The sequence below is a fragment of the Achromobacter mucicolens genome, assembly GCF_029866465.1.
Lineage (GTDB): Bacteria > Pseudomonadota > Gammaproteobacteria > Burkholderiales > Burkholderiaceae_B > Achromobacter > Achromobacter mucicolens.
This window is the reverse complement of the sequence record NZ_CP123364.1, coordinates 3,508,151-3,565,170: the sequence shown is the minus strand read 5'-3', so window position 1 is coordinate 3,565,170 and position 57,020 is coordinate 3,508,151. Positions and strand designations below refer to the sequence as shown.

At 66.0% G+C, this 57,020-nt stretch carries 52 protein-coding genes (2 of these 52 running past the window's edge); 28 read left to right on the top strand and 24 right to left on the bottom strand.

Annotation, left to right across the window (positions count from 1 at the left end; all coding sequences use genetic code 11):
• Positions 1–226, top strand: the 3' end of a protein-coding gene (locus tag QEP15_RS16295) for an AraC family transcriptional regulator (RefSeq protein WP_280147736.1). Its footprint begins 572 nt before the window's first position; 226 of the gene's 798 nt are visible here — the last part of the coding sequence; its start codon lies off the left edge, out of view; it ends in the stop codon at positions 224–226.
• Here QEP15_RS16295 and trhA read toward each other — a convergent pair.
• A complete protein-coding gene (trhA, locus tag QEP15_RS16290) occupies positions 223–867 on the bottom strand; it encodes a PAQR family membrane homeostasis protein TrhA (RefSeq protein ID WP_108697030.1) in 645 nt (214 codons plus the stop codon). The two genes, QEP15_RS16295 and trhA, sit on opposite strands and share 4 nt — an antisense overlap.
• A 474-nt stretch (positions 868–1,341) precedes the next feature.
• Here trhA and QEP15_RS16285 point away from each other — a divergent pair, with 474 nt between their 5' ends.
• A complete protein-coding gene (locus QEP15_RS16285; RefSeq protein WP_152384899.1) occupies positions 1,342–2,472 on the top strand; it encodes an extracellular catalytic domain type 1 short-chain-length polyhydroxyalkanoate depolymerase in 1,131 nt (376 codons plus the stop codon).
• Positions 2,473–2,615: 143 nt separating this feature from the next.
• On the top strand, positions 2,616–3,137 hold the full coding sequence (locus tag QEP15_RS16280) for a DUF1993 domain-containing protein (RefSeq protein ID WP_152384898.1): 522 nt from the start codon (positions 2,616–2,618) through the stop codon (positions 3,135–3,137).
• Positions 3,138–3,180: 43 nt separating this feature from the next.
• On the opposite strand, the gene QEP15_RS16275 is transcribed toward QEP15_RS16280, so the two are convergent.
• Entirely contained in the window at positions 3,181–3,678 is a 498-nt protein-coding gene (locus QEP15_RS16275; RefSeq protein ID WP_056323966.1) for a VOC family protein, read from the bottom strand.
• A 53-nt stretch (positions 3,679–3,731) separates the two neighbouring features.
• The gene (locus QEP15_RS16270) at positions 3,732–4,088 is read right to left on the bottom strand and encodes a DUF1428 domain-containing protein (RefSeq protein ID WP_056323968.1); all 357 of its coding nucleotides are present in this window, start codon (positions 4,086–4,088) and stop codon (positions 3,732–3,734) included.
• 169 nt (positions 4,089–4,257) lie between these two features.
• Here QEP15_RS16270 and QEP15_RS16265 point away from each other — a divergent pair, with 169 nt between their 5' ends.
• Complete coding sequence (locus QEP15_RS16265) at positions 4,258–5,232, top strand: GlxA family transcriptional regulator (protein ID WP_056323970.1); 975 nt, start codon at positions 4,258–4,260, stop codon at positions 5,230–5,232.
• Positions 5,233–5,243: 11 nt separating this feature from the next.
• Here the strand turns inward: QEP15_RS16265 and QEP15_RS16260 are convergent, their stop codons facing one another.
• Entirely contained in the window at positions 5,244–5,696 is a 453-nt protein-coding gene (locus QEP15_RS16260) for a GNAT family N-acetyltransferase (RefSeq protein ID WP_175155860.1), read from the bottom strand.
• A gap of 271 nt (positions 5,697–5,967) precedes the next feature.
• Here QEP15_RS16260 and QEP15_RS16255 point away from each other — a divergent pair, with 271 nt between their 5' ends.
• The gene (locus QEP15_RS16255; protein WP_280147735.1) at positions 5,968–7,593 is read left to right on the top strand and encodes a methyl-accepting chemotaxis protein; all 1,626 of its coding nucleotides are present in this window, start codon (positions 5,968–5,970) and stop codon (positions 7,591–7,593) included.
• Positions 7,594–7,596: 3 nt separating this feature from the next.
• Here the strand turns inward: QEP15_RS16255 and QEP15_RS16250 are convergent, their stop codons facing one another.
• A complete protein-coding gene (locus QEP15_RS16250) occupies positions 7,597–8,007 on the bottom strand; it encodes a hypothetical protein (RefSeq protein ID WP_280147734.1) in 411 nt (136 codons plus the stop codon).
• A 183-nt stretch (positions 8,008–8,190) separates the two neighbouring features.
• Here QEP15_RS16250 and QEP15_RS16245 point away from each other — a divergent pair, with 183 nt between their 5' ends.
• The 8 genes from QEP15_RS16245 (at position 8,191) to QEP15_RS16210 (ending at position 15,203) form a co-directional block, all read left to right on the top strand.
• Positions 8,191–8,778, top strand: a complete 588-nt coding sequence (locus QEP15_RS16245; protein WP_280147733.1) for a hypothetical protein — start codon at positions 8,191–8,193, stop codon at positions 8,776–8,778.
• Between the two features lie 15 nt (positions 8,779–8,793).
• The gene (locus tag QEP15_RS16240; protein ID WP_217617471.1) at positions 8,794–9,468 is read left to right on the top strand and encodes an SMI1/KNR4 family protein; all 675 of its coding nucleotides are present in this window, start codon (positions 8,794–8,796) and stop codon (positions 9,466–9,468) included.
• Positions 9,469–9,524: 56 nt separating this feature from the next.
• Positions 9,525–10,715, top strand: coding sequence for a class C beta-lactamase AMZ-1 (locus QEP15_RS16235; RefSeq protein WP_280147732.1), 1,191 nt, complete (start codon positions 9,525–9,527; stop codon positions 10,713–10,715).
• 264 nt (positions 10,716–10,979) lie between these two features.
• Positions 10,980–11,849: a DUF2242 domain-containing protein gene (locus tag QEP15_RS16230; protein WP_280147731.1), complete on the top strand. Its 870-nt coding sequence runs from the start codon at positions 10,980–10,982 to the stop codon at positions 11,847–11,849.
• 105 nt (positions 11,850–11,954) lie between these two features.
• The gene (locus tag QEP15_RS16225) at positions 11,955–12,380 is read left to right on the top strand and encodes a CopD family protein (protein ID WP_280147730.1); all 426 of its coding nucleotides are present in this window, start codon (positions 11,955–11,957) and stop codon (positions 12,378–12,380) included.
• 314 nt (positions 12,381–12,694) lie between these two features.
• Complete coding sequence (locus QEP15_RS16220; RefSeq protein ID WP_062839237.1) at positions 12,695–13,456, top strand: MetQ/NlpA family ABC transporter substrate-binding protein; 762 nt, start codon at positions 12,695–12,697, stop codon at positions 13,454–13,456.
• Positions 13,457–13,462: 6 nt separating this feature from the next.
• A complete protein-coding gene (locus QEP15_RS16215; protein WP_280147729.1) occupies positions 13,463–14,566 on the top strand; it encodes a methionine ABC transporter ATP-binding protein in 1,104 nt (367 codons plus the stop codon).
• Positions 14,547–15,203 (top strand): methionine ABC transporter permease, encoded by a 657-nt coding sequence (locus QEP15_RS16210; RefSeq protein ID WP_056324005.1) that lies wholly within the window; start codon positions 14,547–14,549, stop codon positions 15,201–15,203. The genes QEP15_RS16215 and QEP15_RS16210 overlap by 20 nt, the downstream gene beginning before the upstream one ends.
• A 33-nt stretch (positions 15,204–15,236) precedes the next feature.
• On the opposite strand, the gene QEP15_RS16205 is transcribed toward QEP15_RS16210, so the two are convergent.
• Positions 15,237–16,259, bottom strand: coding sequence for a hypothetical protein (locus QEP15_RS16205; protein ID WP_280147728.1), 1,023 nt, complete (start codon positions 16,257–16,259; stop codon positions 15,237–15,239).
• Positions 16,260–16,399: 140 nt separating this feature from the next.
• Between QEP15_RS16205 and QEP15_RS16200 the strand changes: the two genes are divergently transcribed.
• Positions 16,400–17,590, top strand: coding sequence for a trans-sulfuration enzyme family protein (locus QEP15_RS16200; protein WP_152384885.1), 1,191 nt, complete (start codon positions 16,400–16,402; stop codon positions 17,588–17,590).
• Here QEP15_RS16200 and QEP15_RS16195 read toward each other — a convergent pair.
• Entirely contained in the window at positions 17,565–18,050 is a 486-nt protein-coding gene (locus QEP15_RS16195; protein ID WP_175155851.1) for a hypothetical protein, read from the bottom strand. The two genes, QEP15_RS16200 and QEP15_RS16195, sit on opposite strands and share 26 nt — an antisense overlap.
• Positions 18,051–18,195: 145 nt before the next feature.
• Between QEP15_RS16195 and ppk2 the strand changes: the two genes are divergently transcribed.
• Positions 18,196–19,353 carry a polyphosphate kinase 2 gene (gene ppk2, locus QEP15_RS16190; RefSeq protein ID WP_152384883.1) on the top strand — a complete coding sequence of 386 codons (1,158 nt, stop codon included), beginning with the start codon at positions 18,196–18,198 and terminating at the stop codon, positions 19,351–19,353.
• 4 nt (positions 19,354–19,357) lie between these two features.
• Here ppk2 and QEP15_RS16185 read toward each other — a convergent pair whose 3' ends face one another.
• The 5 genes from QEP15_RS16185 to QEP15_RS16165 all read right to left on the bottom strand — a co-directional run bounded on the left by QEP15_RS16185 (position 19,358) and on the right by QEP15_RS16165 (position 22,449).
• Positions 19,358–19,708 (bottom strand): DOPA 4,5-dioxygenase family protein, encoded by a 351-nt coding sequence (locus tag QEP15_RS16185; protein ID WP_142054530.1) that lies wholly within the window; start codon positions 19,706–19,708, stop codon positions 19,358–19,360.
• A 19-nt stretch (positions 19,709–19,727) separates the two neighbouring features.
• Complete coding sequence (locus QEP15_RS16180) at positions 19,728–20,090, bottom strand: translation initiation factor Sui1 (RefSeq protein WP_152385541.1); 363 nt, start codon at positions 20,088–20,090, stop codon at positions 19,728–19,730.
• Entirely contained in the window at positions 20,087–20,473 is a 387-nt protein-coding gene (locus QEP15_RS16175) for an RNA-binding S4 domain-containing protein (RefSeq protein WP_152384882.1), read from the bottom strand. The genes QEP15_RS16180 and QEP15_RS16175 overlap by 4 nt, the downstream gene beginning before the upstream one ends.
• 132 nt (positions 20,474–20,605) lie before the next feature.
• On the bottom strand, positions 20,606–21,595 hold the full coding sequence (locus tag QEP15_RS16170) for a tripartite tricarboxylate transporter substrate binding protein (protein ID WP_152384881.1): 990 nt from the start codon (positions 21,593–21,595) through the stop codon (positions 20,606–20,608).
• The gene (locus QEP15_RS16165; protein WP_376751046.1) at positions 21,592–22,449 is read right to left on the bottom strand and encodes an amidohydrolase family protein; all 858 of its coding nucleotides are present in this window, start codon (positions 22,447–22,449) and stop codon (positions 21,592–21,594) included. Before QEP15_RS16165 ends, QEP15_RS16170 begins: the two co-directional genes overlap by 4 nt.
• Positions 22,450–22,561: 112 nt before the next feature.
• On the opposite strand from QEP15_RS16165, the gene QEP15_RS16160 reads away from it, so the two are divergent.
• Together QEP15_RS16160 and QEP15_RS16155 are read left to right on the top strand one after the other, a co-directional pair.
• Positions 22,562–23,449: a LysR family transcriptional regulator gene (locus QEP15_RS16160; protein ID WP_152384879.1), complete on the top strand. Its 888-nt coding sequence runs from the start codon at positions 22,562–22,564 to the stop codon at positions 23,447–23,449.
• Positions 23,450–23,586: 137 nt separating this feature from the next.
• A complete protein-coding gene (locus QEP15_RS16155; RefSeq protein ID WP_280147727.1) occupies positions 23,587–25,422 on the top strand; it encodes an ABC transporter ATP-binding protein/permease in 1,836 nt (611 codons plus the stop codon).
• Between the two features lie 15 nt (positions 25,423–25,437).
• On the opposite strand, the gene QEP15_RS16150 is transcribed toward QEP15_RS16155, so the two are convergent.
• The 5 genes from QEP15_RS16150 to QEP15_RS16130 all read right to left on the bottom strand — a co-directional run bounded on the left by QEP15_RS16150 (position 25,438) and on the right by QEP15_RS16130 (position 30,753).
• Positions 25,438–26,241, bottom strand: a complete 804-nt coding sequence (locus tag QEP15_RS16150) for an aspartate dehydrogenase (RefSeq protein WP_280147726.1) — start codon at positions 26,239–26,241, stop codon at positions 25,438–25,440.
• Positions 26,242–26,426: 185 nt separating this feature from the next.
• Positions 26,427–27,374 carry a Bug family tripartite tricarboxylate transporter substrate binding protein gene (locus QEP15_RS16145; RefSeq protein ID WP_280147725.1) on the bottom strand — a complete coding sequence of 316 codons (948 nt, stop codon included), beginning with the start codon at positions 27,372–27,374 and terminating at the stop codon, positions 26,427–26,429.
• 83 nt (positions 27,375–27,457) lie between these two features.
• Entirely contained in the window at positions 27,458–28,726 is a 1,269-nt protein-coding gene (locus QEP15_RS16140; RefSeq protein ID WP_280147724.1) for a carboxylesterase/lipase family protein, read from the bottom strand.
• Between the two features lie 138 nt (positions 28,727–28,864).
• A complete protein-coding gene (locus QEP15_RS16135) occupies positions 28,865–29,815 on the bottom strand; it encodes an adenosine deaminase (protein WP_152384875.1) in 951 nt (316 codons plus the stop codon).
• Positions 29,816–29,862: 47 nt separating this feature from the next.
• Positions 29,863–30,753, bottom strand: a complete 891-nt coding sequence (locus tag QEP15_RS16130) for a LysR family transcriptional regulator (RefSeq protein WP_253856671.1) — start codon at positions 30,751–30,753, stop codon at positions 29,863–29,865.
• 221 nt (positions 30,754–30,974) lie between these two features.
• On the opposite strand from QEP15_RS16130, the gene QEP15_RS16125 reads away from it, so the two are divergent.
• From QEP15_RS16125 to QEP15_RS16105, 5 genes are all read left to right on the top strand, one after another.
• Entirely contained in the window at positions 30,975–31,766 is a 792-nt protein-coding gene (locus QEP15_RS16125) for a hypothetical protein (RefSeq protein WP_227741257.1), read from the top strand.
• A 39-nt stretch (positions 31,767–31,805) separates the two neighbouring features.
• Complete coding sequence (locus QEP15_RS16120; protein ID WP_152384873.1) at positions 31,806–32,171, top strand: SEL1-like repeat protein; 366 nt, start codon at positions 31,806–31,808, stop codon at positions 32,169–32,171.
• A 94-nt stretch (positions 32,172–32,265) separates the two neighbouring features.
• The gene (locus QEP15_RS16115) at positions 32,266–33,798 is read left to right on the top strand and encodes a lytic murein transglycosylase (protein WP_280147723.1); all 1,533 of its coding nucleotides are present in this window, start codon (positions 32,266–32,268) and stop codon (positions 33,796–33,798) included.
• A 14-nt stretch (positions 33,799–33,812) separates the two neighbouring features.
• Positions 33,813–34,358, top strand: coding sequence for a GNAT family N-acetyltransferase (locus QEP15_RS16110; protein WP_280147722.1), 546 nt, complete (start codon positions 33,813–33,815; stop codon positions 34,356–34,358).
• 47 nt (positions 34,359–34,405) lie between these two features.
• Complete coding sequence (locus QEP15_RS16105; RefSeq protein ID WP_056324053.1) at positions 34,406–34,588, top strand: oxidoreductase-like domain-containing protein; 183 nt, start codon at positions 34,406–34,408, stop codon at positions 34,586–34,588.
• Between the two features lie 10 nt (positions 34,589–34,598).
• Here the strand turns inward: QEP15_RS16105 and QEP15_RS16100 are convergent, their stop codons facing one another.
• The 7 genes from QEP15_RS16100 to QEP15_RS16070 all read right to left on the bottom strand — a co-directional run bounded on the left by QEP15_RS16100 (position 34,599) and on the right by QEP15_RS16070 (position 42,767).
• Entirely contained in the window at positions 34,599–35,036 is a 438-nt protein-coding gene (locus tag QEP15_RS16100; RefSeq protein ID WP_152384869.1) for an acetyltransferase, read from the bottom strand.
• A gap of 38 nt (positions 35,037–35,074) precedes the next feature.
• Positions 35,075–36,814 (bottom strand): M14 family metallopeptidase, encoded by a 1,740-nt coding sequence (locus QEP15_RS16095; RefSeq protein ID WP_280147721.1) that lies wholly within the window; start codon positions 36,812–36,814, stop codon positions 35,075–35,077.
• A 40-nt stretch (positions 36,815–36,854) separates the two neighbouring features.
• On the bottom strand, positions 36,855–37,721 hold the full coding sequence (locus QEP15_RS16090; RefSeq protein ID WP_142054549.1) for an ABC transporter permease: 867 nt from the start codon (positions 37,719–37,721) through the stop codon (positions 36,855–36,857).
• Between the two features lie 5 nt (positions 37,722–37,726).
• A complete protein-coding gene (locus tag QEP15_RS16085) occupies positions 37,727–38,650 on the bottom strand; it encodes an ABC transporter permease (protein WP_152384867.1) in 924 nt (307 codons plus the stop codon).
• 163 nt (positions 38,651–38,813) lie between these two features.
• Positions 38,814–40,340 carry an ABC transporter substrate-binding protein gene (locus QEP15_RS16080; RefSeq protein ID WP_280147720.1) on the bottom strand — a complete coding sequence of 509 codons (1,527 nt, stop codon included), beginning with the start codon at positions 40,338–40,340 and terminating at the stop codon, positions 38,814–38,816.
• Positions 40,341–40,391: 51 nt separating this feature from the next.
• On the bottom strand, positions 40,392–42,245 hold the full coding sequence (locus QEP15_RS16075; RefSeq protein ID WP_280147719.1) for an ABC transporter ATP-binding protein: 1,854 nt from the start codon (positions 42,243–42,245) through the stop codon (positions 40,392–40,394).
• Between the two features lie 9 nt (positions 42,246–42,254).
• Positions 42,255–42,767 (bottom strand): winged helix DNA-binding protein, encoded by a 513-nt coding sequence (locus QEP15_RS16070; protein ID WP_280147718.1) that lies wholly within the window; start codon positions 42,765–42,767, stop codon positions 42,255–42,257.
• 201 nt (positions 42,768–42,968) lie between these two features.
• Here QEP15_RS16070 and QEP15_RS16065 point away from each other — a divergent pair, with 201 nt between their 5' ends.
• The 6 genes from QEP15_RS16065 to QEP15_RS16040 all read left to right on the top strand — a co-directional run.
• Entirely contained in the window at positions 42,969–44,687 is a 1,719-nt protein-coding gene (locus QEP15_RS16065) for a ShlB/FhaC/HecB family hemolysin secretion/activation protein (RefSeq protein ID WP_280147717.1), read from the top strand.
• Positions 44,688–44,712: 25 nt separating this feature from the next.
• Positions 44,713–55,383, top strand: a complete 10,671-nt coding sequence (locus QEP15_RS16060; protein WP_280147716.1) for a hemagglutinin repeat-containing protein — start codon at positions 44,713–44,715, stop codon at positions 55,381–55,383.
• A complete protein-coding gene (locus QEP15_RS16055) occupies positions 55,383–55,763 on the top strand; it encodes a hypothetical protein (protein ID WP_280147715.1) in 381 nt (126 codons plus the stop codon). Before QEP15_RS16060 ends, QEP15_RS16055 begins: the two co-directional genes overlap by 1 nt.
• A 79-nt stretch (positions 55,764–55,842) precedes the next feature.
• Entirely contained in the window at positions 55,843–56,352 is a 510-nt protein-coding gene (locus QEP15_RS16050; RefSeq protein WP_253856657.1) for a hypothetical protein, read from the top strand.
• A 219-nt stretch (positions 56,353–56,571) separates the two neighbouring features.
• The gene (locus QEP15_RS16045) at positions 56,572–56,721 is read left to right on the top strand and encodes a hypothetical protein (RefSeq protein WP_280147714.1); all 150 of its coding nucleotides are present in this window, start codon (positions 56,572–56,574) and stop codon (positions 56,719–56,721) included.
• A 27-nt stretch (positions 56,722–56,748) separates the two neighbouring features.
• On the top strand, positions 56,749–57,020 hold the 5' portion of the coding sequence (locus tag QEP15_RS16040) for a hemagglutinin repeat-containing protein (RefSeq protein WP_280147713.1). Its footprint extends 175 nt past the window's final position; 272 of the gene's 447 nt are visible here — the first part of the coding sequence; it begins with the start codon at positions 56,749–56,751; the stop codon falls past the right edge of the window.

Sequence of the window (57,020 nt, the reverse complement as noted above, 5' to 3'; positions counted from 1 at the left end):
CCGGCAGCATACGGGCATGTCGTATCTGGCCTGGCGGCAGCGCGCTTGTGTGGTGCTGGCGCTGGCGCGCCTGGCCGAGGGCGACCCCGTCACGGCCATTGCGCTGGATTTCGGGTATCAAAGCCCTGCGGCGTTTTCAACGATGTTCCGTCGCGTGCTGGGCCATCCCCCTACGGCATATTTGCGGCAGGCGCCCGCGGCTGCCCGGGCGCCGCTGCGGCGTTAGGCGGCGTACCAGAACACGGCAAAGAAGTGGCAGACGGTGCCGGCCAGCACGAACAGATGCCAGATGAAATGGCTGTAGCGCCAGCGGTTGTCGAAGACGAAAAACACCACGCCGCCGGTGTACGCCAGGCCGCCCGCCACGAGCCACCACAGCCCCCCCGACGGCACCAGCTCAAGCAGCGGTTTGACCGCGATGACGACGATCCAGCCCATTGCCAGGTACAGGCCGGTGGACAGCGCGGGCCGGTTGAGCCGCTTGCTCGCCTTCAGGCCCACGCCCAGCAGCGCCAGGCCCCAGACGAGTCCAAAGAGGGTCCAGCCCCACGGTCCGCGCAGCGCGCCCAGCGCGAACGGCGTGTAGGTGCCGGCGATGAGCAGGTAGATGGCCGAATGGTCCAGTACGTTGAAGATCTGCTTGGCGCGGCACCGCGGCAGCGCGTGATAGATGGTGGACGCGAGGTACAGCAGGCACATCGACGCCGCGAATACGGCGGCGCCGGCAATGAAGGCCGCATCGCCCTGGCGCACTGCGGCGGCGATCAGGAGCGGTGCGCCAGCCAGCGCGCCTGCGGCGCCAAGTCCGTGGCTGATGCTGTTGGCGATTTCTTCGCCCAGGGTCTGGGGTCGGTCGTTGGGAAACATGGGGGACCTGTTTGTGACAAGTTGCCCACCATAGGCCTTTTGGTTCGGGCGCTCAAGCGCAAGGGTTCAGTTCGGCCGGCCGATACCGGAAAGATTTGATCTGGTGCAAGGTTGAGACCCAGGGAGGCGATCCCGGCGAGTGGGGCGAACAGGACGAGCCGCGCAGGCAAGGTGGTTAGTTACTCTGTGATACATTTAACGCGCGAATTTGACGCGAACGAACTGCCCGGCAGAGGCGGCGCGCGTTCTTCACTTTGGGCTTGCACGTCGGCCGCGCGTGGCGCGGCCGTGATCGACACTCTTAGGAGAAGCACCCATGAATCCGGCACTCGGCGTCACGGTTGGAAAGTTCTCATCACGCGCCAGGCATCTGTCTTGCGAAGCGGCATAGCCGCGGCGACCGCCGTCTGGCGCTGACGCCCTCGGCTCCTCCGGATGGCGCGGCAAACAGGAACTTCCGAACAGGCCCACTCAATGGCGCGCAGTTTCAGCAGTCTGTTTTTCAAAGCGGCAAAGAAGATCACCCGGCTCCAACGCGCGGCGATGCGCCTGGCGGCACCAAAACCCGCCCGCAAGCGCGCGGCCCCGGCCCGCAAGAAGGCTGCCGGCGTCACGACCGGACGCGCAGCGAAAACGGCGCGGCCCGCTGGCGCCGCGGGCGCGGGCAGGGCGGCAGCGGCCGAGACGGCGCCGCTGGGCGCCGGGCGCTGGGAAGCCTTGCGCCAATTCTCTGACAAGACGGGTCGCAGGCTGGCCTTTTCGCGCTACACCCCGGCCACCGCCCCGCCCGCGGGAATGCCGCTGGTCGTGATGCTGCACGGCTGCCGGCAGACCTCAGTGGCTTTCGCGCGCGGGTCGCGCATGAACCAGTGGGCCGATGCCGGCGGCTTCATGGTGTTGTATCCGCAGCAATCGCTGGCGCGTCAGGTGCAGCGCTGCTGGCGCTGGTTTCAGCCCGACGACGACCATGGCGGCGCCGAGGCCGACCTGATCGCGGCGCTGATCCGATCCGAAGTGGCGCGCCACGGCGTCGATCCCGAACGCATCTATGTGGCGGGCCTGTCGGCGGGCGCGGGCATGGCGGCGCTGGTTGCGTTGCGGCATCCGCGCCTGATCGCCGCCGTGGCCATGCATTCGGGACCGGTCGTGGGCGACGCGCACAACGCGGGCCACGGCCTGGGCACCATGCGGCGCGGCAGCATCAAGCCGCTTGCCCCGCTGCTGGAGTCGGTCTCGGATCCCGCCGTCTTCGAACTGGGGATGCCGGCGCTGATTCTGCATGGCCAGCTCGATCCCGCCGTGGCGCCCCGCAACGCCAAGCAGCTCTTCGAACAATTCCGCACGTTAAATACCGCCGATCCGCATGCGTTGCCGGTCGAACGCGTGCTGGGCCTGGGCACCGAAAAGGCCTACCGCCGGGTGGACGTGCTGCGGGGCCGCAAGACCGTGTTGCGCCTGTGTGAAATCACGCGGCTGGAACATGCCTGGAGCGGGGGCGATCCGTCCATCCGTTATCACGCGCGCAGTGGCCCGGATGCCTCGGCGCTGGTGTGGCGGTTCTTTCAGGGGCAGCGGCGCACGGGGGCGATTGCCGGGGCGCAGTGAGCGCGCGGGATCGCTGGGCAATTGCGGACTGGCAGGATTGTTCAGGCGCAAGGAACGGTGATGTCGCGGCTACCGGCGGCTTGCGGGGCGGGCGCGGCGTAACATCGCGGATGCATACTCACACCCTTACGGAAATCTCCGCCATGCCCTTGTCCATGTACCAGGCGTCCGTGCCTGTCTTCATTCGCGGCCTGAACGTGCTGGCCGCGCTGCTCGAAAAGGCCGCCGCGCATGCGCAGGCCGCCGGCATCGACCCTGCCGATCTCGTGAACGCGCGGCTCGCGCCCGATATGTATCCGCTGTCGGGTCAGGTGCAGCGCGCAAGCGATGCCTCGAAGTTCGCGGCGCAGCGGTTGTCGCAAGGCGAAGCCCCGAAATTCGCCGACACCGAAAGCACACTTGAGCAATTGCAGCAGCGCGTGGCGGACACGATCGCGTATCTGCAGAGTGTGAAGCCCGAGCAGATTGACGGCGCCGAAGGGCGCCGGATCACGTTGAGCTTCGGCGATTTCAAGCCCGAGTTCCAGGGCGATGAATATCTGCTGTCCTTCGCGCTGCCCAACTTCTATTTCCACGTGACCACCGCGTACGGCATCCTGCGCCAGGCAGGCGTGCCGATCGGCAAGCTGGACTTCCTGGGGCCTTATCCGCAACTGGCCCCTTGATGGCGCGGGACGCGGCCCGTCGCGAGCCGCGTCTGCCTTGCCATCACTGCTTCGATGGATCGCCGCAGCCGTCCATCGGGCCCATCTTTGCCATGTTCTGCAGGATTTCGTCGGGCGTGAGGTCCTGGATGTGCGTGGCGATGGACCAGCGGTGGCCGAACGGGTCGACCACCTGGCCGTAGCGGTCGCCCCAGAACATATCGGCGGCAGGCATCGTGACCTGCGCACCTGCTGCCACCGCCTGCTCGATCGCGGCATCCGCGTCGGTCACGTACAGGTGCAGCACGGCAGGGGTGCCCTTGAGCGCCTTCGGTCCCAGGCTGCCCCATTCCGGAAAATCATCCATCAGCATGAGCACCGAATCGCCGATGCGGATGGCCGCATGCATGATCTTGCCGTTGGGGCCGGGAAGGCGCATCAGTTCCTCGGCATTGAAGGCTTTCTTGTAGAAGGCGAGGGCGTCGGACGCGCCTTCGCAGATGATGTGCGGCGTCAGCGTGTGCATGCCGTCGGGAATGGGCTTGGCTGCTTGGGTGGCCATGGTGGGTCTCCAGGGTGGTTGAACGACGGCGCAAAAGTGCGCGGCCGCGTTGACTAGTTGCCGACCAGTGTGGCGAAACCGCCCCAGCACATGCGCTTGACGTCGAATACGCCCTCGCAGCACATGTCCGCCAGGCGCGGGTCGGACATCACCTTGGCGTTGATGCTGTTGCGCGCTTCCTTGCTGGGATACAGGATCCAGGCGAAGACGACGACCTCGCCCTCGCGCGCGCCGGCTGCCGCGCTGAAGGACGCGAACCCTTCCCCGTCGATATCGTCGGCCACGCCTTCGCGGTAATCCAGCGCGCCGTGCTCGCGCCAGATGCCTTCGGCGTGCGTCGCCATTTTCTTGTAGGTCTCCAGGTTTGCCTTGGGTACGCACAGCAGGAAACCATCTATGTACTTGTCCATCGATCACTCCTCACGTCCGTGTTGTTCTGGTTTGGCCGGGCGTCTGCAATCCGTCCCGGCCGCCGTCCGGATTTCTGGGTCGGCAGGAGTGACTGTATCGGGATCCGCGCGGGTTTCAGATAGGCGATTGCGACAATCTTGCGGGTGGATTGCGTCAGCGTGCAGGCGTATGCTTGGCAACATGAAAAACGTCGCGTTCCTGCTGCCCAAGGGGGCCAATATTGCGTCCCTGGAAACCGCGCGCCACGGGTTCATGGTGGCCAACGAATATCTGCGCGCGCATGGCCGCGAGCCGCGTTTTCATGTGCGCACGCTGGCCCTCACGCGCGAGGTCAGCCTGGACGATGGACGCATCAAGGTACAGGCCGACATGGTGCTGGCCGACGCCACCGATATCGATATCTGCATCGCGCCGCCGCTGCTGGGATCGGTGTCGGACGCGGTGCTGTCCAACCGCGAACTGATCGAATGGCTGTCGCGCCACCACCGCGAGGGCGGCGAGGTGGCCAGCCTGTGCATGGGCGCGGCGCTGCTGGCCGCGGGCGGCGTCCTGGACGGACAGCAGGCGGTCGTGCATTGGGTGGCGCAAAACCTTTACGCCAGCCTCTTTCCGACGGTGCAGTGGACCAGCGATCGCGTCGTCATGGCGGAAAACGGGGTGTATACGAGCGGGGGCGCATTCTCGGCCGCGCATCTCGTGCTGCACCTGATCGAGAAATACACGGATCGCGACACCGCCATCTGGTGCGCCAAGTATTTTCAGCTGGACTGGAGCCGGCAAAGCCAGCTGCCGTTTTCCGTCTTCATGGGACAGAAGTCGCACGCGGACGACATCGTGCGGGCGGTGCAGGAATACATCGAAGGTCGCTACCGCGAGAAGATCACCGTCGAGGAACTGGCCGGCCGCCACGCGCTTGGCCGCCGCACGCTGGAGCGGCGGTTCCGCCAGGCCACGGGCAACAGCATCGTCGAATACGTGCAGCGTGTGCGCGTCGAAGCCGCCAAGCAGCGTCTGGAAACGTCGCGCAAGAGCGTCGCCGAGGTGATGTACGAAGTCGGCTACAACGACACCAAGGCTTTTCGCGACATCTTCAACAAGTACTGCGGCATGTCGCCCGTCGGGTACCGCGAGCGCTATCAATAGCGCCGGGGCGTTCAGCCCTGATACCGGTAGACGCGCGTGTCGCGCATCGCAAAGCCGGCCGACTCGTACAGATGGTACGCGGACATGCGCCCTGGGCTGGACGTCAGGTCCAAGGTGCGGGCCTTTAACTCGCGGCTCTTTGCGATGGCCGCACGCGTCAGCGCCATGCCGACCTTCAAGCCGCGCGCCTGTTCGTCCACCACCACGTCCTCGATCCACGCGCGGATGCCGGTGGGCACGCGAAAGTGCACAAGGGTGAGAGTGCCCACGATGCGCTGATCGGGCGCCATCCTGGCGATGAATACGTGATTGCCCGGCGCGTGGATGATCTCGTCCAGATCCGCCTTCGACAGCGCCGCCGCGTTTGCGGACATCTGGGGCAACAGGCGCGCGAAGGCCTGCACCAACGCGTCATTGGCCGTCGTCGCCAGCGAGACGGTCACGCTGTTTTCCAAGGGTTTCATCGGAAGCTCCCCAAAGCCTGCGTGCGCCATATAAAGCGCCTGAATACTGTAGTACGTCAAGTTGATGTCAATAACGTTGCTGCTGCGCAGCATAAGTGCGTTGTCTTTGTTCAATCGCAAATTATTGAACGGATAAATACTTGCGAAATGTGACATCAAACCTAGACTGGGGTTTTCCCCCTGTTCGATGTTCCATGAAATTTCCGTGTGTTAACGCTGCACCTGATTGCATGGCAATGGCTGAAGATCGACACCCCTGCAAGAGACCCTCATGAAGACGCTTCGCATCCATTTCGGCAATCTCTCCATTGGCGCCCGGCTGAGCCTGGGCTTTGGCGCTGTGCTGGCCCTGCTGCTGGCCCTGGCTGGCCTGTCGCACTACGAGTTGACGCGCATAGGCGGCATCAACCGCATGATCACTCAGGAGACCTGGGCGAAAGCCAACGCGATATCGGTGGTCGACGTGACAACGCGCGCCAACGCGCGCGCCAATCTGGAACTGATCGTCAACCCGGACCCGGCCGCAACGCAGCGGCTGTTCGAGCAGATCGAGGCCAACCGCAAGCGCATCGATGGGGCCCTGGCCACGATGCGGCCGTTGATGAAGACCGCGGACGCCGCCGCGCGGCTGCGCACGCTGGAAGAAGCGCGCGGCCGTTACGTAAAGTCATTCCAGTCGGTTGGCGCCGTGCTCAAAAGCGGCGACCGCGAGGGCGCCCGCCAGCGGCTCTTGCAGGAGACGCTGCCCATCCTGGACAGCCTGCAGGATCACATCATTGCGCTTTCCCGGCAGCAGGCGGCCGAGATGGACGAAGCGGGAACCGCAAGCCAGGCGGTCATCGACGAGGCCGAGCGCCTGAACGCGGGCCTGTCGGCGCTGGCGCTGGCGGTGGGGGCCCTGCTGGCCTGGCGGGTCAGCCGCTCGATCACGCGTCCGCTCGCCCGGGCGGTCAAGGCTGCCGAGACGGTGGCAAGCGGCGACCTGGGCCAGCGTATCGAAGCCGCGTCCCGGGACGAGACCGGACGGCTGCTTCAAGCCCTGCAAGACATGCAGGACAGGCTTGCGGGCGCGGTCCGCGCGATCCGGCAGGGATCGGAGACCATCTCCAGCGCGTCGGGCCAGATCGCCGCTGGCAATACGGACCTGTCCAGCCGCACCGAAGAGCAGGCCGCATCGCTGGAGGAAACCGCGGCGTCCATGGAAGAGCTGGCCTCCACCGTGAAGCAGAACGCCGACAACGCGCGCCAGGCCAACCAGCTTGCGGCCAGCGCATCGGAGATTGCGCTGCGCGGCGGCGCGGCGGTGTCCGCGGTGGTGGGCACCATGCAGGACATCTCGGCCAGTTCGCACAAGATTTCCGATATTGTGTCCGTGATCGACGGCATCGCTTTCCAGACGAACATCCTGGCGCTGAACGCGGCGGTCGAAGCGGCCCGCGCGGGCGAGCAGGGCAAGGGTTTTGCCGTCGTGGCGGGCGAGGTGCGCTCGCTGGCCCAGCGCAGCGCGCAGGCGGCGCGGGAGGTAAAGGCCTTGATCGAGGATTCCGTCGGCAAGGTCGGCTCGGGCGCCCGGCAGGCCGAAAGCGCGGGCGCAACCATGCAGGAGATGGTCACGGCGGTGCAGCACGTCACGGACATCATGGGCGAGATCGCCGCGGCCTCCCACGAACAGGCCAGCGGTATCGATCAGGTGAACCGGGCCGTGGCGCAGATGGACGAAGTCACGCAACAGAATGCGGCGCTGGTCGAGGAAGCTGCGGCCGCCGCGGGGTCGATGCAGGATCAGGCGCGCGAGCTGGTGCGGGCGGTGGGCGTGTTCCGGCTGGCCGAGGACAGCGCGCGGCGCGGCCAGGATCCGGCGCCGGCGCAAGCGCGCGGGGCGCTGATGCTGGCGTAGCCCCTACTTGCCGCAGGCGGCCTGCAAAGCCTTCATTTGCGGGCTGCCTGGCGCAAAACGCACGAACTGCACCTGGCTTTCGTCCAAGGTCTCGTCCTTGATGGCGGCCACCAGGTTGTCGCGCAGGTAGTAGGTGGTGGACGGCAGGAAACCGACCTGCGCCCGCCGGCAATCGAACAGCACGTCCGTGACCGCCCGGTCATAGCTTGCGCGTTGCTTGTCCCCGCCCGGGATCGTCTGGGCGGCGGTGTAGCGCATTTCCATCTTCCCCTTGGCGGTCCCCGAGGCCTGCCGCGTTTCCGGCAGGCCACCGATCCGAATGGACACGTTCGGGTGATCTGGCCGCGGCGGCACCTCGAACCATTGCTGCGCGTGGGCGGCCGAGCCGGCAAAAAGCGCGGCCAGGACGGCCATGGGCGTCAGTATCCGCAAACGAAGAAAGCCCGGGGAGGGGGCGGGGCGTGCAGAAACAGCAAACGGTGGGCGCATGGTCTGTCCGTGGACGCAATAAGCGGGCGTTCAAATGTAGCAAAATGCGGTCTTGGCGCCGCACGATTTATCTCCAAGCCGCCGGCGCTTGCCAGGACACGCACTCACATGAATTCCTTCGAACACATCCGGGCGCAGTTCGCCCGGTTTGGCGAACTGCGCCCGCAGCCGCGCGAACAGTGGCAAGGCAGCCTTGCGCTGCCGCAGGGGTTGGCCGACTTTTACGAACAGGTGGGCCCGTGGGGCGCCACCCGTCACCAGAACGTGGGACCGGTCGGCATCACGCTGTCCGAAACCAATATCAGCTTTGCACCCTTGCATAAGCTGTGGGACCGGCAGGCCGGCTATCGCTGGGATGCCGTGAGCGGAAAACGGGTCGACGATTGGCGGGACAACTGGCTGATGATCGCCGACCAGAACGCGGACCCCTTCATCCTGGATACGGGCACCGGCCAGATCCTCCACGCCCGGCACGGCGCGGGCGCCTGGGACGCCGGGATGGTGGCCCCCGACCTGCCGACGTTCGCCGCCGCCGCTGCCGCGGTGGGTCTTGTCTGCCTGGAGGCCGACGAAGATCTGCGCAACGATGACTGGGAGATCAAGTCCGAGCACCGGGCGCGTGCCTTGCAGGCGCTGACCGCCGTCCTTGGGGACGCGGACGAGGCCGAGGGCTTTCTGGATGTGCTCGAGTTTTAACGAAAGGATCAACGAATGACGGCTCTTGCCGAACTGGCCGAAGACTGCGGCATTGCGCTGCCTGCGATGCTGCGTCAACTGATCGACGCCGGACACACCAGCTATGGCGACATCGCGGCATGGCGCGCGGATTGGAAGGGCAACACGCTCGCCGCCCGGCCCGTGCTGTCCTGCATGGACGACCTGGAATGGATCGACGCGGGGCAGGCGCGCGAAACGGCCGAGGAATGGCTCAATCCCGCGTATCAGCATGGCAGGCGCTTTCTCCCGTTCGCGGAGTCTGGCGCGGGCGATGCCTATTGCCTGACGCCCACCGCCGACGGCGGTTTGGGCGTGGCGCTGGTGTGGCATGACAGCGACGAGGCCCGCGTGGTGTGGGCGTCGTTCGAGGCATTTGTCTTCGATGCGCTGGTGCGCAGCGCGGCGGACATCGGCCATCTGGTCGAAGAGGGGTTCACGCCGGCCGAGGCCGTGGCCTGCGTCAGGGCGAATGTCGAAATCCTGAAGGCATGTCTGCCTCAGGCCATGCAGGCGGAATTGGACCGGCTGATGGCCGGGACGCCGCCGGTGCCGGTGGAAGGGTCGACGGCGTGGATCGATGCAGCGTGCGCGAACGCGGCATTGACGCTGTTGCCGCCCATGGCGGACAAGCCATTCGACGTGGTGCCGCGCTGGGAGTGCGGCGAATAATGACCCGGCGCCGTTGAATTCATCGCGGCGCATCCTTCATCCATCCAGGACTATCCATGCATCCCCGTAGACACTTTTGCGCCGGCCTCCTTGCCGTTGGGCTTTTTGCCGCCGTGTCAGCGCCCGCCGCGGGACGCTCCGAGCTGCCCTACATCGACAGCGTCGTGAACGAGGCGGCCCGCGCGGTTATCCGCCAGCACGACATCGCGGGCATGGTGATAGCCGTGACGCACCAAGGCCGCCAGCGTTTCTACACCTATGGCGTCGAATCATTGCAGACGCGGCGCGCCGTCAATCGGGACACGATCTTTGAAGTGGGCTCGATCAGCAAGACCTTCACCGTGACGCTTGCCGCGTATGCGCAGGCGAAGGGCTTGTTGCAGTTGACCGACAGTCCGGCGCGTTTTTTGCCCGAGCTGGCCGGCACTGAATTCGCCAAACTGTCCTTGCTGAACCTGGCGACGCACACGACGGGCGGTTTTCCGTTGCAGGTGCCTGACGAGGTGCGCGACAACGCGCAATTGATGCAATACCTGAAGGCCTGGAAGCCGGAGCATGCGCCCGGCACGTATCGCTCGTATGCCAATCCCAGCATTGGCATGCTGGGCGTCGTGGCGGCTGTCAGCTTGAAGCAGCCGTTTGCCCAGGCGATGGAAAAGGACCTTTTTCCGAAGCTGGGGCTGTCCAGCACGTTCATCGACGTGCCCGCCGCCAAGGCGTCGCGCTACGCGCAGGGCTACAACAAGCAGGGCGCGCCGGTGCGCGTGAATCCAGGCGTGCTGGCAGCCGAGGCCTATGGCGTGAAAACCAGCGCGCGCGACCTGCTGCGCTTCGTCGAGGCCAGCATGGACATGGACGTGCTGGACAAGGACATCCGCCGCGCCATTGCGGACACCCACGTGGGCTATTACCAGGTGGGCGCAATGACGCAGGACATGGTGTGGGAGCAGTTCCCGTATCCCGTGCCGCTGGATTCGCTGCTGACGGCCAACGCCGGCACGCTGAACAGCCAGAGCCATCCGGCCCAGGCGCTGCAGCCGCCGCTGGCGCCGCAGGCCCAGACCTGGATCAACAAGACGGGGTCCACCAACGGCTTCGGGGCCTACGTGGCGTTTGTGCCCGCGCGCAAGCTCGGCATCGTCATTCTGGCCAACCGCAATTACCCGAACGACGCGCGCGTGCGTCTGGCGGCGGAAATTCTGGGGGCGGTGGAGAAGCAGCCTATGGCGCCCGCCGGCGCGCGTTGATGGCGCTGTCGTCGTTGCTGCCGTAGTCGCTGTCGCTGGGGGGGCAACCCTGTTGCATGCTGGCCATGGACCGCGCATCGAATTCGATACGAATTACGACGCCTGATGTTCCCTGAGGCGGCCTCGCATATAGGGACACGGCCATTGGCCCGGAAACGGCGGAATGCGAACCTGTTTCAACATATCTCCGATCAATTCCGTCCCCAATAAACGGCCGGATTTCTTATCGGATAATGCACGTCGTTGCTCCACGCCGGACCTCTCATGCCACGCGCCACCCGCCGTATCGTTTTTCCCCTGTTCGCCACCCTGACCGCCGTCCTGGCAGGATGTTCTTCCCCCAAGCCCGTCTACGAGCGAGAGGACTTCGCGCAAAGCGACACCTACTCGCGCAGCGTTCCGGCGGCCAGCAGCGCCGCCTGCGACGCGGGCCGGCGCGCCTTGCTCAGCCAGGGGTACAACATCGACAAGTACGAACCGTCACGCGTGACCGGCCACAAGAACTTCGAGGGCGAGGACGGGCAGCATACGCAGATCAGTTTCAACGTGGAGTGCGCGCCCGACGGCAGCGCGAACGAAGGCGCGACTGTGTTCGCCAATGCCGTGCAGGACCGCTATTCGATCAAGCGCACCGGCAACTCGGCCAGCGTGGGGGTCAGTGTGCTGGGGCAGGTCTCGATGCCGTTTGGCGGCAGCGACGACTCGCTGGTCAAGACGGCAAGCCAGACGGTGACGCGCCCCAAGTTCTATGACGGGTTCTTCCAGCTGTTGGAACGATACCTGCCCGACGCCAAGGCGGCCGCCGCGCCGCGCGAGCCGTCCGCGCGGCCGAAGGGAGCGGCGTCAAAGTCGGCGGCTTCTCCCGCCACAGCCCCGGCCCAGGCGCCGGCCGATCCGGTCGTGGCGCCGGATGCGCCGGCCGACACGCTGAATCCGGCCGCGGCCGGCGGCGACAAGCCGGCGCCCGCCACAGCGCCCGCCACGTCTGCGCCGGCGGCAAAGACGCCCGCCTCGGGGGAGCCCGCCGCCGCGGGATCGCCCGCCGCAGAATCGCCCGCGGCCGCACCTGCCGCCGCGGGATCGCCCGCCGAAGGGGCGCCTGCTCCCGCGCCGGCTTCGCAAACCGGCAATTGACGCCGTTGCCGCCGGCGCATCCACCGCCGGCGCGTTTGCCGTAGCGCAAACACTGCAGGCCAGCGCGCCGCATCGCGCCGGCCGCGAGCGGCGATAATGCCGCCCATGACATACCAACTCCTGAAAATGGCCCATGTGGCGGCCGCCGTGACGTGGCTGGTGGGCTCGCTCTTCGTGTCGCTTTTTCTCCTGACGTCGCAGCCCGAGCATGGCGACGACGCGCCCAAGGAGCGCCGGATGCTCCACGTCCTGCGCCGCTGGACGCTGTTCGTCACCACGCCGGCCATGGTCATCACCTGGTTGATCGGACTGCACCTGGCCATGACATTCGGCTGGTTTGCGATGAACTGGATCTGGATCAAGGTCGCCTTCGCGATCAGCCTGTCCGGCTTGCTGGGCATGCAGAGCGCATCGCTGCGGCGCATGGCCGGCGGCAGCGGCAAGCGGCCGCCCCTGATCGACCTGCAGGCGCCGTTCATCGTGCTGGCGGCAGCGGCCATCGTGACGCTGGTCGTGGTCAAACCGTTCTGAACGGGCACACCTGACCGCCGGTCCCGCGCATGGCGGGGGCGCCATGCCTGCACTGCGATATGACAACGCGCCATATCGAATCAACCGCGTAATAACGACTCAACGAACAAGTCGTTCGCGCGCACAAGCCCCGTCCCTAGAATCGTCTCCTCTCATAACTGCACGGGTTCAGAGGCGATTCCATCATGACTATTCGTACTTTTGCGGCCGAGGCCGCGGCGGACGCGTCCGTTTCCGGCGGCGCGCAGCCCGCGCGTTTCGCATGGGCGCCGATCTTCAAGCGCTTGCTGGGTGCGGTGCTGGCGTCCGCCGCCATGTTTCACGGCCCCGCCTTCTCGGCCGACCCCAAGCCGCTCAAAGTGGGTGTGCGCGGGGGCGTTGACGAGCAGATCTGGGAAGTGGTGGCGCAGGTGGCCAAGAAAAATGGCCTGGCCGTCGAGCCCGTCGTCATCACCGGCACCGCCAGCCCGAACGAGGCGCTGAATAACGGCGATCTCGAGGCCAACGCCTTCCAGCACATTCCCTTCCTGAACGACCAGATCAAGCAGCGCGGCTACAAGCTGGTGCCGGTGGCCAACACGTTGATCTCGCCCATCGCGTTCTATAGCAAGAAGTACAAGTCGCTCAAGGACTTGCCGGACGGCGCAAAGGTGGGCATTCCCAACGATCCCAGCAATCAGACGCGCGCGCTGGTCATCCTGCGCGACCAGGGTCTCATCACGCTGAAAGATGGCTTTGATCCGGCGACCGGGACAGCCACGCTGGCCGACGTGACGTCCAATCCCAAGAAGCTCGACTTCGTGGAAAGCGCATCGGTGGTGCTGGCGCGCTCGCTGCCGGACGTGGACACCGCCGCCATCGTCAACAGCTTTGCGTACCAGGCCGGGCTGATCGCCACGCGCGACGGCATCGCGGTCGAGAAGAAGGAAAACAACCCCTACGTGAACATCATTGTGGTGCGCGAGCAGGACAAGGACGCGCCGTGGGTGCCCGAGCTGGTCAAGGCGTATCACTCCGAAGCAGTGCGCCAGTTCATCCTGACGAAGTTCGAAGGGTCGGTGATCCCGGTCTTCTAGGCAATCATGCAACGTGAACTTTCCCTGCCCCAGGACGCCATGCGCGCCACGCAAGCGCCGGCGCGCGACGCGCACATCGTGTTCGAGGGCCTGCAGAAGCAGTACCAAGGCCCAGCGGGCCCGGTTGCGGCGCTGTCGGACGTGTCGTTTTCGATTGCGCGCGGCGAGGTGTTCGGCATCATCGGCCGCAGCGGAGCGGGCAAGTCCACGCTGCTGCGGTCGATCAACATGCTGGAGCGGCCCAGCGCGGGCCGCGTGTGCGTGGACGGCGTGGACGTGGGCAGCCTGGACGAGGATGCGCTCGTGAGCCTGCGCCGCCGCATCGGCATGATCTTCCAGCACTTCAATCTGCTGTCGGCAAAGACGGTGGCCGAAAACGTCGCGCTGCCGCTGCGCGTGGCGGGCGTGAAGCCGGCTGCCGCGCGGGCACGGGTGGAGGCGCTGCTTGAGATGGTGGGCCTGCGGGACAAGGCCGATGTTTACCCGTCAAAGCTGTCCGGCGGACAGAAGCAGCGCGTGGGCATTGCGCGCGCGCTGGTCCACGAGCCCGAGATCCTGCTGTGCGACGAGGCGACGTCCGCGCTCGACCCCGAGACCACGCAATCCATCCTGGCGCTCCTTTTGGACATCAACCGCACGCTGGGCCTGACCGTCGTGCTGATCACGCATGACATGGCCGTGATCCGCGAGGTCTGCCACAACGTGCTGGTGCTGGATGGCGGCCGCAAGGTCGAGCTGGGCGAGGTGTGGCGCGTGTTCGGCAACCCCCAGGCGGATGCCACGCGCGCGCTGCTGCGGCCGTTGCAGCACGATCTGCCGGCGGACCTGGCGGCACGGCTGGTGCCCGATCTGCACGGGCGTCCTGGCGTTGCGGTGCTGCGGTTGCGCTTTACCGGCCAGGGCAGGCCCGACGGCGTGTCGCTGCAGGCGCTGGCTGCGATGGGGCCAGGCGCGACGCTGCTGCACGGCGGACTGGACCGGCTGCGGGGCCACGCGCAAGGCAGCCTGCTGGTGTCGGTGCCCGCGGGCGCATTACAGGAAGAGGCCGCGCGCGCCGGGCTGGTGGCCGATCAGATCAAGGTGCTTGGCTATGTCGCTACCGATGCTTGATAAATACCTGCAGGCATTTCTGCAGACGCTGACGATGGTGAGCATTTCGGCGGCCATCGCCATAGGCGCCGGCCTGGCGCTGGCGGTGGTGCTGACCGTGACCGCGCCGGGCAGTCTGTACCCGCGTCCGCGCTTGAACAAGGCGTTGTCGGTCACGGTGAATACCTTCCGCGCCATCCCCTTCATCATCCTGCTGGTCGCGATGCTGCCCTTCACGCGCTTCCTGGTGGGCACGACGCTGGGCACGTGGGCGGCCATCGTGCCGCTGTCGGCGAACCTGATTCCGTTCTTTGCGCGCATTGCGCAGGTCAGCCTGAACGACGTGGACCACGGCCTGGTCGAGGCGGCGCGCGCCATGGGCTGCCGCCGGTGGCACATCGTGCGCCATGTGCTGCTGCCCGAAGCCTTGCCGGGCATCATCGGCGGCATGACGGTCAGCGTGATCGCCATGATCAACGCGTCTGCCATGGCGGGCGCCGTGGGCGCGGGCGGGTTGGGGGATCTGGCGATCCGCTACGGCTACGAACGCTACGAGACGCGGGTGATGTTCGAGGTGATCGTCATCCTGATCGCGCTGGTGTCGATCGTGCAGTTCACCGGCGAGTGGCTGTCGCGCCGCGCCGACCACAAACGCTAGCGCATGCGTGGCGTGATGGAACGCTTATCCGGTTCAGCGCAGCGGCGCCTGCGGCATGGCCGCCAGGGATTGCGTCGCCAGCCGTTCCTGCTCGCGGGCCAGCCGGTTGACGGTGTCCTGGTGCTGGTGAAAGCGCGTCAGGTCGGCGTTGCGGCCGAACTTCAATTCGTTGCGGTCCGCGTACCAGAACTGACGGTTGTCATCGAGCAGCGTGATCATCAGCCCGAACTCGTGCAGGATCTGCGTTTCCAGGTCCCAGACGCGCCGCAGTTTCTGGTTGCTTGCCGCCCGCGAGTCCGTCAGCGCCTGCAGGATCTTTGCCTTTTCAGGTTCGGAGATGGTCAGCGAGCGCACCAGCGCGGGCATCCCGTCCAGCACGTCCAGGCTTTGCTGCCGGTAGGCGGGCACCAGCTTTTCGGCCTGTTCCAGAATCAGGCGGCTTTCGATCAGGCCCGAGTCGCGCGCCAGCCGGCCGGCGTCAAAGAGCCGGGGCAGGCCGATTTCCTTGAGTTCCTGCAGGTAGGCGCGATGCTGCGCAAGCCGTTCGCCGGCCACGGTTTTCATGGCCCGTTCCATTTCGCCGTACGGACCCGTGGCCTTGGGCGAGGGATCGATGGCCGCCACGTCTTCGGGCACGCCGGAGCCGCCGCCGGCCTGCATGCGCAGCGCGTCGATGGCCTTGCGGATTTCGGTGTTGGCGATGTCGCGCTGGCGGTTGTCGTGGCTGCGTTCGGCAAGCGGCACGGCCACGGCGGCCAGCAGGAACACCCCCGCGCCCAGCATGATGCGCACGCGGTTGCGCGGCGTGCGAAAGCGTTTCCAGAGGGAAAAGACGCCCAGGACGACGAGCAGCAGGGCGCCCAGGAGCATGGCGCCACCGAAGGCCAGTTGCGCAACCTCCAGCATCGTTTCCGGACGGCTGCTGTAGACGGTCCACGCCAGCATCGCGGAATAGACCAGACAGGTGGCGGCCTTCAGGAGCCAGCCGGGTTCGGGCGGAGCCGTGGCCAGCGCGGCCGGGCCGGCAGCCGTGGCGGGCGCTTGCGGGTCGTTCATGTGGCGCGTGAAAACGGGGATACGGCGTTTGACTGTAAAGACTCGCTTGGGCCCCGTCAATGCCGCGGGCCGGCGGCGCGAACCAATTTCAGGGCAGGCGCGATGCGCGTCTGCATCTACCGATGACAGGAGTGAATGACATGACCGACCACCCGCAACACGGTTTTGCGACGCGCGCCATCCACCTGGGCTACGACCCGCTGGACGAACAGGGCGCGCTGTCGCCACCGCTGTATCTGACGTCCACCTACACGCAGGACAGCATCGAGGCCTTTGACCGGATCCGGCTTGGCGAAGCCCAAGGCTATGTCTACGGCCGTACGCGCAATCCCACGCAGGCGCTGCTGGAGGAACGCCTGGCGTCGCTGGAAGGCGCCGAGGCCGGCGTGGTGACGGCCTCGGGCATGGCGGCCATCTCGGCCACCCTGTTTTCGCTGTTGCAAAGCGGCGACGAGATCGTGGTCGACCAGATTGTCTACGGCACGGCTTTCACGCTGTTCACGCAGGGGCTGGCCCGCTTTGGCGTGCGGGCCGTGTTCGCGGACTTCACCAAGCCGCAGACGGTGGCCGCCGCCGTCGGGCCCAAGACCCGGGCCGTGTACTTCGAGACCCCCGCCAATCCGAACCTGCGGCTGGTGGACATTGCGGCCATCTCCGCCATCGCGCGAGGCAAGGGCCTGCTGACGATCGTCGACAACACCTTCGCGACGCCGGTGTTGCAGCGGCCGCTCGAGCACGGCGCGGACATCGTGCTGCATTCGGCCACCAAGTATCTGGGCGGGCACGGCGACCTGCTGGCGGGCGCGGTGCTGGGACGCAAGCCACATATCGACGCCATCCGGTTGCAGGGCTTGCGCTACTTCACGGGCGCGACGCTGTCGCCGTTCACGGCTTTTCTGGTGCTGCGCGGGATCAAGACGCTGGAGCTGCGCGTGCAGCGGCACAGCGAAACCGCGTTGAAGGTGGCCAAGCTGCTGCGCGAGCACCCGGCAGTGGCCGACGTGTTCTATCCGGGCCTGTCCGGCACGGCGGGCGCGGACATCGCGGCGCGCCAGCAGGCGGCGGGTGGCGGACTGGTGGCCTTCGAGCTGAAGGGCGGGTTGTCCGCCGGCAAGACGCTCTTGAACAGCCTGAAGCTGGCGCGCATTGCGGTCAGCCTGGGCGATCCCGAAACCCTGATCCAGCATCCGGCGTCGATGACCCACGCCAGCTATTCGGCCGAGGACCGCGAGCGCTACGGTTTGTCCGAAGGATTGCTGCGGCTGTCCGTGGGGCTGGAAACGCCCGAGGACATTCTGGCGGACCTCAAGCAGGGTCTGGATCGCGTGTAGCGGCGGGCAGGTCGGCAGAGGCGGCGTCCGTGCGCCGCCAGGCCACCCACTCGCCTTCGCCCTCGAAATGGCGGAGGCCCCGCGCGGCGGTCGCCAGGCCCGCGCGCAACACTTCCATGTCCAGGCCGGGCAGGTTGCGGAGCAGGGCGGGGGGCAACTGATTGATGTCCAGCACGCGCGCGTCGAAGTCCATCCGCATCAGCCCGCCGCCGTCGGTGGGCACGCGGACGAACCACAGGCTTTCCATGTAGTCGCCGAACCACGGGTCCGGATAAATCGCCTGCGTGAAAACGAACCCGAATTCATGAATGTCGCGCCAGGGCCAGAATTCCTGCAGGCCCATCGCTCGGGCCAGTTCGCCCGAGCGCGTCAGCCCGGCGTCATCAAAGCGCACGAATTCCTGCAAGGGGTCTTCGGCTGCCGGGGGGCCGGCGAACCATCGCTTGATGAATGACCACATGGGTGTCGCAATCGAGGGGAACAGGGAGGTGCAGTGTAAAGGGGCCGGGGTAGTGTAAAAATGTTACAACCTTTGATCCCAATCAATTTCGCGCACCCTGGCGCAAGCTAGGGTTGAAGTTTTTGGCGCAGCAAGGACAGGACGAATGACCGACAAGATATCGCAGGCTCCCGATCAAGACGAAGCCGCCCCGGCGGCGCCGGTCAAGCGCCCCGCCGCGGCCAGGGGCGCGGCCAAGCGCACGGCGAATGCCCGCCCGGCGGCCGCATCTGCCCCCGAGCCCGCCATCGAGCCCGCCGTCGAACTGAGCAAGCGCGTGACGGCGCGGCAGGATGCGGCGCGGCAGGAGACCGCGGCGGTGCTGGCCGATATCGCCGGCCGCTACCAGGTGGGCGAACCGGGCGAGGCGCGCGCGGCCCTGCGCACCGTCATCGATGCGCTGTCGGCCGATGACGCGCAGGCCGTGCATCGCGCGCTGCTCGACGCCAACCGGCAGGCGCCGGGGGCGCGCCGCAATCCCGACGAAGAACTGGCAGGAGATTGGCGCGAGGGCGTCTATCCCTACCGCCACCGCATGCTGCGCCGCAATTACGAAAAGCAGAAGTACAAGCTGCAGGTCGAACTGCTGAAGCTGCAGGCGTGGGTCAAGGCGACCGGCCAGCGCGTTGTGATCCTGTTCGAAGGGCGCGATGCGGCAGGCAAGGGCGGCACCATCAAGCGCATGATGGAACACCTGAATCCGCGCGGCGCGCGCGTGGTCGCCCTGGAAAAGCCGTCCGACACCGAGAAGGGCCAGTGGTACTTCCAGCGCTACGTGCAGCACCTGCCCACCGCGGGCGAGATCGTCATGTTCGATCGGTCCTGGTACAACCGCGCCGGCGTCGAGCGCGTGATGGGATTCTGCTCGCAGGACGAATACCTGGCGTTTCTGCGCCAGACGCCCGATTTCGAGCGCCACCTCGTCAGCAGCGGCATCACGCTGATCAAGCTGTGGTTTTCGGTCAGCCAGGAAGAACAGCGCCGCCGTTTCCAGCAGCGCAAGGTGCATCCGCTCAAGCAATGGAAGCTGAGCCCGGTGGACCTGGCGTCGCTGGACAAGTGGGACGATTACACGCGCGCCAAGGAAGCCATGTTCGCGCACACCGACACCGCCGATGCGCCGTGGATCGTGGTCAAGTCCGACTGCAAGAAGCGCGCGCGCCTGAACGCCATGCGCTATGTGCTAAGCCGCCTGCCTTACGAGGGCAAGAGCGACGACGCGCAGATGGCGATCGATTCGCTGATCGTGGGTCGCGCGCTGTAGGGGATCAACCGCCCAGCGCAGCCAGGTTCAACACGTGGCTGCGCCCGATCCACACGGCGCAGTCGCGGTGGTCGCGCAGCGAATTGCCGGTGTTCGGATGCATGAACACATCCAGCGCGCCGTGGTTCAGTGTCAGCCAGGTGGCGATCTCGGCCAGATGCTGCGGACCGAACGCGATCTGGTAGCTCCATTGCGGATGCGGGCCCACGGGGCGCTCATGGAAGCGCCCCATTTCCATCTTGCCGTCGAACGTCGCGACGATCCGCTCGCGCAGGGCGAACGCGGCATCGCGGGTTGCCGCGTCGAAGTACACATGGGCGTGCCAGCTCGCGACGTCCGTCACGGGAATTTCCATCGTTCTGTCCTGATCCGGTTCAGCCGCCCGCGCGCTTGGCGCGGTGGCCTTGTTTCGTGAGCGCGTCGATGATGCGGTCGCAGTGGTCGCCCTGCACCTCGATCACGCCGTCCTTGACGGTGCCGCCCGAACCGCACGCGGTCCGCAGCTGCTTGCCCAACGCGGCCAGGGCGTCGGGCCCCAGCGCCAGACCGCGCACCAGCGTCACGCTCTTGCCGCCGCGGCCCTTGGTCTCGCGGGAAACGCGCGCCACGCCGTCGCCCGCCGGGGCCGCGCGGCTGGCCGCGTGGCACTGGCATTGCGCCACAGGCTGGCGGCATTGCGGGCACATGCGCCCGGACTCGGTGGAATAGACCAGGCCGCCCGAGCCGCCGCGCTTCACCAAGACTTGCCCCGCATCTGGTCGATGAGACGCCGATCGCGCTTGGTGGGGCGTCCCGCGTCGATGCCCAGCGCCGGTTCCGGCGCAAGACGCCGCATTTCGGCGGCGCGCTCGCGGGCGGCCACGCTTTCGGGCGTTTCTTCATACAGCAGGCGCGCCACCGGCGCGGGGCCTCGCACGCCGCTCACGGCCACGACGCGCACCTGCAGCGCGGGGTCTTCCTTGCGGACCGCGACGACGTCGCCGGCGCCGACCTCACGCGCGGGTTTGGCCGGCTGTCCGTTCACGAACACGCGGCCCTTGCCGATTTCCTGCGAGGCCAGGCTGCGCGTCTTGTAGAAGCGCGCGGCCCACAGCCATTTGTCGAGTCGGATCTTGTCCATCCAGCGGGTTCCTGCGGTAAAGCTGTCCAAGGCGTCATGATAGCCCCGCCCGCGCGGCAAAAAAAAACGGCGCCCAGCATGAGCGCCGCAAACCGGCTACGCGGTGTCCGGGCCCATCAGGCCCGGCAGTACTCAATCCAGTTTCAGGCCCGCTTCCTTGACGACGCGCTGCCACTTTTCGATCTCGGCGCGGCGGAACGTGTCCAGTTCGGCAGGCGTGGAGCCGATGGGTTCGGCGCCGATGCCGGCAAGCTGTTCGGCGATCGCGGGATCCTTCAGCACCTTGGCCAGCGCCTGCGACACCTGTTCCACGATGGCGGGCGGCGTGCCGGCCGGGGCGAACACGGCGTTCCATTCGTAGGTTTCGTAGCCCGGCACGCCCGATTCGGCGATGGTGGGCAGGTCGGGCGCGGTCTTCGAACGCTCCAGTCCGCCAACGGCAACGGCGCGCAGCTTGCCGTTCTTCACGTGCTGCCAGGCAGAACCCATGCTGGCGAACATGACGGGCACCTGGCCCGACATCACGTCGATCATGGCCGGGCCGCCGCCCTTGTACGCGACGTGCTGCAACTGGGTCTTGGCCAGCAGGTTGAACAGTTCACCCGCCAGGTGCTGGGCCGAACCGGGACCGGCCGAGGCAAAGTACACCGGCTCCTTGGCATCGGGCTGGCCGAGTTTGATGAGGTCGGCGACCGACTTCACTTCGTACGACGGGGTCACGACCAGCACGTTGGGCACGCGCAGCAGCAGCGACACCGGCGCGAAGGCCGATAGCGTGTCGAACTGCATCTTGCTGTGCAGCGCGGGATTCTGCGCGTGATTGGAGGCGTCCAGCATCAGCGTGTAGCCGTCGGGATTGGCCTTGGCGACGACGGCGCCGCCGATCATGCCGCCCGCGCCGCCGCGGTTTTCGATGACGACGGGCTGGCCCAGCTCGGCCGCAAGCTTCGGGCCGATCAGGCGGGCGACCACGTCCACGGTGCCGCCGGGCGGATAGGTCACCACCAGCGTGACCGCGCGCTCGGGGTAGGCGGCGTGTGCGACGCCGGCGGCGCCAGCCAGCAGGCCGGCGGCGGCAAACAGCGCGCTACGTTGCGCCAGGCGTTTGATGAGAGGGGTCATGGAGCGTCTCCTTTGAATTGGAATAGCTGCAACGGCGTGTCGGCAAGCACGGCGCGCCGTTGCGCGGGGTCGTCGATCCAGGCGTCCAGCCACTGCGTGGCCGCGGCATAGGACGCCAGGTGGCGATGTTCGGTATGGGGCCAGTCGCTGCCCCACATCAGGCGTTCGGGGGTATAGGCGTCCAGCAGTTGCTGCGTGGCCAACCGACCGGAGGCCGCGCAGGCGGCAGCGCCCCAGTTGCGGTAGGGCGCGGCCAGCTTCACCCACACGCGGCCGCTGTCCGCCTGGCGCAGCAGATATTGGAATCCGGGGTCCGAAACGCCGAGCGCGGGATCCGGGCGGCCAAAATGATCCACCACGATCCGGCAGTCCGCGGCCAGCAACGCCGGCATCACGCCGTCCAGGCGCGCGGCCTGCAGATGGATTTCCACATGCCACCCCAGCGCATTCACGCGGGCAAGCAACGACTGCCAGGCGGGCGTCTGCAATGCGGGGCTGTCCAGCCCGACAAGGTTCAGGCGGATGCCGACCACGCCCGCGCCGGCCAGGTCCTGCAATTCGGTGTCAGCGATGTCCTGCGCCACCACGGCCACGCCGCGCAGCCGGGCGGGCGCCGCGCGCAGCGCTTGAACCAGATGGCTGTTGTCCGTGCCCAGGAAGCTGGGCTGCACCAGCACGCCGTGGCGCATGCCGTGCGCGTCCAGCAAGTCCAGATACTCGGCCAGCGTGGCATCGTAGTCCGGCGTGTGGCGGCGCGTGTCGGCCAGGGCGAGACCTTGGTGGAACACGTGGGCGTGGGTGTCGACGGCGGCGCCTGGAAGCGGCGAGGGCAAAGCAGTCTCCTGGTTCGGCACGGCGTTCGCGGGAACGACATGGCCAGTATGTAATGTTCTGTAAGTCGGGATTCTAGGAAGTCGAGGTATAGTTTTCCATTGTGGAAAAGCGCTTTATATATATTGGATCAATATGGAAACCCGGCACCTTCGGTACTTCCTGGCGGTGGTGGACCACGGCAGCGTCAGCCGCGCCTCGGACTGGCTGGGCATTGCTCAGCCTGCGTTGAGCCAGGCGCTGACGCGCATGGAAAAAGACCTGGGCGTGCGGCTGTTCGAACGGTCGCGTCAGGGCACGACGCCTACCCCCGCCGCGCAGGCCATCCTGGAAGACGTACGCGCCAGCGTGGCGCGCATCGACGCCGCGGCGCGCCGTGCGCGCGAGATCGGGCGGGGGAGCGCTGGGCAACTGACGGTCGGTCTGGTGTCCTCCGCCCTCTTTGACACGTTGCCGCGCGCGCTGCGCCAGATGCGCCAGCAGGCGCCGGGCGTGCGCATCATCCTGCGTGAAATGAGCAACGCCGAACAGGCCGAGGCCTTGCAGACGGGCGAGATCGATATCGGCCTGATGCATACACCCGTGGCCGTGGGCGGCCGCATGCGCGAGCGCCAGTTGCTGCGGGACCGGCTGGTGGCCGCCGTGCCCGACGAGTTCGAGGTGCCGCCCGACGGTCAGGTGTCGATGGCGCAGATCGCGCAGGCCGGTCTGATCATGTACCCGCAGTCACAGTTGCCGGCATTTTATGCGGATATCCTGGATGCCATGCGCAAGGGCGGGCACGATGCGCACGTGAACCAGGAGGCCAGCCGCACGTTGACGGTGCTGTCGTGCGTGGCGGGCGGCTGCGGCGTGGCCTTGCTGCCCAGCTGGATACGGTCCATGGATTTTCGCGGCGTGCGCTTTTGCGAGGTGCGCGATGGCGAGCGCCTGCCCAGTTTCGACCTGAGCGCGATCTGGCCCGCGCGCAGCGTGCCCACGCTGGCGGACCTGTTCGCCAACCTGGACCTCGGTCCAACTTGATGAAATCGCCTCTCGACTTTCAACGTGCCGTCAATGTCCTTGGAAGTGGCTTAAGCCAGGCTTAAAGCGACAGTTTTGCCGGAACTGCGCCGGATCCGGACGTCTAACCAGGAACGTCATTGCGAGGTTCCGGGCTCATGGATCTGAATTGGCAGCAGCAACTTGCAGAAAGTGCCCTGTGGCTTGCGCGCGCGTTCGGCATTTCCGCCGTGGCGCTGGCGGTGGTCACCCTGATCCTGACGCGCACCACGGTCTGGGGCCGGAAGTTCTGGCGGCTGGCCTGGCCGTACCTGACGCCCCGGCGCAGTTGGCGCCCGATGCTCACCCTGGCCTTGCTGCTGTTCCTGGCGATGTTCGCGGTGCGCATGACCGTGCTGTTTTCGTTCTGGTACAACGGCTTCTACAGTGCCTTGCAGGCGCTGGACCAGTCGGTGTTCTGGCACTTCCTGGGGATTTTCGCGGTGCTGGCCACCGTGCATGTGGTGCGCAGCCTGGCCGATAGCTACGTGGGCCAGGCCTTCGACATTCATTGGCGCGTGTGGTTGAACGAACGGCTGACGCGCGACTGGCTGGGCGCGGGCGCCTACTACCGCGGTCACTTCCTGGCCGAACCCGTCGACAACCCCGACCAACGCATCGAACAGGACATCGCGCAATTCGTGACAGGGTCGCGCACGCTGGCGATCGGCGCCATCAGTGCGATCGTGTCGCTGGTGGCCTTCACGGCGATCCTGTGGGGGTTATCGGGTCCGCTGACGCTGGGCGGCGTGGAGATTCCGCGCGCCATGGTGTTCGTGGTTTATCTGTATGTCATTGTCGCGACGTGGCTGGCCTTCAAGATCGGCCGCCCGCTCATCAAGCTGAATTTCCTGTCCGAGCGCCTGACGGCCAACTTCCGTTATGCGCTGGTCCGACTGCGCGAGAACGCCGAGAACGTCGCGTTCTATCAGGGCGAGGAAGTGGAGAGGGCGACGCTGTGGACGCGCTTCACGTCCTACATCGCCAATCTGTGGGCGCGCGTGTACCGGGGCCTGAAGTTCGACGGCTTCAACCTGTCGGTCAGCCAGATCGCGGTCGTGTTTCCGTTCATCCTGCAGGCGCCGCGCTTTTTCAGCGGGGCGATCAAGCTGGGCGATGTCATGCAGACTTCGCAGGCTTTCGGGCAGGTGCAGGAATCGCTGTCGTTCTTTCGCAGTTCCTACGACACGTTCGCCCAGTACCGCGCGACGCTGGATCGTCTGAATGGATTCCTGGATGCCAACGAGGCGGCGCGTGCGCTGCCGCAGGTGCAGACCCAGACGCTGCCCGATGGCCTGGAGATCGAGGGCCTGGATGTGTCGCGCCCGGATGGCGCCTGTCTGCTGGACAACCTGAATCTGCGCCTGCATCCCGGACAAGCCCTGCTGATCAAAGGGCCGTCGGGCAGCGGCAAGACCACCTTGCTGCGCGCGTTGGCCGGTCTGTGGCCGTACGCCCACGGCGTGGTGCGGCGGCCGCAGGGCGCGTCTGCGCTGTTCCTGTCGCAGCGTCCGTATCTGCCGCTGGGCGACCTGCGCGGCGCGGTGGCGTATCCGGGGCTGGCGCAACCGACCGACGACGCGCGGCTGGCCGATGCGTTACGGCAGGTCAACCTGGGGCATCTGGCCGGCCGGCTCGATGAGGTGCACGACTGGTCACGCGTGCTGTCGTTGGGCGAGCAGCAGCGCATTGCGTTTGCCCGCGCGCTGTACAACCGGCCCGCGCTGGTGTTTCTGGACGAGGCCACGTCGGCCACGGACGAAGGGCTGGAGCACATGCTGTACAGCCTGCTGCGCGAGGCGCTGCCGGACAGCATGCTGGTCAGCGTGGGCCATCGCAGCACGTTGGATGCGTTCCATACCCAACGGCTGGATCTGGACGGAACGGGACGCTGGCAGGTCGGGTCCATGCCGGCGTCGCGCCACGGCGACGCGTTGCGGCGGGCGGCGGCCTGAAGGAGAATGCCGCCCTCAGGTGCCGACGCGCAGCGGTCCGGTGAGCTTACGCAGTGCGGCGATCACGCTTTGCGCGGTGATGCGTCCGGTCTTGGGATTGGCCGACGGGATGTTCTGGATTTCCATCGAGAACGACGCGGAGTCGGACACGACCTCGACGCGGTGCAGGTTGCGATCGAGCGAGGGATCGGCCCAGATTTCCAGCGTGGTGCGATCCGGGCCGATGCCCGCCAGCGACACGCTGACGGCCACGTTGAGGTTGGCCGGAAAGCCCACGGCGGCCTCGCGCGGCGAGCCGCGGAAGATGAGGCGCGGCTCGGTGATGCCTTCGATGTCGATGTTGTTGTCGGTCAGGTAGGGCGCGCCCAGCAGGCCGCGCACCGGCTTGCGGGTGATCATCGTGACGGAATGGATGACGCCTTCGGACGCGGCGGTGATGGCGTCCAGCCCCAGAATGGCGCCCGACGGCACGATGACCTGGCCGCCGTGCTGGCGCGCGATGTCGATGAGGTCTTCGTGGCGCAGCAAGGCGCCCGAACTGAGCACCACCATCTTCTTGCCGGCGCGCAATACTGGTTCGGCGATGTTGCGGAACACGGCCGCGGGCGCGCATTCCACGACCACGTCGCAATGGTCGGCAAGGCCGTCGATGGTGGTGAAGGCGGGCGCGCCGTCTTTCCACGAGAAGGCGGGCGGGGCGCTGGGATCGCGCACGGCGACGGCGGCGAGCGTCAGGCCGGGCAGGCCGGCATCGAGGGATTGCGCCACGGCCTGGCCGATGGCGCCGAAGCCGGCGATGCCGACGCGGTAGCTGTTCATGGGTATCCGAAAAAGTTGGACCCGCGGCAGGACCGCGGGTGGTTCGGGAATGCGGCCGGCAGCGCGCCGCAAGGCTGCCGGCCACTGTAGCCACCGGCTGGCGACGCGTCAATGCGGGATGCCCGCAAGGCCGCGCAACCACGCCGGCCCCGCGCCCCACGCAAGCCGCCGCGGCTTTGCCCGCGCTATTGCAGCTTGATCCCCAGCTCCTTGATGAGCGGTCCCATCTCGGCGCGGTCGGCCTGGATTGTCGCGGCCAGTTCGTCGGGCGTGCTGCCGATGGGGATCATGCCCAGGGTCTGCATCTGGGCCTGCATGGCGGGATCCTTCAGGATGTCGCTGACCGCCTTCTGGATCTGCGCGACACGGTCCTTCGGCATGCCGGCCGGCCCCATCAGGCCGATCCACGGCTGCGGCGCGTAGTCCAGGCCGGACTCCTTCAGTGTGGGCGTGTCCGGCAGACCGCCGAAGCGTTGCGGGCTGGTGATCGCCAGCGCCCGCAACCGTCCGCTGTCGATCAGCCCCTTCGAACTGGACGGTGCGTCCAGGCCCACGTCCAGCTGTCCGCCGATCAGGTCGTTCTGGGTCTTGCCGGACGATGACGAGGGAACGTACAGCGCCTTGATGCCCGCGCGCCGCGCCGTCTGTTCCCAGACCAGGTGGAATGCGGTGCCGATCGAGAACGATCCCACGCTCAGGCTGCGCGCGCGGCTTTCGCGCACAAAGTCTTCCCAGGTTTTGAGCGGGCTGTCTTTGGGCACGATGAAGATGAACGGCGTGCGCGCCACCAGCGAAATGGGCTGCAGGTCCTTTTGCGTGTCGAACGGCAGGCTATCGACGGCAAACGGCACGATGGTCACCGAAGAGGCGACCACCATGCCCAACGTGTAGCCGTCGGGAGCGGACTTGACCAGCGCGCCCGTGCTGATGATGCCCGAGGCGCCCGGCTTGTTCTCCACGACGACGGGCTGGCCCCAGGCCGCGCCCAGCTTGCTCGCCAGGACGCGCAGCATGACGTCGACCGGACCGCCCGGCGGATTGGAAACGATGATCTTGACCGGTTTTTCGGGATAGGCGGCGGTGGCGGCAAGCGGCAGCGCGAGCGCCATCGCAAGAAGGCATTGCTTGAACATGGAATTCCCCTTGTGTTGTTGGTATGCAAGGCGCGGGGGGCAAGCCCGGCGCCAGATGCGGCATGGCCGGTGGCGTGGCGGGCTCAGGCCAGGATTTGCATGTGCGGCGCTTGCGGCCAGCCCGGCGCATCGCCCCGGATGAAGGCCAGCCAGGCGTTCTGCGTCTGGCGGGCAAGCTGCTCTGCATGCGCGGCAGGCAGACCGGCCAGCATGGGTGCACCGGCAAAGGCTTGCAGGGTGTCGAACACGAAAGGCAGCTCGATGCAATGGCACGCGCCAAAGCGGTCCGTCGGTGCGACGTCAAAGCGCGCCAGCCAGGCGTCGCGGCCTTGCGCGGCGGCGTTCCCGGCCCACTGCCGCGATGGCGCGCCGAACACGGCGTCGCCCATCTGCTGGCTGGCAGCGTCGGTGCCGTGGTCTGGAAAGGCGGCCATCTCGTCACGCGTGTAGCAGACCAGCACGTCTGCGCGGCCCGCGGCGGTCGTCAGTGCGGGCGCCATGTCCAGCGGCAGCACCTGGCCATCGAGCACCGGCGAAAACAGGCTTCGGCTGCTGCCTTCGGCCCGTAGCGCCTGCACCACCTGGGGCGCCTGTTGGGCAGCCAGCAGCGCGGACACCGGCAATTTTCGGGCCTCGGAAAGCGATTCGGCCCCAGCCGCGCGCAGATAGACCTGTCCCAGGGCTTCGCCCTGCGCGGCGCTGCGAAAACCGCGGCCCAGCGCGGCGCTCTGCAGGATGGCGCGCGAGAAGCGCGGCTGGCGCGTCAGCATCGCGCAGATCGACGAGGCGCCCGCCGATTGCCCCATCACTGTGACGCGCTCGGGGTCGCCGCCCAGGTCTTCGATATTGGCCAGCACCCAGTCGATCGCCATCTCCTGGTCCAGCAGCCCGGCATTGGCCGTCTGCCCAGGCACGAACAGCCAGCCAAGCGCGGCCAACCGGTAGTTGACGGCCACGACGACCACGTCGCCCCGTTGCGCCAGGCTCGAGCCGTCGTACCAATCCAGCGCGCCGCCGCCGCTTTGCCAGGCGCCGCCGTGCAGCCAGACCACGACGGGACGGCGCTTGCCGTCCGCGGCCGGGGTCCAAACCGTCAGGTGCAGGCAGTCTTCGGATTGTTCGGCATCGAAGTCGCCCATGGCGCCGCGCAGGCGCGAGGGCAATTGCGGCGCCACGGCGCCCATTCCCGTGGCGTCGAATTCACCCCGCCAGCTGGCCGGCTGCGGCGGTGCAAATCGCAGTTCGCCCACGGGCGCCTGCGCATAGGGAATGGCGCCGAAGCGGCACACGCCGCCGTCGCGCACACCGGCAAGCGTGCCGCTGCGCAGCGCCGCCTTTACGCGTTCACTCATATCCTGCCCCTTGTCTCGTTGTTCATCGTCCAGCGGCGGCAAGCGTTGCTGCCGCCGGACTATGGTAGGGAGGAAAGTGCCGCGCCGGGCATGCCGGTTTTGAACAGAGCCATGAGCAACCCGCATGGCTGGAAGGCGCTACCTGGCGATGCGCGCGTCCAGGCTGTTGTCCGCCAGGGCCTGCGCCTGCTCGCGCGTCATGCCCAGGTGCTCGTAGAGCGCGTGGAAGTTCTCGTTCACATAGCCGCCGAAGTAGGCCGGATCGTCGGAGTTGACGGTGACCTTCACGCCGGCATCAAGCAGCGACAGGATGTTGTGCTCGCGCATGTGGCCGAACACGCGCAGCCGGGTGTTGGACAGCGGACAGACGGTCAGCGGAATCTGCTCGTCGATCAGGCGGGCGATCAGTTCGGGATCCTCGGCCGCGCGCACGCCGTGGTCGATGCGCAGCACCTTGAGCAGATCCAGCGCCTCCCAGATGTATTCGGGCGGGCCTTCCTCGCCGGCATGCGCCACGGCGGGCAGGCCTTCGGCGCGCGCGCGGTCGAACACGCGTTGAAAGAGGCGCGGCGGAAAGCCTTGCTCGCTGCTGTCCAGACCCACGGCGATGAACGCATCGCGGTAGGGCAGCGCCTGCTCCAGCGTGCGCATGGCCTGTTCTTCGGGCAGGTGGCGCAGGAAGCTCAGGATCAGGCCGCTGGTCACGCCCAGCTGCTTCTCGCCGTCGGCCAGCGCCTGGCTGATGCCGTTCAGCACGGTCTCGAAGGGCACGCCGCGGTCGGTGTGCGTCTGCGGATCGAAGAAGGGTTCCGTGTGCACCACGTTCTGCTCGCGGCATTTGAGCAGGTAAGCCCAGGTCAGGTCGTAGAAGTCCTGCTCGGTGCGCAGCACGTCCGCGCCGAGGTAATAGAGATCCAGGAATTCCTGGAGGTTGTTGTAGTCGTAGGCGCCGCGCAGGGCGTCGATGTCGGGCCAGGGCAGCGCCACGCCGTTGCGTTGCGCCAGCTTGAACAGCAGCTCGGGTTCAAGCGTGCCCTCCAGATGCAGGTGCAATTCCGCCTTGGGCAATGCGTTGAGCCATTCGTACATGGGTGCTCCGGTATGAAAAAGGGGCGTGTTCGGGATGCGCGCGCGGGTCAGGCGGCCAGCGCAATGCCATCGGCCTGGATGGTGCGTTCGAGCTGGGCCGCGAAGGCGCGCGCCTGACGTGTGCTGGGACGGTCGCGGCGCCAGATGGCGGCAAGCGGAGACTTGCGCAAGGCGGGGCGGGCGGGCAGCACGGTGAGTTCGCCGCGTGCCTGCCGGACAGCCGCAACGCTGCCGGGCAGCATCCACAGATACTGACCGTCCAGCAGCAGTTCGCGGCCGAATTCCAGCGACAGGACGCCGATCATATCCGGAATCGCCAAACCGGCCTGGCGCAGCGACAATTCCAGCTCGCCGCGGATGCGGCTGCCAGGCAGCGCAGTGATCCACGGATACGCGACATAATCGGCCAGCGTGGCCCCCGGCAGACGGGTCAGCGGATGATGCGGGGCGCAGGCCAGCACGACGGCGTCTTCCAGCAACGTGGTCGAACGGTAGATCTGCGGATTGACGGTGCTGGAGAAACGGCTGATCAGCACATCCAGCGCGCCGGCGTCCAGGTCCTCGATCAGCCGTTCGTGTGTGCCGATCTCGATGGTGAGCGTGATGCGGGGGTGCGCCTCGCGGTAGTCGCGCGCAGCCTGCGCCACCGGCCAGCCCGCAAACATCGAAAAGCAGCCCACCGTCAGGCTGCCTTCCTCGCCGCGCGAGACTGCGGCCAGGTCGACCTCGGCCTTGCGAAAGCCCGTCAGCAACTGGCGCGCGTGGCGGCACATGGCGTCGCCCAGCGGCGTGCAGGTGGTGCCCTTTGCGGTGCGCTCGAAGAGCCGCGCGCCCACCAATTCCTCGATCTCCGCAATGGCGCGCGACAGACCCGATTGCGTGCTGTGCAATTGGGCCGCCGCCTTGGACAGGTTGCCCAATTCTGAGACGGTCAGCACGATTTCCAGGTGCCGGATGCGGAGTTTGCCTCGGAACGGTGTCATGGCGCGGGGAAGCGGAAGCGATTTGCCGATTATTCTCCCGCGTTGGCCGCTTGGCAACGCGCGCGAGGATTCGGGATATAGTTCGACGCCTGACGGCGCGGGGGCGGCGAATGGCGCCCCGCTGCGCGCGCGGGGGCCTGCAACGGCTTCGGCTTGCAACGGGAGAAGCGGCATTGATGTTGAAAAGACGCGGCGGCCAGTGCGGCGGCCAGTGCGGCGGCCAGTGCGTAGGGCAGTGCGAAGGGCTATGCGCCGGCAACGGCAGCCGCCCCTGCGGCGGCAGGCGCACGGCGATGATTGCCGCGGTCACGCTGCTGACCGCGGTGCTGGCCGGTTGCAGCGTGTCACGCGTCGACGACGTGGCCGTCAAATGGCCGCCCTTCAAGCAAGGCACGCCGGTCGTGCTGGCGTCGGATCCGGCTCAATGCCCCGACCTGGCCGGCGTCTATCGCGCGCAGGGCGAACGGCGCGCCGGCGGTGCCGATGCGTTCCTGCTGGAGGACCTGCGCGGCTTTCTGACGTATCCGTTGGATCTGCCGGGCATGCGCGATGCCCCCTTGCCGGCATGGAAATCGTCGCCCCGCGCAACCGTCTCGTTCGTCCCGGATGCTCTCGGGTGGCGGATAGAGGCGCGCGATGAGCACGGCGCGCGCCAGGTGTCGCAGCTTGTCCTGCAAGAGGAAGGCGCCGATACGGCAGCCGTGGGCGAACGCCCGCATCCCGGCAATGCCATCTGGCGGGCTGCCGGATGCACGCAAGGCCGGCTGTGGGTCAGCGTGCGCCATGACTGGCGCCAGCATGAGTCCATGGGCGTGCGGCGTCACGTGGCCATCCTGCGCAAGGACGCGGGCGGGCTGCTGCTGACGGTGGCGCGAGAGTCCGACAGCATCGGCATGCTGCTGCCCTGGTACACCAATGACGGCGATTTGTTCCAATACTGGTTTGCGCCCGCCACCGATCATCCCTGAAGTCCGCGGGCGCAAGCCTGCCCATTATCTGAGAGAAACATGACCGCTAAACGGATCGTCACCTGGACCATTTTCTTCGCGCTGTTCGTTGTGCTCGTGGCGCTGTTCTGGCGTCAGCTCTTCGATCAGACCCCGCCGTCGATGCGCGAACTGGGTGGCACCATCGAGGGCGGCAACGCCCACATCTATGGCGAATCGCCGCGTCAGGACGGCATGGCCGACCGGGCGATGCTGGCTGCTGCCCAGCGTGGCGATCCCGGCGCGCAATACCTGCAGGGCCTCGTCATGGAACACTTCGACATGAAAGAGGCGCTGCGCTGGTACGAGGCCGCCGCGGCTCAAGGATATGAAATGGCCGCGCAACGCCTGGCGCAATTGCGTGAGGCGCCGCCCGCCCCGCAATGATCGGCCAGTGTCCGCAGGCAGGGCAGGGGCCGCGTTCGATTTCGGCCGCTGGTCGCGGTACGATCCCGGCTGACCTCGATTTTTCAGGAAAGCCATGCGCCAGAGTTTCTCCCGTCCTCGAATCGACAGCTTTTCGCGCGTGCTGCTGGCCGCGGCCCTGACCGCCGCTGCCGCCGGCGCCGCGCAGGCGCAGTCGCCCGGATCTGCCACCGGATCGCGCATCCAGACGCCCGCGCCCGAACAGCCGCAACCCGCGCTCAAACCCAAGCGCAGCTTCGACGACACGCCCGCGCCGGCTGCCCATGCCGCGCCGGCCACTGCGCCCGCTACTGCGCCGGCGGCAGCACCTGCTGCTTCCGCTGCGCCCGCCGCCGCGCCCGCTGCCTCCGCAGCCCCGGCCGCCGCGCCCGCCGCCCCGACGGTCATCGTCCCCACCGAACTCGACACCAAGGCCTGCATCGACAAGCTGCGCAAGGGCGCCACGGCCAACGGCCTGACCGTTGCCGACTGGAACAAGTACACGGCCAACGCCACGCTGCTGCCCACCACCGTCGCGTCGGCCAAGGGACAGCCCGAGGGCCGCGAAAGCTGGTGGGACTACATCGCCAAGACGGTCGACGACGAGCGCGTGCAGGACGGCAAGGCCGTGCTCGGCAAGTACGGCGCGCAGCTGGGCGCCATCAGCCAGCAGTATCAGGTCGATCCCGCGTCGCTGGTCGCCATCTTCGGCATCGAAACCAACTATGGCCGCCAGGTCGGCAAGACCGACGTGCTCAACGCCTGGCTGACGCGCGCCTGCACCGAAAACAAGACGCTCTGGGAAAAGAACGCCTACGCGTCCGTGCGCCTCTTGCGCGACGGCGTCGTGCCCGCCGACAAGTTTGTCGGGTCGTGGAGCGGCGCGTTCGGCATGACGCAATTCATCCCCACGTCGTTCTACGAACTGGCCGCCGACGGCGATGGCGACGGCCGCATCGACCTCTACAACTCGCTGCCCGACGCGCTGGCTTCCACCGCCAACCACCTGCGCAAGCGCCGCGCGCAATGGACGCATGGTCTGCCCGCCGTGGTGGAAGTGCGCGTGCCAGCCGAGCTGGCCGCCGCGATTCCCGCCGAGCCCGACGCCGAGTACGTGGGGTCGCAGGATCGCCGCACGATCGCCCAGTGGGCGCAGGCCGGCGTCAAGCAGGGCGACGGCTCGGTGCTGAAGCTGCCCTCGGGCAATGACCAGCAGGCGTACCTTTTTGCGCCGACCGGCGCACGCGGCCCGGTGTTCCTGGCCACCGTGAATTTCGACGCCATCCTGCACTACAACCAGTCGCGCCGTTACGGCCTGGCGGTGTCGCTGCTGCTGAACCGCCTGCAAGGCGGTCCGGCGCTCGTCACGGCGTGGCCGACCGACGACCCAGGCCTGTCGCGTGCGCAGATCAAGGAACTGCAGAAGCAGCTGTACGGACGCGGTCATGACATCGGCGTGGCCGACGGCATCCCGGGCGGAAAGACCCGCGACGCCGTGCGCGAGGAGCAGGCGCGCCTGAACCTGCCGCAGGACGGCCGCGTGGGCAAGCGCATCCTGGATGCGCTCAAGGCCGATCAACCGGCCGCCATGCGGGCTTATCCGGAATAATGAGCGAGCCTGCCATGCCGTCCACCGAATTTCCCGACGATTTCCAGACCCGGCGTCTTTACGCGCGCCGCATGTCGCAGGCGCATCTGCCGTTCATGATCGAGATGCACGCCAATGCCGATCTGATGCAATCGATGGGTGGAACGCGCGACGCGGCGGCCAGCCGAAGCTACGTGGCGCAGAACATCGTCCACTGGACCGAGCACGGCTACGGTATGTATGTGCTGCAGGACCGCGAGACGGGCCTGCCCGCTGGCCGTGCCGGGCTGAAGGCGACGGCGTCGCCCGGCCGGGCCAGCGTGGAGCTTGCCTATGCGCTGCATCCCGACTGTTGGGGCAAGGGCTTTGCAGCGGAGATTTCCCGCGCGCTGATCGGGCTGGGGTTTCGCCTGTTGCCGGTGGACGTGCTGGGCGCCGTGGCGCTGCGCTCAAACCTGGCGTCGCAGCGCGTCATGGAAAAGACGGGGCTGCGTTACGTCGGCATGACGGGCGACGCGCCGGAACCCAAGGTCTGCTACGAAATCCGCCGCGCGGATTGGCGAAAGCGCGAAGGCCTGTGAACGCCGGCGCCGTGCCGGCGCATGACGCGCAGCGCTAACATGGCGCCATGAGCAAGAAGAAATCCCCGGACGACGATCCGCCGCCCGTTCCGCCTGAACGCCCCGAGCCCGGCGAATGCTGCAACAGCGGTTGCATTCCCTGCGTCTACGACCTCTATGACGAGGCCATGGACCGCTATCGCGAGGCCTTGAAAGCGTGGCGCGCCCGGCACGAAGCGGGCGGCGCCTGAACGCGGTGCCTTAGCCGGCCAGCTTCATGTGAATGATGGGAAAAGGGCGGCCAGCGTCGTCGTGGGCCGAGCGTCCCACGTCTTGAAATCCGTAGTGCTTGTAGAAGCCGTGCGCCTGCGGATTCTGCTCGTTCACGTCGACCAGCAGCGTGCCATGCAGCGAGCGCGCAAAGTTAAGCAGCCGGCGGCCGGCTCCCTTGCCGCGCTTGTTGGCATCCACGAACAGCATTTCGACCTTGTTGCCGCTCAGGCCCATGAAGCCGGCGACTTCGCCGGCATCGTCCTCACAGACCCAGACCCTTACCGACGGCAGGTAGGTGTTCAGCACCTTCGGGTACATGGCCTGGATTTCCTTTTCCGTCAGGAAAGTGTGGGTGGCGCGCACCGAACGAAGCCAGATGTCCACCAGGGCCAGATCGTCGCCGTGGTTGCGTTCTCGGATGTTCATTTTTTTTATTGCGGGTTCAAGCAGCGGGATCCAGACGTCTAAAGCCCCGCGCGATACAGATCGGTGGCCGCCAGGACGGTTTCCATCTGCACAGTATGCGCGAAAACGAAACGGTCTCCGTAGACCGTTTCATCCGGAAACTCCGAGATGAGCGCCATTGGCAATTCTTCACGATCGGTTTCCGTGACCTGCACGGGAATGCCGTTGAGCACGTCGAATCCCTTTTCCAGCGCGTGCGCGTGAAAGAGTTCCAGTTGCCGCGCGTTGAATTCCACCAGCCCCGGCACGTTGCGGGCAAGCCGCGCGGTGACGCCTTCGATCAGATGCCGGGCGCGCTCGCCCCAGCCCGGATGATGGCGCAGCACCAGGAAGAACCCCTTGGGGATGGTCCACAGTTCAAAGTGGCGCGGCAGGTAGCCCGACAGCGGACGCGTCCATTCGTGCGCGGGATAGCCGTGCAGGTTGATGTGCAGCTGCGCGCCGCTGATCGCATGCGCCTGATGGCGGCCTTCGCGTTCGAAGAACGGCGCGCGCTCGCGGTAGGCGATATCGTCGCCCAGCGCGCTGTAGCGCGAGGCGTGCAGCATGTGGCGCGGATGCTGCTCTCGCAGCCGGTTGAACAGCGCGTAGCCATCGGGATTTTCCGAGGCGATCAGCGCGAAATGCGCATCGCCGCGCGCGGCCAGCGTCTGCGCTGCGCGCAGGGCGCCCACCACGCCGGACGTTTCGTTGGCGTGCTGCGCGCCCGAAATGAAGACGGCTGGACCCGGGCCGCGCACATAGGTGCCCAGCACCGGACGGCCCTGCCGGGACACGGCCTGGAAAGTGTCGCCGCCAAAGGCCGCCATGCACCCGGCGATCTGCGCGGCCGACAGCGGCTCGCGCACCTGCGCCAGCGGACCGGCAGGCGACGCCGGCGTCACGGGCGCGACGGGTGCAAAGGGCTCCACCGAGATCTGCACGCGCGGCGCGCCATCGTGGCGGCGGATGTCGGGAATGATCTGGCCGGGTTGCAGGCCCCGGTCGCCGGAAGGGCGGCCGGAGTGCTGCTGGAAGTGCTCGAGCAGCGAGAAATAAATGTCTTCGTGCAGCGCCTCGAAGGTGCTGACGATTTCCTCGTCCACCGGCAGCGCGAAATCGATGCCGGGCAGGTCGACGCGGATTTCCAGCCGGTCGAAATACGGCTCGTGCGCGCCCCAGGTGTGGGTGCGCACCGAGTCCATGATGCTGCGAAAGAGCAACTGGTATTCGGTGGCCTGCGCGGCGTCGGTCTGCACCGCGCCGCTCGCGTCGCGCACCCGCAGCCAGCCGGTGGGCGACAGCTCGGGCGTGCCGTCCGGCGCGTGCCCCAACTGATTGGGTGCGAAGACGCGGGCGTCGAGCGTGCGGCCGTCGGCATAGCCCAGGGTAACGTCGTAGTGCAGGTCGTTCACGCCGGGCAGCATCGTCACGCGCACGTCCTTCAGCAGCGCGACGAGGGGGTAGGCTTCGAGCGTGAAGCGCTTGGCCTGCGCGTGCTCGTGCAAGGGGTAGCGGATCTCGGCCGAGACCAGCCCGTCGTGCTCGACCTCTTCAAGGAAATAGTGCAGCAGCGGCTTGTAGGCGCTGCGAAAGCGCGCCGTCACGCCGGCCTGTTGCAGCCGGTCTTGCGCGGCGCGGCGGGCTTGGGCGCTCTCGAACAGCCAGCCTTCCACGACCGCGCCGCGCCAGGCCGGCGCCATGTAGGCGTGCGTCCAGGCGTCCAGCGTGCGATCGAAACTCTTGTCCAGCAACGACATACTCAATATTCCTTCCGCGCCCAGGGTGCGGATCGATTCATCAGACCTTGCCGGTCGGATCCAGGCGGTCGCGCAGCCAGTCGCCCAGCAGGTTCAGGCCCAGCACCGTCAGCATGATGGCCAGGCCAGGAAAGACGCTGACCCACCAGGCCGTCTGCATGTACGTGCGGCCATCGGCAAGCATACCGCCCCAGCTCGGGATCATGGGATCGACGCCCAGGCCCAGGAAGGTCAGGCTGCTTTCCAGCAGGATGTTGTTGGCCACGTTCAGGGTCATCAGGATCACCAGCGGACCCAGCAGGTTGGGCACGATGTGGTGACGGATCATGGCCAGGTCGCGCACGCCGAAGGCGCGCGCCGCCAGCACGAATTCACGCTCGCGCAGCGCCAGCACCTGCGCACGCACCAGACGAGCGTACTGCACCCATTGCGACACGATCATGAAAAAGATGACGTTGAACAGGCCGCCGCCCAGGATGGCAATGAAGGTGATGGCGACCAGGATGAAGGGCAGCGCCAGTTGCACGTCGGCAAAGCGCATGACGATCATGTCCCAGAAGCCGCGGTAGTAGCCGGCAATGAGACCCATGATGATGCCCAGCAGCGCGCCGCCCAGCACCGAGGCAAAGCCCACCAGCAACGAGATCTTGCCGCCGACGATCACGCGCGCCAGCACGTCGCGGCCCAGCGGGTCCGTGCCGAACGGGTGGGCGGCCGACGCGAAGGGCGCCATCAGGCGCGCGGCCAGATCCATGGATTCGCCGCCGTCCGGAAACAGCCAGCCGGACGCCAGCACGAGCAGGACCATGACGCCGGTCAGAAGCGCGCCCAGCACGAATTCCAGCGACCGATAGCGGCTGCGCGGCTTCATGGCCTTCGGGGCGGCGGGGGAAGTGGTTGTCTGCATGATGCTCAACGCGTGCGGATACGGGGATCGACGATGCCGTAGGCGATGTCGACGATCAGGTTGACCAGGACGATGACGGTGGCCAGCACGGTGACCGTGCCTTGCAGCACCGGATAGTCGCGGCCGGAAATGGCGTCGAATGCCAGCGTGCCCAGCCCGGGCCAGTTGAAGACCATCTCGATCACCACGATGCCGCCGATCAGGCCGCCGAACTGCAGGCCCAGGTATGTGATCAGCGGAATGGCGCAATTGCGCAGCGCGTGCTTGTACAGCACGATGCGTTCTTTCAGGCCCTTGCTGCGCGCCACCATGATGTATTGCGCGGACAGCGTTTCCAGCATCGTCGTGCGCACCAGGCGGATATTGGTGGCGCTAAGGATGATCGCCATCGTCAGCGACGGCAGCACCAGGCTGGCCGGACCGCTCCAGCCAGACGGCGGCAGCAGCGGGAAAGTAATCGACAGCAGCAGCACCAGCATCAGCGCCAGCCAGAAGTTGGGAAACGACAACCCCACCAGCGACAGGATGCGGATGGCCTGATCGGTGGGCTTGCCGCGCTTGATGGCCGCCTGGATGCCCAGCGGCAGCGAAATCAGGATGGACACGATAAGCGACGTGAAGGCCAGCATCAGCGTGGCCGGCAGGGCATCGCCGATCAGCTTGGCGACCGAGGTGCCGCCCATGAAGCTGCGCCCGAAATCGCCGTGCAGCAGGCCTTGCATGTACGACAGGTACTGCTCGTGGAACGGCCGGTTCAATCCGAGCGCCTGCCGGATGTTGGCCAGATCCTGTTCGGTCACGCTGCCGGACCCTTGGCTGAGCATCAGCGCAGGGTCGCCGGTCAGGCGCACGGCATAAGAGACAAGCAGCGTCACGGCCACGATCACGAAGACCGCCTGCAACACGCGTTTGATGAGAAATCCGGTCATAAGGCGCCGCACCGGCTTGCGCCGTGGCGGGAAAAGGGTGTTAACGCGGCATCGGTTCGCACCAATGCCTCAACGAGGCACACCCCCAGCGGGATGCCGCGGATCCGGCTCTGCCGGTCCGCAGGCATGCCCCTGGGGGAGGCGCGAAGCGCTCGGGGGGGACTTACTCTACGGCCGTATCCAGGAAACGGAAGCGGATGTCGCCCGGAACTTCCAGGTTCTTCACGCGCTTGTTCACGCCCACGATCGTGTTCAGGCTGTACAGCGGCAGTTCCAGCGCCTGGTCGGCCACGTACGCGGCGATCTCGTGCAGCATCGCTTCGCGCTTTTTCACGTCGTAGACCGTGCGCTGCGCTTCCAGCATCGCGTTCAGCTTGGGATCGTTGTCGTACGGATTCCACTTCTGACCCGAGTGGTACATCAGGTACGCCGTGTTGTCGTAGTCGTACGTCCAGCCGCCCCACTGGTTCTGCCACATCTCGCCGGTCTTGCCGCCGGGAATGATGTCGTTGAGCAGCACGCCGGTTTCATACGGCTTGATGGTGGCGCGCACGCCCACGCCTTGCAGGTAGCCGGACACGGCCTGCGCCACTTCGCGGAAGTTAGAGTCGCTGCCGCGCACGTCGATCTGCACCGTGGCGCCCGGCTTCACGCCGGCGGCCGCCAGCAGCTTCTTGGCTTCGGCAGGATTGAAGGGCAGGGGCTTTTGCTCGGGGTTGTAGCCGAACGACTGCGGACCCTGGAAGCTGGCGATGGTCTTGGCCTGGCCCAGCAGGAGCTGCTTGACGATGGCGTCGCGATCGACCGCCATGATCAGCGCACGGCGCACGTCGCGGTGCTGCGTGATGCCGTTCTTGGTGTTGTAGCGCAGCGCGAAGGCCACCGGGCCGCCCGTGGAGATGACGTCGGCGTTGCCCGACTTCTTCACGGTTTCGATCAGGCCCAGCGGGATCAGCGTGGCGATGTCGATGCGGCCGGCCTGCAATTCGGCGACCTGCGTGCCGGGTTCGCCGATGAAGCGATACACCACCTTGTCCAGCTTGGGCTTGCCGCCCCAGTATTCGTCGTTACGCGCCAGCGTCACGTTGACCTTGGGCTGGTAGCTGTCGAACTTGAACGGACCGGTGCCGACCGGATGCGTATTGAAGTTGTCCTCGCCCTTTTCCGTGATGTACTTGGGCGGCACGATCATCGCGCCGTAGCCCGCCAGCTTCGTCAACAGCACGGGATCCGGCTGCTTCAGGATGAAGTCGACCGTGTACGGGTCCACCACCTTGACCTCGCCGATCGAGTCGTAGTTCGACTTCTGCGGGCCCTTGGCGCCTTCCGCGCCCAGCAGGCGGTCGAACGTGAACTTGACGGCGTCGGCATTGAAAGGCTCGCCGTTATGGAACTTGACGCCTTCGCGCAGCTTGAAGCGCAGGCGCTTGTTGTCGTCCAGGTATTCCCAGCTGGTGGCAAGGCCCGGCTGCAGCTTCAGGTCGGCGCCGCGCATGGTCAGGCCGTCGTACAGGTTGCTGCCGACCGAACCCCAGAAGGTCACGAACGTGTCGATCGGATCCCAGCTTCCCGGATCCTGGTTGATGGCCACATTGAGCGTGCCGGCGGCGTGCGCCGTCGACACGGGCAGCGCGGCGGCAAGGGCCAGCGTCAGCGCGGTGGCGGAGAGGGTGGTGCGAAGGAATTGCATGGTCGCCTCCAGGGACGGGAAATCGGGTCGGACCGACGGATAAAAGGGGTTTCAGGCGGCGCGGGCGACCTGATGGCCGGGCGCGAACTCAAAGAGAGGAACGATCGCGGGCTCATCGCCCACGCGGCGCACCGGGCTGGGGATCTCGCCCTCGATCAGGGAAGTGTCGATGTGGCGGCCGGGCTCGGCCACCGGCACCGCCGCAAGCAGCTTGCGCGTGTAGGCGTGCTGCGGGGATTCGAAGATCTGGCGGCGCGTGCCCAGTTCGACGATCTGGCCCAGGTACAGCACCGCGACGCGGTGGCTCACCTTTTCCACCACCGCCATGTCGTGCGTAATGAACAGGTACGACAGTCCGCGATCCTTTTGCAGATCCATCAGCAGGTTCAGGATCTGCGCCTGAATCGACACGTCCAGCGCCGACACGGACTCGTCCGCGATGATCAGTTTGGGATTGCTGGCCAGCGCGCGCGCGATGCACACCCGCTGGCGCTGGCCGCCCGAGAACTCATGCGGATAGCGCGTGGCGTGCTCGGGCTTCAGGCCCACCTGTTCCAGCAGCTCGCCCACGCGCCGCGCGATGGCGTCTTCGCCGCTCAGCAGGCCATGCGTGCGGATCGGCTCGGCGATGCTGAAGGCCACGGTCTTGCGCGGATCCAGCGACGCATACGGATCCTGGAAGATGTACTGGATCTCCTGGCGCAGGCGCTGGCGTCCCGCGCTGTCCATCGAGAAAATGTCCTGCCCGTTGTAGCGCACCGCGCCGGACGTGGGCGCCACGAGCTGCTGCAAGGTCTTGCCAATGGTGGACTTGCCGCTGCCCGATTCGCCCACCAGCGCCAGCGTCTCGCCGGGATAGACGTCAAAACTGACCTGCTCGACCGCATGCACCCGGTGCGTGACGCGGCCGAACAGGTTGTGGCCCACGTCAAAGCGCGTGGTCAGCTTGTCCACGCGTAGCACCGGTTCGTCGTAGCGTGCGGTGTCCTGTTCGCGGGTCTCGCCAACTTCGCGCAGCGTGTCGCCTTCCAGCACGGTCTGCGGCGTGCGCAGCGGCAGGTCGCTGCCCGTCAGGCTGCCCAGGCGCGGCACGGCGGCCAGCAGCGCGCGCGTGTAAGGATGCTTGGGCGCGTTGAAGATTTCCTGCACCGTGCCTTGCTCGACCTTCTTGCCGCGAAGCATGACGACCACGTCGTCCGCCATCTCGGCCACCACGCCCATGTCGTGGGTAATGAAGATCACCGCGGTGCCCAGGTCGCGCTGCAGTTCGCGGATGGTGTTCAGAATCTGCGCCTGGATCGTGACGTCAAGCGCCGTCGTCGGCTCGTCGGCGATCAACAGGCGCGGCTGGCACGACAGCGCCATCGCGATCATCACGCGCTGGCGCATGCCGCCCGACAACTGGTGCGGATAGCGGTCCAGCAGCTGTTCGGCATCGGGCAGGCGCACCTTTTCCAGCAGCTTGCGCGCCGACTGGCGCGCCGCCGAACGCGACAGCTGCTGGTGCAGCATGATCGCCTCTACGATCTGGTCGCCGATGGTGAACACGGGATTGAGCGACGTCATCGGCTCCTGGAAGATCATTGCGATGTCGTTGCCGCGGATCGCGCGCATCTGTTCGTCGCTGGCTTGGGTCAGGTCGACCTCGCGATCATCGCTGCCACGGAACAGGATCTGGCCGGTCGAAATGCGGCCGCCGCTGTAGTCAGTCAGGCGCATGATCGCCATCGACGTGACGGACTTGCCCGAACCGGACTCGCCCACGATCGCCAGCGTGCGGCCGGGCCGCACGTCGAAATCCAGGTTGTCGACGGCGCGAAACCCGCCGGTGTCGGTATTGAAATCGACCGATACGCCGCGCACGGACAGCAGCGGGGCAGGGGCGGAGACAGGAATGCTAGACAACGTGGATTCTCACAGCGAGGTGGCGGCGCGGGCGGCCTGGTCGTACAGGCCCGAAAGGGCACGCAAGGTATTGGCCAGTTGATGACTGGCGTTGTCGGCGGCGGGGGAGTCGATGAACGGTTTGACGAGGCACTGCTCGCGCACTTCGGCGTAGCGCTGGATGGCGGCCGCGCCAGCGTCGGTGGTGGTGTAGATCACTTCCTTGCCCGTCTTGGCGCTTTGGACGACGCCCAGGCGCTCCAGCTTCTTGAGCGAGTAATTCACCAGGTGGGTGTCTTCGACATTGAGCGTGAAGCAGATGTCGGCCAGTTTCTTGCCCCGGCCCCGATGGAATACGTGGTTGAGCACCAGGATATCCAGCGACGTCAGTTCGGGCAGCCCCGCACAGGCCATGCAACGCACCATCCAGCGGTTGAACGCATGCGACACAATGATCAGGCCGAATTCGACCTCGGACAGCTCAGGCGCGGAAGACGCGAGGTGGGAAGACGAAACGATGGCATCCCGAACGGATACAGACATGGGCAAGGCAGGCAAAGGGACGGATCAATGACAAAACGTTGGCGAATTATTGACGATTTGTAGATATGCCGGCATTCGGGTTAACCCGGCCCGATATTTCAGAGTTCTCTGATTTCTGCGGCTTGGCGAGCGTTTTACAAATTCACTCCCATCGATCAACAGGAGACGACGCTCGGCGCTTGGCCGAAAGCGTCCAGACGTATGAGCGGATCGCAGCACTTTCACGGAGCATGGTTGATCTGGGTGGCGCTTTGCGCCGGCGCGGGCATCGGTTCGGCGTGGGCGCAACCCGCTCCTGAGGCAGCACAGCGCGCCACAGAAATCCAGCGCCGGCAGGAGCAGGAAATCGATGCTCAACGCGCCCGGGCGGCAGAGCGTCCCGACGTGCTGTCAGCGCCCTCTGTGGCCCAGCCGGGCGGGCTGACCCTTCCCCCCGAAACCCCGTGCTTCGTCTTGCGGGAAGTCATCTGGGAAGGCGCCGAACCGCCGGATCTCCTGGCGCGCGCCACGGCCATCGTGCTGGGCGAATGCGTGGGCGGCCGCGGATTGCGGGCGCTTCAAGAACACCTGATCGGCTTGCTGATCGACGACGGCCTGGTCACCGCGCGCGTCGTGGTGCCCGAGCAGTCGCTTGCGGAGGGGTCGCTGACGCTGCGTTATCTGCCAGGCCGCATTTCCGCTGTTCAAAGCCAGGACGGCATCGGTTGGTGGCGCACGGCGTTGCCGACCGGCCCGGGCGGCGAACTGAATCAGCGTGATCTGGACCAGGCGCTTGAAAACATCCGCCGTCTTGGCAGCCAGGCCGACGCGGCCATCGATATCGCGCCGGGCCCCGAACTGGGCGACTCGGACATTCTCATCAAGCCCGGCACCGGCAAGCGCTGGCATGGCTACCTGGGTGGCGACAACGGCGGCATGGATACGGTGGGCAAGTACCAACTCAATGCCGGCCTGACCCTGGATTCCCCGCTGTTCCTTTACGACCAGTTGTCGGTCTCGTGGAACAGCAATGCGCACTGGCGCGACGCCGACTCCCACACGCGCGCCGCTTCCATCAACTACAACGTGCCGTTTGGCTACTGGACCGTCTTCGCGGGCGCCAGCAAATCCACATACCGCCAGACGGTCGCCGGCTTCGAAGAACCCATCGTCTACGGCGGCACCACCAAGCAGATCCAGGCAGGCGTATCGGTCGTGCCGTACCGGCGCACCTCCTACAAGGGCAACCTTTCGCTTACCTTGCTGCGCAAGCGCACCGACAGCACCCTGAACGACGTGGCCATCGACGTCCAGCGCCGCGACGTCACGGGCTACGAGATCGGCTACTGGCATCGCCACTACGTTGGCCGGGCCGTGCTGGACATCGGCGGCGGCGTGCGCGGCACGCTGCCTCAGTTCTCCGACGAGCCCGGCTACATCTATGGCGACCCGGACTGGAACGGGCGCAGCACGATTCTTACCGCCAGCGCGGGCGCTTATCTGCCGTTCCAGGTTGCCGGGCAAACGCTTGCCTATCAGGCCAACTGGCAGATCCAGCACGCCAAGACGGCCATTGTGCCGGCTGACTACTTCACGATCGGCAACCGCTACGCCGTGCGCGGCTTCGATGGCCAGATGACGCTCGCCGCCGAAGACGGCTGGACACTGCGCAACGATCTGTCGTTCAACCTGGACGATCTGACCGGCCTTGCCGGCCAGCAGCTCTATACCGGCTTGGACGTCGGGCGGGTGGGCGGCCCGTCCGCCGAGTACCTGTCCGGCCGCACGCTGGTCGGCGCGGTCGCAGGCCTGCGCGGCCGTCTGTCCATTCCCCATGTCAGCGCCAGCTACGACCTTTCGGCCGGCTGGCCGCTCAAGAAACCCGAATCGCTCAAAACCGCGTCCACCGTCTTCGCGATGGCCGTGATGCTCGAGTTCTAAATCCGCTGTTCCCCGTCAGGTGCGCATGATGTCCAAGCTTCGTTCGTTGATTGTCTGGTCCATCGTCTTCACGCAGGTCTGGACGCCCGTGCTGGCGCAGACGCTGCCGATCTCCGTCGACAAGAACGTGGCCGGGCAAAAGCCGACCGTGGGCGTCACCAACGGCGTGCCGGTCGTCAACATCGCGCCGCCGTCGGCGGGCGGCGTGTCCAACAACCGCTACACGCAGTTCAACGTGGGACCGTCCGGCGTGGTGCTGAACAACAGCGGCGGCGCCAGCCAGACGCAACTGGCCGGCCAGGTGGCCGGCAATGTCATGTTGGGCAACCAGCGCGCCACCACCATCCTGAACCAGGTCACCGCGCCCAACCCGTCGCAACTGATGGGCACGCTTGAAGTCGCGGGCAACCGCGCCAACGTCATCGTCGCCAATCCGGCAGGCATCACCTGCAACGGTTGCGGCTTTCTGAACGCCGATCGCGCCACGCTGACCACGGGCCGTCCGCAGGTGGGGCCTGACGGCAACATCGCGCTGGAAGTGGCTGGCGGCAAGCTGCGCGTCGAGGGCCAGGGGCTGAACGGCACCGCCGCCAGCCAGGTCGACCTCATCGCGCGGACGCTGGAAATCAACGCCGGCGTCTGGGCCGACCGGCTCAACGTCACGGCGGGTGCGGCGCGCGTGGACTACGCCACCGGCAACGCGACCGCTGGCCCAGGCGAGGGCCCGGCGCCCGTCGTGGCGCTGGACACCGCGGCGCTGGGCGGCATGTACGCCAACAGCATCCGGCTGATCGGCACCGAGGCGGGCGTCGGCGTGAACGTGGGCGGCAACCTGGTTGCACTGACCGGCGACCTGGAAGTCAGCGCATCGGGCGACGTTCGTATCGCGCCCAGCGCCGCCGTGCAGGCGGCGCGGGATCTGCGGCTGGCGTCCGGGCGCGACGTGGCGGTGGACGGCGCCGCGCAAGCTGCGGGCAACGTGGCGCTGGCCGCTGGCCGCAATGCCGCGATTACGGGGGCGGTGGGCGCGGGCGGTTCGATCGATGTGAACGCGGCAGGCAACGTAAGCGTCGCCGCGCAGGCCGCGGTGCAGACGCAGGGCGCGCTGCGGGTCGCGGCCGGGCAGGATCTGTCGTTGGGCGGATCGGTGCTGATGGGCGGACAAGACGTACGGGTTGAATCCGCGCGGGATGTGCGGATCGGCGGCGACATCGCGCCGGGAGGGATGCCGCCGGGCGGTGGCGCAGGCACGGGGAACGCGGGCTCCGGTGGTTCGAGTTCCGGTTCGGGGTCCGGCTCCGGGTCGGCGGCGGGCGGTTCGAACGCGGGCAACGGCGGCACGGCGGGCACCGCCACCGGCGCGGCGCAAGTCGGCACGAATTCCAGCGGTCTGGTCACAGCAGCAGGCGCGGTAGCGCTCAAGGCGGGCCGCGACATGGTGCTGCCAGGCCAAGTCACCGCCGCGGGCGCGTTGCATGCGCAGGCTGGCGGCGACCTGACGACGGGGGCGACCGCTCAGATTCAATCAGGGGGACCCGCCCAGATACGTGCGAGCGCGGACCTGAACCTGGGCGGACTTGTCGGCGCGCGCGGCGACTTGTCGCTGATGGCCGGGCGCGACGCACGGGTGACGGGCAAGGGGTCCGCCACCGGCCGCATCGGCATCGACGCGGCGCGCGATCTGCGCATGGACGCACCCGCGCAATGGGACGCCGAAGGCGAGATTGCCGCCAAGGCGGGCGCCAGCATGACGCTGGCTGGCACGCTCCGCGCCAACGGCAACACTGCGCTGACGGCGGGCCAGACGCTGGCGGTCGACGGCACGATCACGGCCGCGTCCGGCAGCATGACCGTCTTGACCGACGGCGACGTCGCTCTCGGCGCGAATGCACAGTTGGCGGCGGCCGGTCCCGTTGGCCTGACGGCTGGCGGCAGCCTGCAAAGCCTGGGCAAGGTCACGTCGCTGAAAGACCTGTCGATGCAGGCGGCGCGCGACATGACGCTTGATGGCGCAACGCTCGCGACTGGCGATCTGCAGGTGCAGGCGGGCGAAACGCTTGCGACATCTTCCGCCTCACGCCAGCAAGCGGACGGCTCGGTGACGGCCATGGCAGGCGACGCGTCGCTGGCGGGCGCCCTCATCGCGGGCCAATCCGCGCAGATCACTACGCAAGGCAGTCTGCGGGTGGACGGCACGCTACTGGCCGACGCTGGCACGCTTCAGGCCGCCAGCGGCGGCGACATAACGCTCGGGTTGGCCAGCACCCTGCAGGCCGCCCAGCAACTCACGGCCCAGGCTGGCGGCAACCTGCTCGCAAATGGCGCCGTCTCCGGTGAGGCCGACATTCATCTTTCCGCAGATTCCCGCGCCGAACTGAACGGCAAGACGGTCGCCAACGGCACCCTGCGCGCCGAAGCGGGCACGGACCTGACGGTGGGCCAGGGCGGGCTGGCGCAAGGCAACGCCAATCTTTTCCTCGTTGCAGGCCAGGACCTGCGCGTCGCTGGCACCGCAGGCACCGCGGAGCCAGCCGCGGGTCAGGCAGGGCTGCTGCAAGCCCAGGCCACCCGGGATCTCTTTGTGACCGGCCTCGTCACGGCGGGCACGCCCGCGAGCCTGACGGCCCAGCGCAATCTGGGCGTCGACGGCACCGTGGCGGCGCTTGCCGGCAACCTGACCGCCGACGCGGGCGGGCAATTGCGCGTCGGCGCCACCGGCCGCATGCAGGCCGCGCAGAACCTCATCGCGCAATCGGGCGCCGACCTGGCGTCCGACGGCGTCATCGTCGCGGGCGGCGGCCTGACGCTGGCGGCGACCGGCGATGCGCGTCTGGGCGGCACGGCTGCTGCGCTGGGCGAGGCGGGCGCGGGCAATTTGCTGGTTACCGGGCGCGATGTGATCGCCAAGCAGGGCGCGCAGTTGCAGGCGGCGGGCACCCTCACGGCGCAAGCCCAACGCGACGTCAGCGCCGCCGGAGCGTTGGCGTCCGTGGGCGACATGATGCTGTCGGCCGCGCGCGATGCGCGCGTGGACGGCACCGCCGCCAGCGATGCGAACCTGACCCTGACCGGCCGCAACGTCGCGGTCGGTGCGGCAGGCCTGGCGCAAGCCGCCGGCACGCTCACGTCCACCGCGCAAGGCACATTGCTTGCCGCCGGCAGCATGCTGGCAGGCATCACGCAAACCCTCAGCGCGGGCAGTGGCATGACCCTCAACGGCACCGTGGCCGCGTTGGAAGGCGACCTGAAGCTGGAGACGCAACACGGCAATCTCGACACGGGTTCTGCGTCCAGCCTGCAAGCGGGCGCAGCGCTGACCGCCACCGCGGGCGGCGCGCTGAACCTCATGGGTTCGGCTGCCGCCGGACAAGCCATGACGCTGCGCGCGGGCGGCGACGCCACGCTGGGCGGCGTCGCGGCCACCCAGGCCGGCAACGTCACCATCGTTGCCCAGGGCGCGCTCTCAACCACGGCCGACGGCCGCATCCAATCCGCCGCGGATATCGGCCTCCGGTCCGGCAGCCTCTTGAAGAACGCAGGCATTGTGTCCGCGGCAGGCGCAGCCTCCCTGTTGTCAGACACCGGCCTGACCAACACCGGCTCGGTGCTCGCGGGTAGCGACGTCACCGCCACGGCAAAAAACGCGCTGAACAACAGCGGCCGCTTCATCGCCGGTGTCGGCGAGGACGGCACGCTCAGCCTGCCCGGCAGCGTCAACTTGACCGCAGCCTTCATCACCCACCCGGGCATCAGCGCGGCCGGCAAGGACATGACCCTGGTGGCAGGCGGTATGGATCTGTCCGGCGGCAACGTCTCGGCCGTCGGCAAGCTCGGGCTCACAACCGCTGGCGACATCACCACGCGCAATGCCGTCCTGCACGGCGGCAGGGTCGATATCGCCGCCGCCAACTTGCGCAATCAAGACGGCAAGATCACGTCTGCCAGTAAGGCCGTCGTCAAACTGGGCGGCGAACTGGATAACACCGCCGGCCTGATCGCCGCTGCGGGCGATGCACGCATCGATGCCTCGCGTATCGGCAATGCCGGCGGCACGCTGGCGGGCGCGAATCTCACCTTGGTTGCGACCGGCGCCGTCGACAACCAGGGCGGCCTGATTCAGGCCGACGACACCGTGACCCTGAACGCCGCCAGCCTGGACAACCGCGCCACGCTGACCGCATCCGGATCGCCGCCCAAAGGCGTGCTGGCCAAAACGGCCACCATCGTCGCCGGCGGCATCAACAACCAGTCCGGCGCCATCAGCGCGGGCCAAGACCTGACGCTGGATACCGGCGAGCTGGACAACACCGGCGGCAACATCGCCGCTGAGCGCTACGCGACCATCAAGGCCGCAATGCTGAAGAACCACCAGGGCAAGTTGCTGGCCGGCGAACGCCTCGCGGTCACGATCCAGGCGCTGCAAGGCCTGGGCCTGCTGCAATCCGCGCAGGACCTGTCCTTCACCTACACCGGATCGCTCAACCAGACCGGCGACCTCGCCGCCGGCCGCGACCTGACGATGTCGGTCGGCGGCAACATGGACAACAGCGCCACCGTCAGCGCCGGCCGTGACCTGACCATCACGGCCAACGCGCTCAACAACCAGGCCAGCGGCGAACTGCTGGCCGGACGCAACAACACCATCAACGTCACCAACGGCCTCACGAACTCGGGCCTTATCGACGGCGGCGCGACCCACATCAACGCAGGCCGCGTCGACAACTTCGGCCGCATCTACGGCAACACCATCGCCATCCGTGCGGGAGAAATCGTCAACGGAGCAGGGCCCGGCGGCGGCGCGGTCATCGCGTCCCGCGGCGATCTGGATATCGGCGTGGGTTCACTCGTGAATCGCGAACATGCGCTGATCTACGCGGCCGGGGATATGCGCATCGGGAGCGCGCTGGACGCGAATCGCAAGGCGATCGGGCAGGCTGCGTCGCTCGTCAATGCGTCGGCGACGATTGAGGCTGCGGGCAACGCGGTGATTTCCGCGGTGTCGCTGCAGAACATCAATACGAATTACGCCAGCGAGGTGGTGCCGGTTCAGAAGGCCCCCAAAATCTACGTGACCCCGGCTGGCACGACCGACATGTACGACATGGAAACGCATTGGTTGTGCGACAAGGTCACCGCGCTTTGCGGCAAAACGCCAGATTGGCTGGACGACGATCCTGAGCGCAGGTTTCTGCTTCCATCCACAAGGTATCCCTACGAACGTTACGGTCCGCCGTTCGACTACACGCGCGGCGGCAGGGGCCAGTCCGGTGTCAATACGCCCATTTCCTTGGCCTACAAACCGGCCGTCTATACGTGCAATGGTGGTGATGCCGGTGAGTGCTATGACGTTCCAGAGGATTTCCTCTACAGCCTGGACGCGCGAGTGTGGTCTGTTTTCGGCGTGACACCTCCGGCGCCACTTCCCTACTGGAGAGAGCCCGCAAATCCTTGCTACGGCAATCAACCCCGGTGTGTTCAAGAGGCGGAGCAGCGCCTCGCATACGAGAATGCGTACGCTGCATACAAGGCCGCGTATTTGGAACTGGATCAGCGCATTCGCGAGTTCAATGCCGATTTCCGTACGCGCTTGGTCGGCACGTTCACGTATTACGTCGTCGAAGAGACCATCACCGAGACCCGCACCCTTTCTTCCGATCCTGGCCAGATTCTGTCTGGCGGCTCGATGACGCTGGTTGGAACCGTTACGAATGACAAGAGCCAGATTGCGGCCGGCGGCACCCTGTCGGTCAGTGGTCCGGCCATCAACAACATCGGCGCTGGCGGCCAGCGGGTCATCACACGCGTCGGCACGGCCACCGTCACCCAGCCTCGCGACAGCGACCGCAAGGAATACTCCGAAGCCTACAATCGCACCCTCGCCGCCGGATCCATCGAGCTGCCCGTCGGTACCTCCGGTGGCAACCTGTCGGTCTCACTCAGCGGCGCGGCGCCTGGCGCCAACGGCGCCACCGCAACCGGTCCCGTACTGGTTGCCAGCCTTGGTCTGCCCGGCGGCAACGTCGTGCGCACGGTCTCCAACCCGGCCACGATTCCCGACAGCCAGCTCTTCGCCGTCAGCGGCACACCCGATGCCCCTTATGTCGTCGCCACCGACCCGCGCTTCATCGGCAACCACGAGTCCGTTTCCAGCGACTACCTGTTCGGCCTCCTGCAACAGCCCGGCGCACCCGTCGGCAACGCGGGCGCATCCGGCGCCATCAAGACGGGCTTGGGCAATACCCCCGGAGGTCTTAATGCGCTGATTCCTGCTGGCGCAAAATTCCTCACGCCGTCCGGCGAACCCCGCCGCCTGGGCGACGGCTTCTACGAACAGAAACTCGTCTCCGACCAGATCCTGGCCACCACCGGCCAGCGCTTCCTAGACGGCTTTGGCGACAACGACAGCCAGTACAAACAACTGCTCGCCAATGGCGCACAGTTCGCCCTGACCAACGGCATCAAACTCGGCGCCGCGCTCACCGACGCCCAGCAGCGCCAGCTCACCACCGACCTGGTCTGGCTGGTCGAGCAGACCATCACGCTGCCCGATGGCACCACCGAGACTGTGCTGGTTCCGCAGGTCTACCTGCTGGTGCGCGAAGGCGACCTGAAGGGCGACGGCACGCTCATGGCCGGCCGAGACGTCAAGCTCGCCGCCGACGGCGACATCACCAACAGCGGCACCATCGGCGCGCGCGACGCCACCGTCATGACCGCCGCCAACATCGTCAACCAGGCCGGCGGCCAGATCCAGGGCGCCATCGTCGACCTCGCCGCACGCGAAGACCTGATCAACCTGGTCTCGCTCATCAAGGGCGACAACGTCGCCCTGTCGGCCGGCCGCGACATCGCGCTAACGTCCACCTCCGCCTCGGAGAACAACGGCGCCACCTGGGGTTCGTACGTCTCAGGCGTGTCCCGCGTCGACGCCGGCAACCTCAGCATGCAAGCCGGCCGCGACATCAACCTGACGGCCGCGCAAGTCACCGCCACAGAAGACGTGCGCCTGCAAGCGGGCCGCGACATCAACCTGGCCACACTGCAGGAAAGCCACGGTGAATCGCTGGTCCGCAACAAGAAGAACCGTCACGACCTGAGTACGAGCTCGGAAGTGGGTTCGTCCATTGCGGCGGATGGCAACCTTACGCTGATTGCCGGGCAGGACGTCAATGCGCGTGCCGCGGACGTGACGGCGGGCGAACAGCTGGCCGTGGGGGCCGGACGAGATATCAACCTGATGGCGGGCGTGCAAACCGGCTCGGCGTATGACGAAAGTCACTACACGAAAAAAGGGTTCATGTCGTCGAAGACGACGCACATCAAAAAGGCAGTTGACTGGGAGCAGTCCCTGGCCACTACCTTCACCGGCGACTCCGCCGTCCTGATGGCAGGGCGCGACCTCAACGTATCGGGCTCGAACGTCGGCGCGCAAATGGACTTGGTGCTGTCCGCGGAGCGCGACGTCAACATCCTGGCCGGTCAGAACGCCCAGGACAGCTACGACTACAAGATGGTCAAGAAGTCCGGCTTTGGCGCCATGGGTGGTCTTAGCTACGGTTCCAGAAAACAGACGGACTCGCTCGACAGCAAAAAGGTATTCCACAACGCCAGCACCGTTGGCAGCGTTGAAGGCGATGTCCTGATCAACGCCGGCAACGCGCTGAACATCACGGGCAGCAACGTCATTGCACGCCAGGGCGATATCACCTTGATCGGAAAAGAGGTGAACATCGGAGCGGCATTTGACACCACGCAGGAAAGGGAATTTCACGAGATCAAGCAGTCTGGGCTGACCCTTACTGCCAGCACTCCAATCGCCGATGCCGTGCAGACGGGCGTGCGCATGGCTGACGCTGCGGGTAAAACGGACAACTCCGTGATAAAGGGGCTGGCGGGCGCGACGACTGCATTGGCAGCCGTCAACGCGTACGATGCCGTCCAGCAAGCGGCCAATGTGAAGGACGCCAATGCGGTCCAGCAAGCCGGCGGCGTCAGCATCAAGCTCAGCGTAGGCAGCAGCAAGAGCAGCAGCACAACCGACCGCAACGCCTCAAGCGCCTTTGGGTCGACCGTTGCCGCAGGCAAGGATCTGACCGTCGTTGCGCAAGGCGCGGGCAAGGACTCGAACATCACGGTCACCGGCTCCACGCTGTCGGCTGGCAACAACGCGGTGCTCAAAGCCGAAGGCGACATCGTGCTGGAGGCCGCGCGCAACGTCTTCGAGCAAAAGACCACCAGCAAGAGCAGCAGCGCCAGTATCGGTATCGGGTACTCCTCCGGCGGGCAGCAAAACGGCTTCACGCTTGAACTTGGCGCTTCGGTGGGTCGAGGCAACGCCAACGGCAAGGACGAAAGCTGGACCAACACCAACGTGACCGCCGGCAATGTCCTGGCGATCCAGTCCGGCGGCGACACCACGCTAAAGGGTGCGGCCGCCAAGGCAGATCAGATCATCGCGTCGGTTGGCGGCAATCTCTTGCTGGAGAGTTTGCAAGACAGCAGCAAGTACGACTCGAAAAACAAGAGCGCGGGTTTTGGCATAAGTCTGTGCATTCCGCCGTACTGCTACGGCTCAAGCAATGCTTGGGCGAACGCTGGCGCCGGCAAGATAAACAGCAACTTCAAGACCGTGACTGAGCAAACGGGGTTATGGGCGGGCGACGGCGGTTTCCTGATTGACGTCAAGAACAACACCACGCTCATCGGCAGCGTCATTGCCAGCAGCGACAAGGCGGTCGCCGACGGCCTTAACAAGCTGACCACGGGAACACTGGTCACTGAAGATCTCAAGAACACGGCGCGCTACAGCGGCAGCCAGGTGTCCATCGGGGGCGGGTTCGGGTTTGGCGGGACGTCAGGCGACTCCGGCTTGGGCACCACCAAGGGCGGCCAGGTCGCAGGAGGCGCGTCCAAAGATGCGGGTACGTCCGTTTCGACGGGTAGTAGCGGCTTTGGAATGGGCACCCCGATCGTGGTCGCGGCAAGCGGCAACAGCAGTTCCACGACACAAAGCGGCATCAGCGGCGGGACGATCGTCATTCGTGATGAAGCGGGGCAACTGGCGCTGACCGGTGAGACGGCTGCCGAAAAAATCGCAGGGTTGAACCGGGATACGTCGGACACGTTGAATGCGCTCAAGCCGATCTTTGACAAGGAGAAGATCGAGGCGGGGTTTGAGATTGCTTCTGAAGCCCAGCGGCAGATGGGGCAGTTTTTGACGAATCGGGCGAAGGAGGCGGATGCGCTTGAAAAGGCGATGAAATCCGAGGCCGATCCTACAAAGTATGCGGAACTGAAGAACCAGTACGACGACGCCAAGCCTTGGCTGCCGGGCGGGACGTACCGTCAAATTGCAAACGCAGTCATGGCGGCGACGGGCAGCAACGTAACCGGCGCTGCTTCCGACATCGCTCAAAAGGCTGTCGTCAGCTACGTGCAACAGTTGGGTGCTGCTCAGGTGGGCGAATGGGTCAGCAAGGGATGGATCCGTGACGGATCTGCGGAACATGCTGCCTTGCAGGGGATAGTAGGTTGCGCGGGAGCCGCAGCAAGTGGGCAAAGGTGCGGTGCTGGTGCGACCGGCGGCGCAGCGGCGGTGGTCATCAATGCTCTGCTCGACAGTACTGCAGGTGGTACCAACGAAGAACGTGAGTCGCGTCGAAACCTGGTCGCGACGATTATCGCGGGCGCGGCAGTTGTGGCAGGGGCGGACGGTCTGGCCACGATCACGAACGCGGCCGTGGCTGAGTTGGACAACAATTCGCTGGATCCGAAGCTGCATCAAAGCCTGATCAACCGTCTTGCGCAGGCTGACCGACTGGAGCCGGAAGAGTACGACGATTTGATCCGTCGAATCAAAGCCGCGCATGCAGAAGGCACGCAGCAGGCGATGGACCAAATGAAGAGCGTTTTTGGCCCGGAGGCAATCGCAGAAACACGTGCCGCTCTGGAGGCGATGCTGGGAAGTGGTTCGGCCTGCGGGATGGTACCGAGTTGTGCACTGCAATTGACCAACTCAATCAAGGAGCTGGATAGTCTTCTGAGCCAGTATGAAACTCAGAAGTTGTTGACGCCGAAGATCGATGCGGGGCTGCTGATCTTCGATCTGGCCACAAGCGGGATTCTGGGAACGGTACGAAACGCCGGTACAACTACGCTGCGTATGATCCTGACGCGCGCTGCTGGCGACTCCTTGGAGGGCGCTGCAGCGAAGTTGGCATACGCCGACGGTGCGAAATGGGTTGTTCATAATGGGGAGGTCCTTGGTCATGACGGGACGGTTCTGGCTCGCCAAAACTCGGTTACCGGGAAGTATGAGTCCGTTGGCCCTCTTGAGCTTCCGCCCTTAGCTGTTACCTCAGGAGGTACCGCTAACGCAGCTACTGGTGGCAAGTTGGCGGATGACCTGATCGCAAGAATGACAAAGCCGAAAGTCGAGGATGTGGGACTTGCCCAACTAATGGACGAACTATATCGAGACGGTGCGAAAATTGGGTCTGGAAGCACCGCAGACGCGGTGCGATTTGAACTTGCGACCGGCGGCTCCGTGGGCGGCAAGCACCATGTGCAGAAAGCAGAAAACTACTCTGTGTCGCTGCAGAGGTGGTTAAATGCCAATCCGAATGCGTCTTTTAGTGATCGTTCGGCGGCAGAACATGTTCTGCGCGACATGCAAAATGCACTAATGGGGAAGTGATGGATGTATTAAGTGAGTTTGTGGATAAATTTCGCCGGTACGAATTTATTCGGCGCGGATTGGATGAGGAAATAAATTATTGGGGAGAGGACGTTCCCATAATGTTGTTGTTCTCAAGAATAGGAAGGGAAATAGCCGAAAATTTCGACTCAATTCCCCCCGCTGAGCGGATAGATATTCTTTCTCTCATAGAAGACGGAGTTTCTAGTGGCGACTTAATACTTCCTGATTATGTTGCAACAGGTCTATTAGAGGCGCTGGACGGTGCAGTGAGGAGAATAGGAGGCGGGCGAAGAAGCAAAATTTTTGTCCTTTTGGGTGAGCAGTCGAGGCACTATTTACTTGAGTGGGATAAATTATGGGGTGCCTCTGACAATTAGCTGCGGAAATTGGCCGCGGAGACCTGCTCCGAGATTTAGTGCGGCGTCGCATAGGGTCCGGCGTTAAAAGAGTTTCTTTTTGATTGGCCTATGGGAACTGCGCTGGGAGTTAACTGCAATGGGGGCGCTCGGTGTTGTACTCGACCGAATAATGAAAAATTCTCTTAGGGTGAATTATCAACGCCAGCTAATTTATGCTGGGCTTGATGACTTTTCACCAAATTCAGTATTTCCAGAGTACCTGGGCGGGGAAGTTGGGGAGGATCCCTTTCTATGGAGCCTTGAGGTGGCAAATTTTCTTGATCTCGGAGTGCGCCGCGGACTCCTGGAAGTGATGAATTGGGAATATTTGTTTTTAGAGTCACCGTTGGTAAGTGTGAGTGAGGTTTTGTTGCCTCGATATCCCTCGGGCGGTCGTGCGGTGCAGATGGAGATAATCTGGAATTCCTTATACTTTACCGGGACGGTTAGCTTGCTTGAAGATTTGGATAGATTTGGATTTCGAGTATGGAGTGCGCTGTCGGCGTCGGAGAATTTGGAATTCTTGCAGTGCATTCAACGTCGATATCAGTTCGAGCTCGGCCTTTAAGCTAAGTAGAACGGAACAGTCGCATAGGATCGGTCATGGGTCGGTTCTCGATCTACGAGTGCGGCCAGAAGGTGCGATTTCAGCGAGTTCGCTGATCGAGCTTGGTCGCATATACGGTGTTGTTTCAATATCGGCTACAGCAAGCAAGCCAGGACCGATTGGATGAAGGGAGAGAGCGGCGGTTTCTCCGCGTGTACCGTAGGAAGCGTCGGCGGCAACATGACCATCGATGCGAGACGCGACGTCGGTGTGTTCGCCAGCAGCGTGCTGGCGCAGGATGGCGATATCTCAATCGCCGGCAGGAACGTGGCCATCGTTGCAGGCGTGGGCGAAGCTCGCCAGCACGAGTATCACGAGTTCAAGCAATAGGGAATCACTATCGGCGTGGCGGGCGGCATGCTGGGTGCGGCCCAACAAATCCATGGCACGCTCCAACAGGCTGGAGAAGCCAGGAGTGGGCGTCTTGCTGCGGTCAAGGTTGGGCAGGCAGCGTACCAGGCAGTACAGGCCGACAGGATGATGGACGCTGCGAAGGGCGCGGAGGCCACCACCGCGCAGAAGGAAGCCGCAAGCGCGCAGATCCAAATCAGCGTGGGCTCCAGCAAATCCGTCAGCGAGACGAAACGCAGCCAGGAAACCGCATTTGGGTCGTCCATCATGGCCGGCGG

Bases quoted from the DNA above. Each gene is read 5' to 3' on its own strand.
- QEP15_RS16275 (WP_056323966.1), bottom strand. From the start codon at position 3,678: ATGGCCACCCAAGCAGCCAAGCCCATTCCCGACGGCATGCACACGCTG.
- QEP15_RS16205 (WP_280147728.1), bottom strand. From the start codon at position 16,259: ATGAACGACCCGCAAGCGCCCGCCACGGCTGCCGGCCCGGCCGCGCTG.
- QEP15_RS16160 (WP_152384879.1), top strand. From the start codon at position 22,562: ATGGAAACCCGGCACCTTCGGTACTTCCTGGCGGTGGTGGACCACGGC.
- QEP15_RS16140 (WP_280147724.1), bottom strand. From the start codon at position 28,726: ATGAGTGAACGCGTAAAGGCGGCGCTGCGCAGCGGCACGCTTGCCGGT.
- QEP15_RS16250 (WP_280147734.1), bottom strand. From the start codon at position 8,007: ATGGCCGTCCTGGCCGCGCTTTTTGCCGGCTCGGCCGCCCACGCGCAG.
- QEP15_RS16240 (WP_217617471.1), top strand. From the start codon at position 8,794: ATGACGGCTCTTGCCGAACTGGCCGAAGACTGCGGCATTGCGCTGCCT.
- QEP15_RS16225 (WP_280147730.1), top strand. From the start codon at position 11,955: ATGACATACCAACTCCTGAAAATGGCCCATGTGGCGGCCGCCGTGACG.
- QEP15_RS16055 (WP_280147715.1), top strand. From the start codon at position 55,383: ATGGATGTATTAAGTGAGTTTGTGGATAAATTTCGCCGGTACGAATTT.
- QEP15_RS16095 (WP_280147721.1), bottom strand. From the start codon at position 36,814: ATGTCGTTGCTGGACAAGAGTTTCGATCGCACGCTGGACGCCTGGACG.
- QEP15_RS16210 (WP_056324005.1), top strand. From the start codon at position 14,547: ATGTCGCTACCGATGCTTGATAAATACCTGCAGGCATTTCTGCAGACG.
- QEP15_RS16115 (WP_280147723.1), top strand. From the start codon at position 32,266: ATGCGCCAGAGTTTCTCCCGTCCTCGAATCGACAGCTTTTCGCGCGTG.
- QEP15_RS16110 (WP_280147722.1), top strand. From the start codon at position 33,813: ATGCCGTCCACCGAATTTCCCGACGATTTCCAGACCCGGCGTCTTTAC.
- QEP15_RS16125 (WP_227741257.1), top strand. From the start codon at position 30,975: ATGTTGAAAAGACGCGGCGGCCAGTGCGGCGGCCAGTGCGGCGGCCAG.
- QEP15_RS16105 (WP_056324053.1), top strand. From the start codon at position 34,406: ATGAGCAAGAAGAAATCCCCGGACGACGATCCGCCGCCCGTTCCGCCT.
- QEP15_RS16255 (WP_280147735.1), top strand. From the start codon at position 5,968: ATGAAGACGCTTCGCATCCATTTCGGCAATCTCTCCATTGGCGCCCGG.
- QEP15_RS16235 (WP_280147732.1), top strand. From the start codon at position 9,525: ATGCATCCCCGTAGACACTTTTGCGCCGGCCTCCTTGCCGTTGGGCTT.
- QEP15_RS16120 (WP_152384873.1), top strand. From the start codon at position 31,806: ATGACCGCTAAACGGATCGTCACCTGGACCATTTTCTTCGCGCTGTTC.
- QEP15_RS16260 (WP_175155860.1), bottom strand. From the start codon at position 5,696: ATGAAACCCTTGGAAAACAGCGTGACCGTCTCGCTGGCGACGACGGCC.
- QEP15_RS16060 (WP_280147716.1), top strand. From the start codon at position 44,713: ATGATGTCCAAGCTTCGTTCGTTGATTGTCTGGTCCATCGTCTTCACG.
- ppk2 (WP_152384883.1), top strand. From the start codon at position 18,196: ATGACCGACAAGATATCGCAGGCTCCCGATCAAGACGAAGCCGCCCCG.
- QEP15_RS16045 (WP_280147714.1), top strand. From the start codon at position 56,572: ATGACCATCGATGCGAGACGCGACGTCGGTGTGTTCGCCAGCAGCGTG.
- QEP15_RS16135 (WP_152384875.1), bottom strand. From the start codon at position 29,815: ATGTACGAATGGCTCAACGCATTGCCCAAGGCGGAATTGCACCTGCAT.
- QEP15_RS16145 (WP_280147725.1), bottom strand. From the start codon at position 27,374: ATGTTCAAGCAATGCCTTCTTGCGATGGCGCTCGCGCTGCCGCTTGCC.
- QEP15_RS16090 (WP_142054549.1), bottom strand. From the start codon at position 37,721: ATGCAGACAACCACTTCCCCCGCCGCCCCGAAGGCCATGAAGCCGCGC.
- QEP15_RS16245 (WP_280147733.1), top strand. From the start codon at position 8,191: ATGAATTCCTTCGAACACATCCGGGCGCAGTTCGCCCGGTTTGGCGAA.
- QEP15_RS16195 (WP_175155851.1), bottom strand. From the start codon at position 18,050: ATGTGGTCATTCATCAAGCGATGGTTCGCCGGCCCCCCGGCAGCCGAA.
- QEP15_RS16085 (WP_152384867.1), bottom strand. From the start codon at position 38,650: ATGACCGGATTTCTCATCAAACGCGTGTTGCAGGCGGTCTTCGTGATC.
- QEP15_RS16155 (WP_280147727.1), top strand. From the start codon at position 23,587: ATGGATCTGAATTGGCAGCAGCAACTTGCAGAAAGTGCCCTGTGGCTT.
- QEP15_RS16285 (WP_152384899.1), top strand. From the start codon at position 1,342: ATGGCGCGCAGTTTCAGCAGTCTGTTTTTCAAAGCGGCAAAGAAGATC.
- QEP15_RS16065 (WP_280147717.1), top strand. From the start codon at position 42,969: ATGAGCGGATCGCAGCACTTTCACGGAGCATGGTTGATCTGGGTGGCG.
- QEP15_RS16100 (WP_152384869.1), bottom strand. From the start codon at position 35,036: ATGAACATCCGAGAACGCAACCACGGCGACGATCTGGCCCTGGTGGAC.
- QEP15_RS16070 (WP_280147718.1), bottom strand. From the start codon at position 42,767: ATGTCTGTATCCGTTCGGGATGCCATCGTTTCGTCTTCCCACCTCGCG.
- QEP15_RS16230 (WP_280147731.1), top strand. From the start codon at position 10,980: ATGCCACGCGCCACCCGCCGTATCGTTTTTCCCCTGTTCGCCACCCTG.
- QEP15_RS16215 (WP_280147729.1), top strand. From the start codon at position 13,463: ATGCAACGTGAACTTTCCCTGCCCCAGGACGCCATGCGCGCCACGCAA.
- QEP15_RS16280 (WP_152384898.1), top strand. From the start codon at position 2,616: ATGCCCTTGTCCATGTACCAGGCGTCCGTGCCTGTCTTCATTCGCGGC.
- trhA (WP_108697030.1), bottom strand. From the start codon at position 867: ATGTTTCCCAACGACCGACCCCAGACCCTGGGCGAAGAAATCGCCAAC.
- QEP15_RS16175 (WP_152384882.1), bottom strand. From the start codon at position 20,473: ATGGACAAGATCCGACTCGACAAATGGCTGTGGGCCGCGCGCTTCTAC.
- QEP15_RS16080 (WP_280147720.1), bottom strand. From the start codon at position 40,340: ATGCAATTCCTTCGCACCACCCTCTCCGCCACCGCGCTGACGCTGGCC.
- QEP15_RS16185 (WP_142054530.1), bottom strand. From the start codon at position 19,708: ATGGAAATTCCCGTGACGGACGTCGCGAGCTGGCACGCCCATGTGTAC.
- QEP15_RS16220 (WP_062839237.1), top strand. From the start codon at position 12,695: ATGTTTCACGGCCCCGCCTTCTCGGCCGACCCCAAGCCGCTCAAAGTG.
- QEP15_RS16200 (WP_152384885.1), top strand. From the start codon at position 16,400: ATGACCGACCACCCGCAACACGGTTTTGCGACGCGCGCCATCCACCTG.
- QEP15_RS16170 (WP_152384881.1), bottom strand. From the start codon at position 21,595: ATGACCCCTCTCATCAAACGCCTGGCGCAACGTAGCGCGCTGTTTGCC.
- QEP15_RS16265 (WP_056323970.1), top strand. From the start codon at position 4,258: ATGCTTGGCAACATGAAAAACGTCGCGTTCCTGCTGCCCAAGGGGGCC.
- QEP15_RS16270 (WP_056323968.1), bottom strand. From the start codon at position 4,088: ATGGACAAGTACATAGATGGTTTCCTGCTGTGCGTACCCAAGGCAAAC.
- QEP15_RS16150 (WP_280147726.1), bottom strand. From the start codon at position 26,241: ATGAACAGCTACCGCGTCGGCATCGCCGGCTTCGGCGCCATCGGCCAG.